Raw genomic sequence first — 55,581 nt, forward strand, 5'->3', positions numbered from 1 at the left:
ACAGGCGTGCAGGCGCTGGCGGGCGGCGTATTGCTGCTGCCTTTTGCCGTGCACTATGAGTCGCTGCGGCATGTGCATCCTACGGCCAGTCTGTTCTGGAACATGGCCTATATCGTCGTGGGCGTGTCGATAGGCGGCTACGCCTTGTGGATCACCATTCTCAAGCGCCAGAGCGCCACGTCGGCCAGCTCCCTGCACTTTCTCATGCCGCCCCTGGGCCTGTTTTTCGGCTGGCTGATTCTGCGCGAGCCGGTATCGTGGCTGGACATGGCGGGTATCGTGCCCATCGGCCTGGGCATCTGGCTGGCCACGCGCCGCGCCGTGTGATTATCCGGGCAAGAACGAGAGCAGGCGACGAAATGCGATAGGCATGAGCCGCCTGCCGACACGCCAGGGTATGCTGTCAGCGTCCGACCTCGAATCGAGCGCGGCATGAGCCGCGCAATGCCATCGGGAGCCCAGCATGAAAGGCGACAAGCAAGTCATTCAATATCTGAACAAGCAGCTCACCAACGAACTGACGGCCATCAACCAGTATTACCTGCATGCCCGCATGCTGGATCACTGGGGTTTCGAGAAGATGGGCAAGCACGAGCGGCAGGAATCGATCGAGGAAATGGGTCACGCCGACAAACTGATCCAGCGCATCTTCATGCTGGACGGCCTACCCAATCTGCAGGATCTGCACAAACTGCTCATCGGCGAGAGCGTGCCCGAAATCCTGACGTGCGACCTCAAGGTGGAAGAGTTGTCGCAAGGCTTGCTCAAAGAAGCCATCGCCTTCTGCGAGACCGTGCGAGATTTCGTTTCGCGCGATCTGCTGCGCGAGATCCTGGACGACACCGAAGATCACATCGACTATCTGGAAACCCAGCTCGAGCTGATCGACAAGATGGGTCTGCAGAATTACCTGCAGAGTCAGGTCCGCGCCGAGGAATGAAAACCCGCGCAGACCAGCGTATCGGCAGCAAATGAAAAAGGGCTCCGCGGAGCCCTTTTTCATGGCCGTGCCGGCAATATCAGTTGCTCGGCTTGGCAGGACAGTCGTTCACCGAGCCCCAGGCGTTGTTGGGCTCGCAGTATCGGTTGCGTGCGGCCCAGACGCAGGAGGGCCGCTGGAAGAAGCCCAGCTTGGAGCATTGCTCGACGGCGTTATGCAAAGCGACCTGCCAATTTGCGGCGGCGGGCTGGCCCGACGCGCCACCCATCTGGGCGGTAAGGGGGGTCTGGTTGAAGCCGCCGCTGCCTGCAGGCGGCTGGCTGATGGCTGGCGGTTTTTCGAGATCGAGCGTGGCGACGTCGGACGCGCCGGTCGGCAGGGCGGCATTGTTGGCATTGGCGGCGGCCTGGGCCTGATCCTGCGTGACGCTGTCGCGCGAGATCTGCACATTGGGGTCGGCGCTGTCGAACAGCGAAGGGGGGCGCGTGGACCAATCTTGCGTGGCCGGCTTTTCGGGTACGCCCAGGGTGCCGTTGACCAGAGGCTGGGGCGGCTGGGCCGTATAGGGCAGGCCGTTGGCATCGAGCGTGGGCAGATTGGACTCGTCGCTGCTCTGGTTGGCGGTGGCGTTGGAGCTCGCCGGCGGCGCATGGCTGATCATCCAGTTGCCCAACTGGATGCCGCCCCAGGCGGAGGCGCCTGCCGCCACGATGAGTATTGCAATCAGGAAACGCCAAGACATCGTTCTAGCCTCTTCTACCAGCCGACGCGCGGTCAGGCCTTCTCGGAGAACACCTTGCCGCCGTGCTCGCGCATGGCGTGGAACTTGACATCCGGGTAGAGCTCCTCGGCCACGCGCAGTTGAGCGGGCGAACCGATCAGGAAGGCCGCCGCGTCGACCACATCATAGGCGATATGGGCGGCATTGGCATCCATGAACTTGCGCAGCGCGGCGGGCGAGTCGGAGGTGATCCAGCGGGCCATGGTGTAACGCGAGGGCATCATGCGTGCGTCCACGCCGTATTCGGTTTTGAGGCGATGGGCCACCACCTCGAACTGCAGTTGCCCGACCGCGCCCAGCAGCAGCGCGCCGCCGGCCACATCGGGTCGGAAGACCTGGATGGCGCCTTCTTCGCCGAGCTGAGTCAGGCCTGTGCGCAGCTGCTTGGTGCGCAGCGGATCCTTCACTTCGACTGCCTGAAAGAGTTCGGGCGCAAAGAACGGCAGGCCGGTAAAGCGCAGGCTCTCGCCTTCGGTGAGCACGTCGCCCAACTGCAGCACGCCGTGGTTGGGAATGCCGATGATGTCGCCGGCATAGGCGTCGTCGAGCAGCTCGCGCCGCTGCGACATGAAGGTGACCACGTTGTTGGGCTTGATTTCCTTGCCGGTGCGGGCGACCTTCATGCGCATGCCGCGCTCGAATTTGCCGGAGCACACGCGCAGGAAGGCCACTCGGTCGCGGTGGGCCGGGTCCATATTGGCCTGCACCTTGAACACCACGCCGCTGAATTTGGGTTCTTCCGGCTTGACCTCGCGCTCGAGCGCCTGGCGCGAACCCGGCTGCGGCGCCTGCTCGACCAGGGCGTCCAGCACCTCTTGCACGCCAAAGTTGTTGATCGCCGAGCCGAACAGAATCGGCGACTGCTTGCCGGCAAGAAAGGCCTCGCGGTCGAAGGCAGGAGCGGCATCGGTGAGCAGGCCGATTTCTTCGCGCGCCTTGGCGAAGGCATCGCCGTATTTCTCGGCAATGTCGGGGTTGTCCAGGCCTTCGATCACGTCGTCGGCGTCGGACAGGCGCTCCTGGCCAGGCCGGAACACGCGCATGCGGTCGCGACGCATGTCGAACACGCCGCCAAAGGTCTTGCCCATCCCGATGGGCCAGGAGAAAGGCACGGTGTCCATGCCCAGGTGCGATTCGATTTCGGCCAGCAGCTCGAGCGGTTCGCGCACTTCGCGGTCGAGCTTGTTGATGAAGGTGATGATGGGCGTGTTGCGCGCGCGGCAGACCTGCAGCAGGCGTATGGTCTGCGGCTCCACGCCGTTGGCCGCGTCGATCACCATCAGTGCCGCATCCACCGCGGTAAGCACGCGATAGGTGTCTTCCGAAAAGTCCTGGTGGCCCGGGGTGTCGAGCAGGTTGATGACGCAGTCGCGGTATTCCATCTGCATCACCGACGAGGCCACCGAGATGCCGCGCTGCTTTTCTATCTCCATCCAGTCCGACGAGGCATGGCGCGAGGCCTTGCGGGCTTTGACGCTGCCGGCGATCTGAATGGCGCCTGCGAACAGCAGCAGTTTTTCCGTCAGCGTGGTCTTGCCCGCGTCAGGGTGGGAGATGATGGCGAATGTGCGTCGCCGAGCGACTTCCTGGGGGATGCTCATGGTGCGTGTGCGAAAGCCGTTCGCTTCAGGCGTGACGGCGGAAAGTGGCGAGAAACAGGCCCGCGACGATGAAGAGCGAGCCGATACTGCGGTTCATCCAGCGAATGTGCGAGGGGCCGCGCAACAGGCCCAGCACCTTGGCCGCCAGGAGGGTATAGACGCCCATGACGACGATGTCGGTGAAGGCCAGCGAGCCGGCGAGCATGGCGTATTGCTGCGTCAGCGGCCGCGAGGGGTCGACGAATTGCGGCACTACCGCCAGCAGGAACACCGTGCCCTTGGGGTTGGTGAGATTGAGCAGCATGCCGCGCATGATGAGCGCGCGCGCCGACGCTGTGCCTCGCTCTTCGGGTTCGAGCGCGACCGGCGCGGCGCGGGCGCGCAACTGCTTTACGCCCAGGTAGACCAGATAGCCCGCGCCCAGGAGCTTGACCGCGGTGAAGGCGGTCTCGGACGCAGCCAGTACGGCACCCAGTTCCACCGCCACGATCAGGAACTGACCCAGGATGCCCAGGATCAGTCCGACCGTGTTCCAGTAGCCGCGCGGGAAACCGTATTTCAGACCGGCCGACATGGCCGACAGCGCGCCGGGCCCTGGCGAAATCGAAATGGCCCAGCAGGCCAGAAAGAAAGTGAGCCAGGTGGCGAGCGTCATGGTGCGGTTAGGTAGGCGAGAGAGGCAGGCAGTTTATGACTTACTTGCCCAGCAGTGCGCCGGCGCGGCGCGGCTGGGCGCCGGTCTGCTGCGGGCGGGCGCCTTCGGGGCGGCGCGCTGGCTGGCTGGCCGGACGCGGCTCGCGGCGATCGCCCTGCGGCTGGGCGGCGCGGCCGTGGCCGCTGGGTTGGGCTGGCTTGGCGCCGCCGCGTTGATTGACGCCGCTACCGTTGCGGCTGCCGACGTTGCCGCCGGCGCGTTGGCCCGGGCCTAGACCGCCGCGGCGCGGTTCGCTACGCATGCCGCGGCCGCCGCGCGGACGTTCGTCGTCGCGGTCGTCTTCCAGTTCGGCGCGCTCTTCGGCGGCGCTGCGCACGGGCGCCGTCCAACCGGCCGGCAAAGGCTTGCGTTCGATCGGCTTGTTGATGAGACGCTCGATGCCCTTGAGCAGCTTGATCTCGCTATCGTCGACCAGCGAGATCGCCGTGCCCGTCGCACCCGCACGGCCGGTGCGGCCGATACGGTGCACATAATCTTCCGGCACGTTGGGTAGTTCGAAATTGACCACCAGCGGCAGCTGGTCGATGTCCAGGCCGCGCGCGGCGATGTCGGTCGCGACCAGCACGGCCACGCCGCCATCCTTGAAGCCGGACAGCGCACGGGTGCGGGCCGACTGGCTCTTGTTGCCGTGGATGGCCGCGGCCGTCAGGCCGTCCTTGACCAGCTTCTCGGCCAGACGATTGGCGCCGTGCTTGGTGCGCGTGAAGACCAGCACCTGGTGCCAGCCGCTTTCGCGGATCAGGTGGCTGACCATATCGCGCTTGTGCGATTGCTGCACCAGATGCACCGACTGCGCCACGCGCTCGGTGGTGGTGTTGCGCGGGGTGACCGAGACTTCGCCGGGATCGCGCAGGATGCCGCGCGCCAGCTGGCGAATCTCTTCCGAGAAGGTGGCCGAGAACAGCAGGTTCTGGCGCTGCGCCGGGAGCAGGCGCAGCACGCGGCGGATGTCATGGATGAAGCCCATGTCCAGCATGCGGTCGGCTTCGTCCAGCACCAGGATTTCCACGCCGGAGAGGTCGACGGTCTTCTGGCCGGCATGATCGAGCAGGCGGCCGGGCGTGGCCACGAGAATGTCCACGGGCTTTCTCAGCGCGCTGATCTGCGGGTTGATATTGACGCCGCCGAACATCACCATGGACGTCAGGCCGGCGTATTTGCCGTAGGTCTGCACCGACTCGGCTACCTGGGCGGTGAGTTCGCGGGTGGGAGTGAGGATGAGGCAGCGCGGGCGGCCGGCTTTGCGGGCCGCAGGCTTGTTCTGCGTGAGAATCTGCAGGATGGGCAGGGTGAAGCCCGCCGTCTTGCCGGTGCCCGTCTGAGCGGCTGCCATCAGGTCGCCGCCTTGCAGAACGAGCGGGATGGCCTGGGCTTGAATGGGGGTTGGGGTGGTGTACCCGGTTTCGGCGATGGCGCGCAAAAGCGTGTCGGCCAGACCGAGGTCGGCAAAGGTATTCGTAGTGGTAGTCAAAACAACTCCAGCGCTCAGCCCATCGCTTCAATCGAGCGACGCCAATCCGGGCTGGCAATTCGAGGAGGGAAGGGGCGATCGCGGCCAGGGTTGAGGAAGGCGTTGCGATGGCCCCGGCGCGTGGCGATCAAAACGCCAGCGGAGGCGTGCCGATTGGAGAGGCACAGCGCCATTGTAACCGATAGCGGGCTTTCTCTGTAGCGCAACAGGTTTTAAGACGCCAGGGCTGTCTTGATTGCCTCAGCGTTTGCCCTCTTGAGACGCTGAGGCTGCCCTGTGCAATTGCGGTGCCCGCCCGGCGGGCATCGGTTGGCCGGCCCCGCGCCCCGGATTCCTCCGGGGTTCCCGGCCCTATCGGTGTGGCGTCTTGTATTACGCCGGCAGGCTGCCCGCGGCGACGACACCGCCCTTGAGCACGGCGACGTGGTTGGCGCGCTGGGCGGCGCAGGCGATGTCCTGCGTGGGGTCGCCCTTGACCAGCAGCAGATCGGCCTGGGCACCTTTGAGGATGCGGCCGGCGTTGATCAGGCCCATGAGGTCGTGCGCGCGGGACGTGCCCGCGATCAGGGCGTCGACCGGGGTCATGCCGAACTCGACCATGAAGGCCAGTTCCATGGCGTTTTCGCCGTGCAGGTTGTAGGGCGTGCCGGCGTCGGTGCCCAGGGCGATGCGTCCACCCGCTTTGTAGTACATCTTGAACGATTCGCGGTGGCGCTCGGCCACGTTGCGGGCCTTTTCCACCGCGTAGGGCGGGATGCCTTTGTCGGCGTTGTCCAGGATGTTCTTGAGCGCGGCGATGGTCGGCACCAGGTAGGTCTGGCGTTCGAGCATTTCGCGCAGACATTCCTCGTCCATGTAAATGCCGTGCTCGACCGAATCGACCCCGCCGCGCACTGCGTTGAGGATGCCTTCGGTGCCCTGGGCGTGGCTGGCCGTGCTCTTGTGAAAGCGCTTGGCCTCGTGCAGTCCCACGCGCATTTCCTCGGCGGTGTAGTGCGCGTCCATGGGGTTGACGCCGGGCGTCATCACGCCGCCCGTGGCCATGATCTTGACCAGATCGCAGCCGGCGTGCACTTGCTCGCGCACGGCCCGGATCACGTCGTCGACGCCGTCGGCCACGCGGCCCATGCGGTTGCCGTGGCCGCCCGTCATGCAGATCATGCGGCCGGCCGCGCGAATAGTGGGGCCCATGAAGGCGCCGCGCGCGATCGCGTTGCGCACCGAAAATTCGAGATAGTCCTTGCCACCGCAGTCGCGTACCGCGGTGACGCCGCCCTTGAGCGCAGTCTGGGCGTTCTCCAGCGCGGTCAGGGTGATCTCGCCCGGGGTCTGCTTGCTGATGATGCCGTTGGGGTCGGCCCCGCCGGTGTAGACCAGGTGCACGTGGCAGTCGCCCAGGCCGGGCATCAGCGTCATGCCGGCGGTGTCGACCTTGCGGCCGGCATAGCCGTGGAATTCGCCCGCAGGGGCAACGCGGGCGACCTGTCCGCCTTCGACCATTACAGCGTGGCCGTCGAGGGTCTGGCCCAGGCCGTCGAAGACGCGGCCGCCGGTAAAAAGTAGGGTTTCGGTAGTCATTACGCGATCTCCAATCCCTCTTGCGACATCTGCTGCAGGCGCGGCATCAGGCCCAGCAGATGCTGGGTGTATTCGTGTTGTGGCGCGGTAAACAGCGTTTCCGTTTCCGCGACCTCGAGCAGTTCGCCATGCCGCATCACCCCCACGCGGTCGCACATCTGGCGGATCACGGGCAGATCGTGGCTGATGAAGAGCATGGTCAGCTGCAGCTGTTCCTGCAGATCTTTGAGCAGGTTGAGAATCTGCGCCTGGATGGACACGTCCAGCGCCGAAGTCGGTTCGTCGCAGATCAGGAAACGCGGCCGCGTGGCGAGCGCGCGGGCGATGGCGATGCGCTGGCGCTGGCCGCCCGAGAACTCGTGCGGGAAGCGGCCCGCGGCTTGCCCGCCCAGGCCCACGACGTCGAGCAGGTCGCCGACGATGCGGCGCACCTCGGCTTCGTTCGCAGCCAGCTTATGGAAGCGGATGGGCTCGGCGATGATGTCCAGCACCCGCATGCGCGGGTTGACCGAGGAATACGGGTCCTGGAAGACCATCTGGATCTGGCGCCGGATGGGATTGAGCGCCCGCTCGCTTTTGAGCTGGTTGATGTCGGTGCCGTCAAAGAGCACGGCGCCGCCGGTGGGCTTGTACAGGCCCGAAATCAGGCGGGCCATGGTGGATTTGCCCGAGCCCGATTCGCCCACCAGACCGAAGACCTCGCCCTCGGGGATTTCCAGGCTGACCTGCTTGACCGCGTCGAGCGTGCGCCGGTTGCGTTCGAGGAAGGCATTGCGCAGCACGAAGCGCAGGCCCAGGTCGCGCACCTGCACCAGCGGGCCTTGGGTTTGCTTGCGGGCGAAGTCTTTGCGCGCCTGGCCCAGCCAGTGCGTGGCGACGTCGATCTGCGTCGTCGTCTTCACGTCTTCGATGTAAGTCACCAGCGGGAAGCGCTTGAGCTTGATATCCGGACGCGGCACCGCCGAGATCAGGCTGCGGGTATAGGGGTGGTCGGGATTGCCCAGGATCTTGGCCGTGGGGCCCTGTTCGACCAGCTTGCCGCGGTAGAGCACCGCCACGCGATCGGTCACGTCGGCGATCACGCCCATGTCGTGCGTGATGATGATCATGCCCACCTGTTTTTCTCTGCACAGCTTGCGCAGCAGGTCGAGGATCTGCGCCTGGATGGATACGTCCAGCGCAGTGGTGGGTTCGTCGGCGATGATGACCTCGGGCTCGCAGCACAGCGCGAGCGCGATGACCACACGCTGGCGCATGCCGCCCGAAAACTGGTGCGGATACTGTTTGACGCGCAGCTCGGGCTGGTGGATGCCGACCTGGGTGAGCAGATCCACCGCACGCTTGCAGGCCTGTTCGTGCGTGATGTTCAGGTGCACCTGCATGGTTTCGGCCAGTTGGCTTTCCACCGTTTGCAGCGGGTCGAGCGAGGTGAGCGGATCCTGGAAGATCATGCCGACGCGTCGCCCGCGCACCTTGCGCTTTTCGGCGTCGGATAGCGAGTCGATGCGCTTGCCGTCGAGCAGAACCGGGCCGCCGGCCAGGCGGCCGGGGGCTTCGAGCAAGCCGATGACGGCGTTGCCGATGGTGGACTTGCCGGCGCCGGATTCTCCGACCACGCCGAGGATCTCGCCCTTGTTCAGTTCGAGCGTGATGCCGTCGACCGCGGTGCGCGTGCCGCGGCGGCTGGGAAATTCGATGCGGATGTCTTTGATGTCGAGCAGAGCCATGGCGGTGCCTTCCTCAACGCAGTTTGGGGTTGAGGGCGTCGCGCAGCCAGTCGCCCAGCAGGTTGACCGCCAGGACCAGGATGACGAGTGCCACGCCGGGGAAAATCGAGATCCACCATTCGCCGGAGAAGAGATAGCTGTCGCCGATGCGGATCAGCGTGCCCAGCGACGGGGTGGTGGAGGGAATGCCTACGCCGAGAAAGGACAGCGTGGCTTCGGTGATGATGGCCACCGCCAGGTGGATGGTGGCGATCACCAGCACCGGGCCGGTCACGTTGGGCAGAATGTGGCGCCGCAGGATGGTGATCGGGCCGATGCCGATGAGCTTGGCCGCCTGCACGTATTCTTTGTTGCGTTCGACCATGGTGGAGCCGCGCACCGTACGCGCATACTGCACCCAGCCCGAAATGCCGATGGAGAAGATCAGCACGTATAGCGACATGGATTCCTGCATGTCGCGGGGCAGGATGCCGCGCGCCACGCCGTCGACCAGCAGCGCGATCAGAATGGCCGGAAACGAGAGCTGCACATCGGCGATACGCATGATGATGCTGTCCAGGCGTCCGCCGACATAGCCGCTGATCAGGCCCAGGGCCACGCCCAGCACCATGGAGAACAGCACCGAGGCGCCGCCTACGATCAGCGACACGCGCGAACCGTAGAAAATGGCCGAGAGAACGTCGCGGCCCTGGTCGTCGGTTCCCAGGAGGAAGTCGCGGCTGCCTTCGGCGGCCCAGGCGGGCGGCGTGTTGGCGTCCATGATGTTGAGCGACGCCAGGTCGAAGGGATTATGCGGCGACACGATGGGCGCGAAGATGGCGGCCAGCACGACGGCCAGCGTGATCGCGGCCGCGATCACGGCGCTGGGGGTGCGCCAGAAGCTGTACCAGACGTCGCTGTCGGCGACCGAAGCGAAGAAATTCTTGAATCGGGAAGTCATTGCGCGTCCTTGTTGTTACTTGCTTTGCACGCGCAGTCGGGGATCGACGGCAAAGTACAGCAGATCGACGATGAGATTGATGACCACGAAGATGAAGGCCACCAGCACCAGGTAGGCCGACATGATGGGAATGTCGACGTTGCCGATGGCCTGGATGAACAGCAATCCCACGCCGGGCCACTGGAATACGGTCTCGGTGATGATCGAAAAGGCGATGACGCCGCCCAGCTGCAAGCCGGTGATGGTGATGACGGGCACCAGCGTATTCTTGAGCGCATGGCGCAGATTGATGAGCCGCTCGGGCAGGCCGCGCGCGCGGGCGAATTTGATGAAGTCGGTGCGCATGACTTCGAGCATTTCGGCGCGCACCAGCCGCATGATGAGGGTGAGCTGAAAGAGCGCCAGCGTAATGGCCGGCATGATGAGCGACTTGAGGCCCGACACGCTGAGCAGGCCGGTGGTCCAGTTGCCGAAGAGGGTCACCACATCGCCGCGCCCGAAGGTGGGCAGCCAGCGCAGTTCCACGCCGAAGAACAGGATGAGCAGCATGCCGACGAGAAAGGTCGGCAGCGAGATGCCGAGCAGCGAGATTCCCATGATGGCCTGGGATATGACGCCGCGCCGCTTGAGCGCGGTGTAGATGCCCATGGGAATGCCCAGCACCAGCGCCAGGATGGCGGAAATCACGGAAAGCTCGAACGTGGCCGGAAAGCGTTCGGCGAGCAGCTGGCTCACCGGGCGGCGTTCGCGGTACGAAACGCCGAAGTCGCCCTGCGCGGCGTGCTCTACGAAGTGGGCGAATTGCACGATGAAGGGGTCGTCCAGACCCAGCTCGGCGCGCAGTTTCGCGCGGTCTTGTTCAGACGTGTCCTGGCCCACCATGCCCGAGATCGGGTCGCCGACGTAGCGGAACATGGAAAAGGCGATCAGCGAGACCACCAGCATGACCAGGAGCGACTGCAAAAGTCGTCGCACGATAAAGGAAAGCATGTGCCGGGTACCTTAGAAAAAACATGGGGCGGCCCCAGGCCGCCCCATTACTGCTCGAGGGTCAGGGCATCACGACATTGCGCAGATCGAGCACATCGTCAGGACGCTGCGCGACCTGGATCGTGCTCTTCACGCCCCACGACAGCGGCTGCTGATGCAAGGTCATGTAGGCATAGTCGTCGTGCACCATCATGAAGGCCTTCTTGATGAGCGCGTTGCGCTTGGCCTGGTCGGTCTCGGCGCCGATCTGGGCTTCCAGCGCGTCGACATCCTTGTTGCAGTAGTGACCGAAGTTGAACTGGCCGAAACCCGGCTTGTCGGGGCAGTGGACCAGATTGATCAACACGTTGTCGGCGTCGACCGAGCTGGGCGACCAGCCGAGCAGATACATGCTGGTCATGTTGCCGCCCTGCGGCAGTACCTTGGCGAAGTACTTGGACTTGGTCTGGGCCAGCAGGTCGATCTTGATGCCGACCTTGGCCAGCATGCCGGCCACGGCCTGGCAGATCTTTTCGTCATTGACGTAGCGATCGTTCGGGCAGTCCAGCGTGACTTCGAAGCCGTTGGGGTAGCCGGCCTCGGCCAGGAGCTTCTTGGCCTTGGCCGTGTCGGGCTTGTACGGCGCGCCGAAGGACGGATCGTAACCGTTGATCGAGGTGGCGATCAGCGTACCCAGCGGATGCGCCGCGCCGCGCATGATCTTCTGGTTGATGGCGTTGGTGTCGACCGCCAGGATGAAGGCCTCGCGCACGCGCTTGTCCTTGAAGGGGTTCTTGCCCTTCACGTTCGAATAGAGCAGTTCGGGGCGGAACTGGTCGAAGCCGATGAAAATGGCGCGGTCTTCGGGGCGGTTCAGGATCTTGATGCCCTTGGTGTTCTTCAGGCGGTCCCAGTCTTGCACGGGCACGGGCTGGACGATGTCCATGTCGCCCGACAGCAGCGCGGCCACGCGGGTCGATTCCTGGGTGATGGGCTGGAAGATGACTTCGTCGACGTTGGTCTTGAGTTTCTTGTCCCAGTAGCCGGGGAAGCGCTTGAGCACGGTCTTCACGCCGGGCTCGCGGTCGGTCATCATGAAGGGGCCGGTGCCGTCTTCATGCATGTTGGCGTAGTTGCCCGCGCCGTTCTTGACGTCGGTGGCCTGGGTGGTGTTGTTTTTCTCGGACCAGCTCTTGCTCATCATGTAGAGGAAGGTCCAGTCGCGCGGCAGAATGGGGTGCGGCGTGGCGGTGTCGATCTCGACGGTGTAGTCGTCGATTTTCTTGACGTCCGTCGCTTCGGCGCCGTAGCCCTTCATGTCGGAGCCGGGCGTGAGGCTGCGCTTCCAGGAGAAGATCACGTCGTCGGCGGTGAAAGGCGAACCGTCATGGAACGTCACGCCCTTGCGCAGGTGGATGATCCATTTGTTGGGCTCGGGGTTTTCCCAGCTGGTGGCCAGTTGGGGCACCAGCTTGAGATCCTTGTCGTAGCCGAACAGGGACTCGTACATATTGCCCTGGAAACCCAGCGTGAAGGATTCATTCAACGACATCGGGTCCATGGACTGCACGTCGCCTTGGTAGGCCCAGTGCAGGGTGCGTTCCTTGGCTGAGGCGGCCTGGGTCGAGGTCGCATAGGCCGAAGTGGCCAAGGCCAGGGTAATGGCCGAGAGTTTCAATGCCGATCGAATGCGCATGGCGTTCGTGCTCCGTGGTGGCGGATGAAGATAAAAAAGGCGTAGCAGGGGCTACGCCGCAGTGTGGTGCAAATCTTATAGAGCCTATTGTTTAAGCGTCAATTGTTTGGCATTGGGGTTAGTACTGGGTACGGTCGATTGCAATGCGTCCGCCGACCACCCGCCGCCCAGGTTTCCGATCAGCGAGACCGTGGTCAGCCGCCGCTGCTGCTCGACGTTCAGCAACGACTGCCGATTGTTCAGCAACGCCGTCTGGGCCGTGGCGACGGTGGTGTAGTCCACCGTGCCCGCGCGGTATTCGTTCAGAGCGATCTGCGCGCCCTGGGCGGCGTCGGCCACGGCGCGGTTCAGAACCTCGGCCTGCTGCGTCAGAATGCGCAGGCCCGACAGATTGTCCTCGACGCCCTGGAACGCGCCCAGCACCACGCCGCGGTAGTTCGCCACCGTGGCGTCGTAGCCGGCTCGTGCGGCCTGCACCGCGGCACTGCGCGTGCCGCCGTCGAACAGCGTCAGGCTCGCATCGGCGCCGAGCGACCAGATGCGGTTGGCTGCGCGCAGCAGGCTGGTGAGCGGCGACTGCGCGAAGCCGTCCAGGGCGGACAGCGAAATATCAGGATAGAACGCGGCTATCGCGACGCCGATGGCGGCGTTCTGCGCGGCCATCTGGCGCTCTGCCGCGGCGATGTCGGGGCGCCGCTGCAGCAGCGTCGACGGCACGCCCACGGGAACCTGCGGCAAATCGGGCAGCCTGGGGTTGTGCGGGATATCGAGGTCTTCGGGGTTTTTACCGACCAGCACCGCGATGGCATGGGCGTACTGGGCGCGCGCCACGCCCAGCGCAATCAGGCTCGACTGCGCGCTTTCGAGCTGCACGCGCGCCGTGATCAGGTCCGACGGCGGCGTCGTTCCGGCGCGGCTTTGATTTTCGACGACCCGCAGCGCCTCCTGGTCTGCCGCGACGGTCTGCTGCAGGAGGTCGATGTTGGCGTCGGTCGTGCGCAGCTCGATGACCGCAGTAGCCAGGGCGGTCTGCTCGGAGAGCACCGCATTGGCCAGGAGCGCCTGATCCGCCTGGGCGGTGGCCTGGTTTTCTTCGATCGAGCGCCGCACCTTGCCCCAGAGGTCGAGGTCCCAGCTCGCGCTGCCCTCCAGCGTGCCCGAGTTGTACAGGGTCGATGCGGTGGCGCTGCGCTGGCGGGTGAACGAACTCGTCGCGCCCAGCGTCGGAAACAGCGCACCGCGCGCAACCTTGACTTCGGCCAGCGCCTGCTGGTAGTTGGCGTAGCGCTGGCGCACGGTCTGGTTGGAGCTTTCGACCTGCGGCTCGAGTGCATCGAGCAGCGGATCGTGAAAGGCCTGCCACCATTGCCCTTTGGGCGCCATGACGGCATTGGGATCGGCTTGCGTCCAGCCGGGCAGCGCTTTGTAGGCGGCCGGAACGGGGACGTCCGGCCGCTGGTAATCGGGGCCGACCGCGCAAGCGGAGAGCAGCGCGCACATCAACAGGACGAGGGCGCCGCGTGTGGCGCGGTCCGGTGCGATCGGTGCATAGAAGGTCGGGTTCATCATGCGTTCGTGTTCAAGTGCCGGTTCCAGGGCAGGCGGGCGGACCAGATCGCGAGCCGGGCGCGCAGGCGGTCCAGATAGAGATAGATCACCGGCGTGGTGTAGAGCGTGAAAACCTGGCTCAGGAGCAGGCCGCCCATGACCGTGATGCCCAGCGGTTGGCGCAGCGACGCGCCCTGGCCCAGGCCCACGGCCAGCGGCACGGCGCCGAGCACGGCCGCGGCGGTGGTCATCATGATCGGGCGCAGGCGCAGCACGGCGGCGTGGTGGATGGCCGTGCGCGCGTCCAGGCCTTCCTGGCGCTGCTTCTGGATCGCCACGTCGACCATCATGATGCCGTTTTTCTTGACGATGCCGATGAGCAGGATCATGCCGATCAGCGCGATCACCGAGAAGGGCGTGCCGAACACCAGAAGCGCAAGCGTGGCGCCGATGCCGGCGGACGGCAGCGTAGACAGGATCGTCAGCGGATGGACGGTGTTTTCGTACAGAATGCCCAGCACCAGGTAGACCACGCCGATCGCCGCGGCAATCAGAAGCGGAATGGTGCCCATCGATTGCGCGAACGAGCGCGCCGCGCCGGCGAAGGCGCCGTGCAGCGAGGTGGGCGCGCGGATGTCGCGCAGGGCCTGGTCGATCGTCTGGCTGGCGGCGCTCAGCGAGCCGCCGGGCGGCAGATTGAAAGAGATCGTGCCCGCGACCAGGCCGTCCTGGTGATTGACCTGCGTGGCGGTGTGGCCGGTGGTCCAGCTCGACATTGCCGACAGCGGCACCATGGTCTCGGCCGCGGTGCTGTCGGCGCTGCCGCTGGAGGCGCTGCCCTTGCTGTTGGAGATGCTGTTGGTCGCGGCGTTGGCCGCGGCGTCGGCGTTGCGCGTGTTGGTGCCGCTCGCCGTCGACTTGGCCGCATTGGGCACCAGCGCGCTCGACATCTGGGTCTGGGAACTGCCGTTGACGTTGCCGGCCGCCGCGCTGAGGAATACGCGGTCCAGCATCTGCGGGTACTGCCAGTATTTCGGCGCGACCTCCATCACCACGAAATACTGGTTAAGGGCGTTGTAGACCGTCGACACCGTGCGTTGACCGAAGGCGTCGTACAGAACACTGTCGATCTGATTGGGCCGAAAGCCATAGCGCGCCGCCAGCGCGCGATTGACATTCAGGTAGACCTGCAGCCCATGCTGCTGCAGGTCGGAGTTCACGTCGGTCAGCTTGTCGGGATGCTTGTTGAGTTCGTCGACCAGCTTCGGCGTCCATTGAAAAATGGTCTCGGGGTCGTCGGCGGTCAGCGTGTATTGGTACTCGGCCGCCGACTGGCGTCCGCCGATGCGCAGGTCCTGCTGGGCCTGCAGAAAGAGGCGTCCGCCGGACACCTGCGCGAGCTTGGGCCTGAGCCGGTTGACCACTTGCTGAGCCGAGGCGCGGCGCTCGGCGAGCGGCTTGAGCTGGATGAATACCGTCGCCGAATTGAGCGCCCGTCCGCCGGTAAAGCCCGCGACCGACGCCACGGCCGGGTCTTGCTGGACGATGTGCTGCATCTGCGCGAGCTTTTTCTTCATCGCCGGAAAGGAGATGCTCTGGTCGGCGATGATGTTGCCGATAAGCAGGCCGGTGTCCTGCTCCGGGAAAAAAGTTGCCGGCAGCAGGCGGATCAGGAACAGATTGCCGATCACCAGGGCGATCAGTACGAGGATTACTGCTCGGGAGTGGTTGAGCGCGACCGTCAGCGAGCGGTCGTAGGCGTTCTTGAAGCGTTCGAGCTGGGATTCGACCCAGCGGGCCCAGCGCGCCGGGGCGGGGGCTGTGCGTTCGCGACGCAGCACATAGGCGCACATGACCGGCGTGACCGTGAGCGACACCACCAGCGAGATCAGGATGGAAATCGACAGCGTGACGGCGAATTCGTGAAACAGCATGCCCAGCACGCCCGGCATCAGCAGAATGGGCAGGAACACCGCGATGAGCGACAGGCTCATTGAAATCACCGTGAAGCTGACCTCTGCGCTGCCTTTGAGTGCCGCCTCGAAGGGGTTCATGCCGTCTTCGATGTGGCGCATCACGTTTTCCAGCACGACCACCGCATCGTCGACGACGAAGCCTGTGCCGATGGTCAGAGCCATGAGCGATAGATTGTCCAGGCTGTAGCCCAGCAAGTACATCGGGCCGAAGGTGCCGATGAGGGATATCGGCAGGGCCACCGCGGGAATCAGCACCGCGCGGGGCGACCGAAGGAAGACGAGCACCACGCCGATCACCAGCAGCACCGCGATGAAAAGCGTGCGCTCGGTGTCGCCGACCGAGGCGTTGACCGACTCCGAGCGGTCCATCGCGACGCCCACGTGGATGTTGCTGGGCAGCAGGGCTTCGATGGACGGCAACACGCTGCGGATCTGCCCGACAGTGTTGACGATATTGCTGCCGGGCAGGGGATAGACGATGACCAGTACCGCCGACTTGCCGTTGTAGAGGCCGGCGTTGCGGATGTTTTCGTTCGAATCGAGCACGTCCGCCACATCGGACAGCTTCACGGCCGCGCCGCCGCGATAGGCGATCACCAGGTCGCGATAGGGCGCAGCCCGGTTGATCTGATCGTTCGAGAGGATCTCATAGCGCTGATCGCCCACGTCCAGCTGGCCCTTGGCGCTGTTGGCATTGGCCGCGCCGATCGCCGCCCGCACGTCCTCCAGGCCGATGCCGTAGTGATTGAGCTTGTTGGGTTCGAGCTCGACGCGGACGCTGGGCAGCGCGCCGCCGCCCAGCGTGATCTGGCCGACGCCGTCGATGGCCGAAAGCTGCTGCTGGATGACGGAGTCGGCCGAATCGTAGAGCTGCGCCTTGGTCAGCGTGTCCGAGGTCAGCGCGAGCACCATGATGGGCGAATCGGCCGGATTGAATTCGCGGTAGGTGGGGTTGCTGCGCAGCGTGCTGGGCAGATCGGCGCGGGCCGCCTGGATGGCCGCCTGGACGTCGCGCGCGGCGCCGTTGATGTCGCGGGCCAGATCGAATTGCACGATGATCCGCGTCGATCCGACGGTGTTGGTCGAGGTCATCTCGTTCACGCCGGCGATGGTCTGCAGTCGCCGTTCCAGCGGCTCGGCCACCGTCGAGGCCATGGTGGCCGGGCTCGCGCCTGCCATGCTGGCCTGCACGACCACCACCGGGAAGGTGATGTTGGGCAGGGGGGCGACCGGCAGCTTGAAAAACGCAAGCAGGCCGGACAGCACGGTTGCGATGGCCAGCAGCGTGGTCGCCACCGGCCTGCGGATGAAGACCCCGGTGACGTTCATCTCGGATCCCGGCTGGCCTCGGCGTCGGACGCTGCGCCGTCTTTACCGACTTTGCGGCGCAGGCGCTGCGCGGCGCGGTCGAAGAACAGGTAGATCACCGGCGTGGTGAACAGCGTCAGCAGCTGGCTGAGCGTGAGGCCGCCGATAATGGCCAGACCCAGCGGTCGACGCAGCTCCGATCCGGTGCCGGTGCCCAGCAGCATGGGCAGCGCGCCCAGCATGGCAGCCAGCGTGGTCATGAGAATGGGGCGAAAGCGCAGCAGCGACGCCTCGAAAATGGCATCGCGCGGCGCCTTGCCGTGGTTGCGCTCGGCATCGAGCGCGAAGTCCACGATCATGATCGCGTTCTTCTTGACGATGCCGATGAGAAGCACGATGCCGATGATCCCGATCACGTCCAGGTCGTTGCCGGCGAGCATCAGTGCCAGCAGCGCGCCGATGCCGGCCGACGGCAGAGTCGAGAGAATGGTCACCGGATGAATGAAGCTCTCGTACAGCACGCCCAGCACGATGTACACCGTGATCAGCGCTGCGATCAGCAGATAGACCTCGCTGGAGAGCGAGTCTTCGAATGCCTGCGTCGCGCCCTGAAATTCGGCAGTGATCGACGGGGGCAGTCTGCTGTCCAGCTCGGCGCGCTTGATCTGGCCTACCGCGGTAGACAGCGACGCGCCGGACGCCAGATTGAACGAGATCGTGACCGACGGGAACTGCGCCAGGTGGCTGATGACCAGCGGCGATTTGACGATCTCTATCCTGGCCAGCGCGCTCAGGGGCACCTGGCCGCTGCTGGCTGTCTGGCTCGGCAGATAAATATTGCCCAGCGAGGCCACGCTGGTCAGCGCTTCGGGTTTGGCGACCAGGATTACGCGGTACTGGTTGGCCTGCTGGAAGATGGTCGACACGATGCGCTGGCCGAGCGCGTCGTACAACGCATTGTCGATGGTGGCGGGTGTGATGCCGAAGCGGGCCGCCAGCTGCCGGTTGACCTCGATGTTGATCGCCGGCCCGTCGTTGTTCATGTCGCTGGTGACGTCGGTGATCGAACCGATCTGCTTCATTTTTTCCAGCAATGTCGGCACATACTGCTGGAAAGCCTGCTGGTTGGGGCCGCGCAGCACCAGCTGATATTGGTTGGCCGAGACGGTGGTGTCCAGCGTCAACGACTGCGCGGGCTGCAGATAGAGCCGGATGCCAGGCACCCCGTCGACCTCGCCACGCAGGCGCCGCGCAATCTGGGCGGCGCTGTGCGTGCGGTCGTCGCGCGGTTTCAGGTTGATCAGAAAGCGCCCGCTGTTGAGCGTCGGGTTGGTGCCGTCCACACCCACGTACGACGTCAGCGACACCACGTCCGGGTCTTTCAGGATGACGTCGGCCAGGGCGGTCTGGCGCGTCACCATGGCCTTGTACGACACCGAGGGATCGGCCACGCTGATGCCCTGGAGCACGCCCACGTCCTGCACCGGAAACAGGCCCTTGGGAATGAACAGGTACAGCCCCACGGTAAACACCAGCGTGAGCACCGCCACGCCCAGCGTCAGCCGCTGGTGGTCCAGCACCCACACCAGGCCGCGTTCGTAGGCGGCGAGCGTCCTGTCGAAGGCCTTCTCGCTGAGGATCTCGAATCGGCTGGGATGACGCTGCGCCTGGGCGCGTATGACGCGGGCGCACATCGTGGGCACCAGCGTGAGCGAGACGACGGCCGAGATCACGATGGTCACGGAGAGCGTGATGGCGAATTCGCTGAACAGCCGTCCGATCACGCCGCCCATGAATAGCAGCGGAATCAGCACTGCGATCAGCGATACCGTCAGCGACAGGATGGTGAAGCCGATCTGGCCCGCGCCCTTGAGCGCAGCCTCCAGCGGCGTCATGCCCTCTTCGATATAGCGCACCACGTTCTCGATCATCACGATCGAGTCGTCGACGACGAAGCCGGTGGCGATGATCAAGGCCATGAGCGACAGGTTGTCGATCGAATAATTGAGTTCGTACATCACGGCCAGCGTGCCGATCAGCGACACCGGCACCGAGATGCTGGGAATGATGGTCGCGGGCAGGTTGCGCAGAAAGACGAAGATCACGGCTACCACCAGCGCGATGGCCAGCAGCAGTTCGACGCTTGCGTCGGACACCGACGCCCGGATCACGCCGGTGCTGTCGGACACCACCGTCACTTTCATGTCGGTCGGCAGCGTCGCCTCGAGCTGGGGCAGGCGGCGCTTGATCTCGTCGACGGTCGCGATCACGTTCGCGCCAGGTTGGCGCTGCACATTGAGCACGATGGCGGGCTGCTTGTTGTACCAGGCGCCCAGCGAGGCATTCTGCGCGGCCTTGACGACGCGCGCGACGTCGCGCAGATGCACAGGCGCGCCGTTCTGGTAGGCGATTACCGTATCCAGATAATCTTTGGGATCGGAGATCTGGTCGTTGCCGTTGATGGTGTAGTCAAGCTCGGGACCGTCGAAGTTGCCCTTGGGCTGGCTGACGTTGACGTTGGCCAGCAGCGTGCGCAGATCGTCCAGGTTCAGGCCGTAGGCCGCGAGCTTTTGGGGGTCGGCCTCCACGCGCACCGCGGGCACATTGCCGCCGGCCGCGGTCACCACGCCTACGCCCGGCACTTGCGAGATCTTCATCGCCAGGCGGTTGTTGGCCACGTCCTGCAACTGCGTGAGCGACATCGACTTGGACGTGATCGCCAGCGTGAGGATGGGCTGGTCGGCCGGGTTGACTTTGGCATAGGTGGGCGGCGCCGGCAGCCCGCTGGGCAGATAGCTGTTGGCGCCGTTCAGCGCCCGCTGCACGTTCTGCTGCGCTACATCCAGGTTCAGCGACAGATTGAACTGCAGCGTGATGACCGAGGCGCCGTCCGAGCTGTAGGAGGTCATCTGCTGCAGACCGGGAATCTGGCCCAGCTGCACCTCCAGCGGCGCGGTCACCGTGGTGGCCATCACGTTGGGGCTTGCGCCGGGATAGAAGGTCTGTATCTGAATGGTGGGGTAGTCGACGTCCGGCAGCGCCGATACGGGCAGAAAGCGCACGGCGACCAGACCCACCAGCACGAGGGCGATCATCAGCAGCGACGTCGCCACCGGGCGCAGAATGAACGGGCGGGAAATATTCATCGGTCAACGGACGCGATCATCACTGCGCATTGCCGGCGGCGGGATGCGGCTTGGCTTTCGACCCACCCTGCTGCGCCGTCGGCGGCGCTCCCGCCACGCGGATTTGCGCGCCGTCGCTCAGGCGATCCATGCCGTCGGTGACGACCTTATCGCCCGCTTTCAATCCGGCCAGGATGGCCGTGTGGCTGCCGTCGGTCGGCCCGGGCGTGACCTTGGTCAACGTTACGGTGTCGTTTGCGTTGACGACATAGACATAGTCGCCCGGCGCACCGGTCTGCACCGCCGGCGTGGGCACCAGCACCGCATTTTTCAGCGTGTCGACCCGCAACTGAACATTGACGAACTCATTCGGAAAGAGCGCTTCGTCGTCGTTGGCGAAACGCGCGCGCAGCATGACGGTGCCGGTGCTGGTGGACATCTGGTTGCCGATCGCATAGAGCGTGCCGACGGCGATTTTCCTGGTGTTGTCGCTGTTGTAGGCCGTGACCTGCAGCGTGTCGCCGCTGTTGAAGCGCTCGATGATGCGCGCCAGCGAGTTCTGCGGCACAGTGAATTGAACCGTGGTCGGCTTGATGGTGGTGATGACCGCGATGCCGGTGGACGTGGAGGTGCTGACGAAATTGCCCGGATCGACCAGCCGCAGCCCGACGCGACCCGACACGGGCGCGGTAATGCGGCAGTAATCCAGGTCCAGGTCGTACTGTGCGATGCTGGCCCTGTCGGCCTGTACCGCGGCCTCGTCCTGCTGCACGGTGAAGCGCTGGTTCGCGTAGGTCTGTTCGGCGATGGATTTTTGCTGGAATAGCTGTGTGTAGCGGGCCAGATCGGACCGAGCCTGCGCTAGCGCGGCCTGGTCTTTGGCGAGTTGGGCCTGCGCCTGCTGTTTGCCGATCTGGTATTGGCGCGGATCGATCTGCGCCAGAAACTGGCCTTTCTGGACTTCCTGGCCTTCCTGGTAGCCCACTTCGGTCAGAAAGCCGCTCAATTGCGGCAGCACGGTGACCGTCGCTACGGGCGTTACCGTGCCCAGTTCGTTCATGATCTCCGGCATGTCGCCCGTGACGGCCTGGGCCACGCTCACGACCTGTGCGGGCGCCGCCCGTTGGGGGGCTTTCTTTCCGATCAGGTGGCTGGCGACCGCGGCGATCAGGACAACGACGATCACCGTTAGCACGATGGCCCCGCGGCGCGAGCGCTGGATGGGCGGTGGACTGAGTTTGCTCATGCGTTTTTTCTGGCGACGAGATCGACCCCGGACACGGGCCGCTATGCGGTTGCGACAAGACCGAAGCGACGGACAACGGCCCGCCGCTTCGGCTCGGGATAGGGTGGAATGGCGAGTCTAGCCGAGGCCTGGGGTTTTTTCGAACCCGGCGCGGCGGGTGCATTCCATGGCATTGCCGGAGCCCGGGATTTGTAATGATTTGAAGCGCATCGATGCGCTAAGGCACGCGGCACGCCGCACCCCAGAGCGGGCAGCTCGCCTGGGTCCGTCAGCGCGAGGGCAATGGCATGGGCTGCACGGAGGCCAAACTGGGGCAGTCGACAGCTGCCTGATCAGGCAGCGTCCGCGCGGAAACGTTCGAGTTCACCGATGAACTCGCGTTTGCGGCCGTCGTCGATGAACGAGGCTTCGAAGCTGTTTTGCGCAAGCGCGTAGGCATCGTCTTCGGTCATGTCGAGCGCATCGAACACGGCGAGGTAATTGTCGTTGACGTAACCGCCGAAGTAGGCCGGATCGTCGGAGTTGATCGTTACGGCCAGACCGCGCTTGAGCAGATCGCGCAGCGTGTGCCGGCCCATGTGGTCGAACACCTTGAGGCGCACATTCGAGAGCGGACAGACGGTCAGCGCGATCCGCTCGCGCGCGAGGCGCTCGATCAGGGCTTCGTCTTCGATTGCGCGCACACCGTGGTCGATGCGCTCTGCGTGCAGCGTATCGAGCGCCTCGTGGATATAGGCCGGCGGGCCCTCCTCGCCCGCATGCGCGACGATGCGCAGGCCGAGCGCGCGGCAGCGCTCGAACACGCGCGCGAACTTGGACGGCGGATGGCCGAGCTCGGACGAATCGAGGCCCACGCCGATCAGGCGATGGGCGTGGCTGCTGAAGTACGGCAGCGATTCGTCGAGCGTGCGCTGCGCATCCTCTTGCGGGAGGTGGCGCAAAAAGCACAGAATCAGGCGGCTGGAGAAGCCGTGCTTCGCTTCGGCCTCGGCCAGCGCACGCTCGATGCCGCCGATGACGGTCGCGATCGGCACACCGCGCGCGGTGTGGGTCTGCGGATCGAAGAAGATCTCGGCGTGGCGCACATGATCGGCCATGGCGCGCTCCACATAGGCGCGCGTCATGTCGTAGAAGTCGTCTTCCGTGAGCAAAACGCTTGCGCCGGCGTAGTAGATGTCGAGAAAGGATTGCAGGTCGTTGAACGCGTACGCTGCGCGCAGCGCCTCGACCGACGCGTAAGGCAGCGTCACGCCGTTGCGCTCGGCCAGCGCGAAAATCAGCTCCGGCTCCAGCGTGCCCTCGATGTGCAGGTGGAGCTCTGCCTTGGGCATGCGGCGGATCTTGTCGGCGAGCTGGGGTGTCAGTGCCATGGGTCGTTGATGCGGATGCCGTGCCGACCCTCGCGGTCGCCCCGCAAGGCATCTAGCCATAGGTAAATGGTGCCGGTGAAAGGAATCGAACCCTCGACCTTCTCATTACAAGTGAGCTGCTCTACCAACTGAGCTACACCGGCGTGGGCTCGCGCGTCGACGAGCGCGAGGCAGCGATTGTATTAGACGTTGATCGCGCGGGCTGTGCCGCACGGCGGGGCCGCTAAACCAACAGCCTCATTTGACGATGGTCAGGCGCGGGCGCTTGGGCGCGTCGCCGCCGTCGGTCGGCGCCACATCGTCAGACGCAGCGGCAGCGGGCTCCGCCGCCGGCGCGGGCGCCGGGCGTTCGCCCGGCTCGTAGGGCTGCACCTCGAAACCCATACCCGTGCCGGTCTCGCGCGCATAGATGGCGCTGACCGCGCCGACCGGCACCGAGACGTTCTCGGTGATGCCGCCGAAACGGGCCTGGAATTCGATGAACTCGTTTCCCAGCACCAGGTTGTGCGTGGCCAGCGTGCCCACGTTCAGGGTGATCTGCCCGTCGCGCACATGAGCCGGCGGCACCAGTGTGTGCGCATCGACATGTACCGTGACGTAAGGCGTATAGCCGTTGTCGGTGCACCACTCGTGCAGCGCGCGGATCATGTAGGGTTTGGTCGAGGTCTCGCCCATGGCGTGTGCAGTCCGTAGGCCGATTAGCGGCGCATGACTTTTTCGGACGGCGTGAGCGCCTCGATGTAGGCCGGGCGCGAGAAGATGCGTTCGGCGTACTTCTGGATCGGGGCGGCATTCTTGGGCAGTTCGATGCCGTAGTGGTCCAGGCGCCATAGCAGCGGGGCCACGGCCACGTCGAGCATGGAGAACTCTTCGCCCAGCATGTACTTGTTCTTGATGAGGATGGGGGCGAGTTGGGCCAGGCGGTCGCGGATGGCCTGGCGGGCCAGGTTCATCTTCTTGTCGTCGGGCTTGGCGCTGCGGTCTTCCAGGGTGGAAACGTGCACGAACAGCTCTTTCTCGAAGTTGTAGAGGAAGAGGCGGGTGCGCGCGCGCATGACCGGGTCGGCCGGCATCAGTTGCGGATGGGGGAAGCGCTCGTCGATGTATTCGTTGATGATGTTGGACTCGTACAGCACCAGATCGCGCTCGACCAGGATGGGCACCTGGCCGTAGGGGTTCATGACCGAGATGTCTTCAGGCTTGTTGTACAGGTCGATGTCCCGGATCTCGAAGTCCATGCCTTTTTCGAAAAGCACGAAGCGGCAACGTTGCGAAAAGGGGCAGGTCGTGCCGGAGTAGAGCACCATCATGGCGGGTAAGTCCTTGTATTTAAGAGCAAAGCTCGGCGTCCGCGCTAAAACTGGGGACACTGGCGCGTGGCCGATTATGAAGATAGTGTAGCTTTTTTTCAAAGTGCACGTTTTCGGCAGGCGCGGCGCCGGGTCTCGCCGGGACGGTGGCTATTTGTAACATCGGCGCTATTGCAGCTGCGTATCATAGCTACCGGTCTCGCTGGAGCCGATTATTCAAACCGATACCTGGGCTCGGACCCGAGGGGTGGAAAAATGAGCTTTATCAAAGAATTTCGTGCTTTTGCCGTCAAAGGCAGCGTTATCGATCTGGCTGTCGGCGTGATCATCGGCGCGGCCTTCGGCAAGATCGTCGATTCGCTGGTCAAAGACATCGTCATGCCTGTCATCAACTTCGTGCTGGGCGGCTCGGTGGATTTCACCAACAAGTTCATCGTGCTCGCCATGCCCAAGGGCTATGCCGGCCCGATGACGTATGCGGATCTGACCAAGGCGGGCGCCAATGTGCTGGCCTGGGGCAATTTCGCGACCATCATCATCAACTTCGTCCTGCTGGCCCTGGTGATCTTCTGGATGGTCAAGGGCGTCAACATGGCCCGCACGAAAGACGAAGCCCCCGCGCCCGCGCCCGTCACGCCCGAAGACGTGGCCCTGCTGCGCGAGATCCGCGATCTGCTCAAAAAGTAAGGCCCTGTCGCCGGTTTTGCATAGGTATTCAGCGCAGTGATGCAGGTTCGCGTTCTGCCGTCCCCGGCGCCTTACCGGGAGACCTGGGAAGCCATGCGCGCTTTCACCGAGGCGCGCGCGGCCGATACGCCCGACGAGATCTGGCTGGTCGAGCATCCGCCCGTATTCACGCTGGGGCTGGCGGGCAAGCCCGAGCACATTCTGGCCGCGCATGACGTCGAGGTGGTCCGGACCGACCGCGGCGGTCAGGTCACTTACCACGGCCCCGGGCAGGTCGTGGCCTATGTGCTGCTCGATCTGCAGCGGGCCGGCTATTTCGTCAAAGAATACGTGCGCCGCGTGGAGCAGGCCGTCATCGATCTGCTGCGCGAGCTGGGCCTTGCCGATGCCTGCCTCAAGCCCGGCGCGCCGGGCGTCTACGTGCCGTGGCCGCGCACGGGCGGTGAAACGGCCGCAGCAGCGGAACCGACCGAACTGGCCAAGATCTCCGCACTGGGCATCAAAGTGCGCAACGGCCGCACGTATCACGGCGTGGCACTCAATGTGGATATGGATCTGACGCCCTTCACCTGGATAAACCCCTGTGGCTACGAGGGTTTGCGTACGGTGGATCTGGCCTCGTGCGGCTGCCGCATCGGCATGGGGGCGGCGGGCGAGCGGCTGGCCCAGGCGTTGGTGCGAACCCTGTCCGCCCAGGGGTCGTCCAGGTAAACCCTGGCCGGGTGGCAGTAGAATGAGGGTCGAACGAACGGAACCCGCAATGACTCCTGCCCCCGAATCCCTCACCGCGACCCAGGCTGCTGATCCGCATCAGAAGCAAAAGAACAAGTTCAAGGTCAAGACCATTCCCATTCAGGTCGAGCAACCGGCCGAGCGTCTGAAGAAGCCGGAATGGATCCGGGTGAAGGCCGCGACGACCGGGTCGCGCTTCTTCGAGATCAAGCGCATTTTGCGCGAGCACAATCTGCACACGGTGTGCGAAGAAGCCTCCTGCCCGAACATCGGCGAGTGCTTCGGCAAGGGCACGGCCACCTTCATGATCATGGGCGACAAGTGCACGCGGCGCTGCCCGTTCTGCGACGTGGGCCACGGGTATCCCGACCCGCTGGACAAGGACGAGCCGATCAATCTGGCGCGCACCATCGCCGCGCTCAAGCTCAACTACGTGGTGATCACGTCGGTGGACCGCGACGACCAGAAGGACGGCGGCGCGGCGCACTTCGTCGATTGCATCGCGCGCACGCGCGAGCTGTCGCCCAATACGCGCATCGAGATCCTGGTGCCGGATTTTCGCGGCCGCCTGGACCGCGCGCTGGCCATCCTGAACGCCGGTCCGCCGGACGTGATGAACCACAATCTCGAAACCGTGCCGCGCCTGTACAAGAAGGCCCGCCCCGGCGCCGACTACGCGCACTCGCTCAAGTTGCTGGCCGAGTTCAAGGCGCTGCATCCCGACGTGCCCACCAAGTCCGGCCTGATGCTGGGACTGGGCGAGACCGATGATGAAATCCTGCAGGTGATGCGCGATATGCGCGCGCACAACGTAGACATGATCACCATCGGTCAGTACCTGCAGCCTTCCGAATATCACCTGCCGGTGCAGCGCTACGTGCACCCCGACACCTTCGCGATGTTCGAACGCGTAGCGTACGAGATGGGTTTCACGCACGCGGCGGTGGGCGCGATGGTGCGGTCTTCGTACCACGCGGACCAGCAGGCGCATGCGGCCGGCGTAGCCTGACGCATCGAGGCGATTGCAAGATCGCCGCCTCGCTCGAATAAAAAAGCCGCCTGAATTTTCTGGCGGCTTTTTTGCGGGCTACGAGCGGGTCAAGAAGCCATGCATTTTTTGATCGACGCGTTTTTTGCGGCGCCGGAAAGCGGTTTGCCGCTCTTGCTTACGGCCCGGGCTTCGCAGGTGGCCTGTTCGCACTTTTTCATGAACGACGTCTTGGCGGCACCCGCAAGCGCCTTGCCGTTCTTATCGACAGCCTTGGCTGCGCAGGTGCTGGATGCCGAAGCGGGCGCCTGGGCATGGGCGGATAGCATGCACATCGAGCCGATGATCGCAACGAGCAGTTTTTTCATGTCGATTCCCCAAAGTATGTAAGCCGGCCGTGTAAACCGAGTGCTTATGCTACCCGTGAACACGGCTGAATTGATGAGGCGGCGGGCCAGGAAAACCAGACGGACCGATCGGCATGGCGGGTCACACCGGGTTGTCGATATCGACGAATTCGACCTTGATGCCGAAATGTTGCGCGATGGCTGCACCCAGGGCCTGCACGCCGTAGCGCTCGGTGGCGTGGTGGCCGGCGCCGATGAAGCCGGTATGGGTTTCGCGCGCCAGATGCACGGTGGGTTCGGAGGCCTCTCCTGTGATGTAGGCGTCGGCGCCGGCTTCGATGGCGGCGTCCAGAAAACCCTGGGCCGCGCCGGTGCACCAGGCGACGCGGCCGACGGGTTGGGTCGGATCGCCCACGGTCAGGGGCGTGCGGTTCAGACGCTGGGCCACGCGCCCGGCGAGCTCGCCCAGGGTGGACAGCCCAGGGGCGGCACCCAGCCAGATGAGATTGTCCGGGCCGCAGGTGCGCGGCAGGCCGTCCGTGCCGGTTTCCGGCGCCAGGCCCAGGATGCGGGCGAGCTGCGCGTTGTTGCCCAGTTGCGGGTGGGCGTCCAGCGGCAGGTGGTAGGCGAAGAGGTTGAGCTCGTGGGCCAAGGCCAGCGTCAGCCGGGTGCGGCGCGGGCCGCGCACGCGGGGGTCTTCGTTTTTCCAGAACCATCCGTGGTGCACCAGCACGGCGTCGGCCTGGCGCTCGACGGCGACGCGCAGCAACGCCTCGCTGGCCGTAACCCCGGCGATAATGGAGCCTATTTGCTCGCGACCCTCGACCTGCAGGCCGTTGGGGCAGTAGTCCTTGAAACGCGCGGTTTGCAGGGTGTCGTCCAACCAGGCGGCCAGTTCGCGAGTGGCGATCGTTTTCATCGTTGAGGTATTCCAAGGGATCATGCGTCGCCTTTGGCTGATATTTGCGCAGGCCGTCACGATTTGTCTGGCCATTTTATTCGTCGTCACCACGCTGCGGCCGGATTGGCTGCGACTGGCCGGCCCGTATCGGCCGGCGCCGCCGCGGGTCGGCATCGAGCCGCCGCCCCTGCCGGCCAGTGCGGGCAGCCCGGCGCCGCGCCGCGAGCCGGAGATGGCGCGGCGCAGCGGCGTAGTGTCGTATGCCGACGCCGCCGCGCGTGCGATGCCGTGGGTGCTTAACGTGTACACCACCAAGCACGTGGACGTGCCGCTGGTGCCTTTGCCCGACGATCCCATGCTGCAACGCCTGTTGGACCAGGTGCCGGGCATGAGCCGGCGTCGATCGTCGTCCAGCCTGGGATCGGGCGTGATCATGAGCAGGGACGGCTATGTGCTCACCAACTACCACGTGGTCGAGGCGGCCGACGCCATCGAGGTCGTATTGAGCGACGGTCGCAAGACGGCGGCGAATGTGGTGGGCTCGGATCCGGACACGGACCTGGCCGTGCTCAAGCTGGAGGGCAATCTGAGCCGCCTTGCGGTGGCGGCCCTGGCACCCGACAATTCCTTGCGCGTGGGCGACGTCGTGCTGGCCATCGGCGATCCGTTCGGCGTGGGACTGACCACGACGCAAGGCATCGTCTCTGCCCTGGGCCGCAATGGGCTGGGCACCAATACGTTCGAAAATTTCATCCAGACCGATGCGGCCATCAACCCGGGCAATTCGGGCGGCGCGCTCATCGATACGCGCGGTCAGCTGGTGGGGATCAACACCGCCATCTATTCGGATACAGGCGGCTCGATGGGCATAGGCTTCGCCATACCTGTCGCGGCGGCGCGGCAGGTCATGGGCAAAATCATCCGGGCAGGCCGGAAGAAATAGCGATTCGACCTCGGGCGAGTTGCAGCGTCCGCGTCAGCGCGCGGCCGCGCGTTCAGTCACGCTCGACGAGGTCGGTGGACGAGGCGTCTTCTTCGCTTTGCTTGGGCTGCACGAAGCGTGCAGCCAGCAGACCCAGCTCGAAGAGCAGGCACAGGGGCACCGCCAGCATGCACATGCTGAGCATGTCGGGCGGCGTGACCACGGCCGCGATGACGAAGGCAGCCACGACCATGTAGCCGCGCATGCTGCGCAGCTTGTCCAGTTGCACGATGCCCGTCTTGACCAGCAGCACCACGACCACCGGCACTTCGAAGGTGACGCCGAAGGCCAGGAACATGGTCATGACGAAGCTGAGATAAGCCTCGATGTCCGGCGCCGGCGTGATCGACTGCGGGGCGAAGTTGGCGATGAAGTGAAAGACCGTGCGAAAGACGAAGAAGTAGCAGAACGCCATGCCCATCATGAAGAGCAGGGTGCTGGAGACGATGAGCGGTAGCGCCAGGCGCTTTTCGTGGCGGTACAGGCCGGGAGCGACGAAGGCCCAGGCCTGGTAGAGCACCACGGGCAGTGCGATCACCAGCGCGGCCATCATGGTGACTTTGATCGGCACCATGAAGGGCGTGATGACGCCGGTGGCGATCATGTGCGTGCCCTGGGGCAGCGCATTGAGCATGGGCCTGGCCAGCAGGTCGTAGATATACGAGGCGCCGGGATAGAGGCAGAGCACGAAGAACACCGCCACCACGGCTATGCCGGCCCTGATCAGGCGCGAGCGCAGCTCGATGAGGTGGGAGATGAAGCTTTCTTCTTTTTGCGGCTCTTCTTCGGGGGCTGCGTTGTTGCTCACGTGGGCGTACCCGTGGTGGTGTTGACGGGCGGCTTGGCCAGCGGCTCGGGACGTGTCGCGGCCGCGGGCAAGGGGTCGGCCAGCGGCAGCTCGGCCTGAACCGTGTGGGCCTGCGCAGAGGTTGCCGGCGCCGGGAGGGCCGGCTCGGGTTCGACGGGCGCCGCTTCGTGCGCGGCCGCGGCGGCAGGGGAAGCGACGTCAGCCGGCACGGTCTCGGGCGCCGCGGACTCCGCCGTCAAGGCGGCGTTGGGATCGACGATGCGCTTCTTGGTCTCGGCCACGGCGTCGTCGAGCTGGGTCTGCAAAGCCTGCCCGGCAGTGTGGATGGTGTTTTGCGTTTCCTGCAGCGACGTGCGCAATTCGCCCGCGGCGTCGTCCATGCCCTGCTTGAGCTTGCGGAACTCTTCGAGTTCGACCTCGCGCTGGATGTCGGCCTTGACGTCGTTGACGTAACGCTGCGCGCGGCCCATCAGGTGGCCGACAGTGCGGGCCACCTTGGGCAGGCGCTCGGGGCCGATGACCACCAGCGCGACTACGCCGATGGTCGCCAGTTCGGCAAAGCTGAAGTCGAACATCAGGCCTGGTTTTTCTCTTTGGCCTGGACGTCGATGGTTTCGCCGGTGACGCTCTTTTGCGTGACCTGCGACGGTTCCGCCGAGCCGTCCTTCATGCCCTCTTTGAAGCCCTTGACGGCGACGCCGAGATCGGAACCGACGTTGCGCAGTTTTTTCGTGCCGAAGATCAAAGCCACGATGACCAGAACGATCATCCAATGCCAAATGCTGAAGCTGCCCATTTTGTGCTCCTTTATGATGCCAGCGTTGCCAGACGCGCCTGCCATGGGCGCGGGCCGCCGAGTATATGGAAATGCAGATGGGCCACTTCCTGGCCGCCGTCCTTGCCGACATTGGAGACCAGGCGAAACCCGCCTTCGGGCCCGGGACGGCAGCCGTTTTCAGCAGCCAGCCGCGGGACCAATGCCATCATTCTACCCAACCAGCCCGCATCGGCGGCGGTAACGTCGTCCAATGAAACAATGTGCTTGCGCGGGATTACCAGAAGGTGCACCGGCGCGGCGGGATTGATATCGTGAAAAGCGAGGAATTCTTCGTCTTCATAGACCTTCTTGGACGGGATCTCGCCTTTGGCAATCTTGCAGAAGATACAGTTTTCGCTCATGGATGCCTCATCATTGGGCGGGACGGCGGGCTTTTTCTTCAAGTCCGGACAGACCCTCGCGGCGGGCCAGTTCGGCCAGTACGTCCTCGGGGCGCAAATTGTAGTGCGTGAGCGCGACCAGGCAATGGAACCACAGGTCGGCGGTTTCGGACACGATGCGGTCCGGTTGCCCGTCCTTGGCGGCCATGACGAGCTCGGTGGCTTCTTCGCCGATTTTCTTCAAAAAAGCATCAGGCCCCTTGGACAGAAGCTTGGCTACGTAGGACGTTGCCGGATCGCCACCCTGGTCGGGACGACGCGTGGCCAGGGTGTCGGCCAGCCGGGCCAATGTGTCGCCGGTGGATGCGGAAGCGGTCATTTGTAGATGAGTTCGGGGTCTTTGAGCACCGGATCGACGGTGATCCAGGTAGCGTGGCGGGCTGTGCCGTCCAGGCGGCGGTAGAAGCAGCTGGCACGGCCCGTATGGCAGGCGATGCCGCCGATCTGCTCGATTTTGAGCAGGATGACGTCGCCGTCGCAATCCAGGCGCAACTCGTGCACCTGCTGCACGTGGCCGGATTCTTCGCCCTTGCGCCACAGACGCTTGCGCGAGCGCGACCAGTACACGGCGCAGCCGGTGGCGGCGGTTTCGTAGAGGGATTCGCGGTTCATCCAGGCCACCATCAGCACCTGGCCGGTGGCGGCGTCCTGCGCGATGGCGGGGACGAGACCCTGCTCGTCGAAGGCGACATCGGCCAGCCAGTCGGGCAGGTCGGTGTCAGCGGTTGCGGGGGCCTTGCCGTGGGTGTCGCACATGGAAGTCTCGCTGGCGGTTCTTAGAGCCGCACGGGGATGCCGCGCTCGGCCATGTACGCCTTGCACTCGCGCACGGAATGCTGGCCGAAGTGGAAGATGCTGGCGGCCAGCACGGCGCTGGCACGGCCCAGCGTGACGCCGTCGGCCATGTGCTGCAGATTGCCCACGCCGCCGGAGGCGATCACGGGTACGGGCACGGCGTCCGACACCGCGCGCGTGAGCGCCAGGTCGAAGCCTGCCTTGGTGCCGTCGCGGTCCATGCTGGTGAGTAGGATCTCGCCGGCGCCGTAGGCGGCCATGCGACGCGCCCAGGCGATGACGTCCAGGCCCGTGGCCTTGCGTCCGCCGTGGGTATAGACCTCCCAGCGCTCGGGCTCGCCCTCGGCAGAGGCCTTGCGCGCGTCGATGGCCACTACGATGCATTGCGAGCCGTGATGGTCGCTGGCCGCGCGCACCAGTTCGGGGTTGGCCACGGCGGCGCTATTGATGCTGATTTTGTCCGCGCCGGCGTTGAGCAGGCGCTGGATGTCGGACACCTGGCGCACGCCGCCGCCCACCGTGAGCGGAATGAAGACCTGCGAGGCTACCTGCTCGATGATGGGCAGGATCAGGTCGCGGCCGTCGCTGGTGGCGGTGATGTCGAGAAAGGTGAGTTCGTCGGCGCCCTGTTCATCGTAGCGGCGCGCGATCTCGACCGGATCGCCGGCGTCGGTGAGGTTGACGAAATTCACGCCTTTGACCACGCGCCCGGCGGTAACGTCCAGACAGGGAATGATCCGGCGTGTCAGCGCGTTGGCGGGGGCGGCGGCAGCGTTCATTGCGCGAGTTCGTCCGCCCGGGCCTGCGCGGCCTCGAAGTCGAGCGTGCCTTCGTAGATGCTGCGGCCCAGGATGGCGCCTTCGATGCCTTCGTCCTCGACGGCGCACAGCGCTTCGATATCGGCAATACCGGCGATGCCGCCGGAGGCGAACACGGGGATGCGCACGTGCTGCGCCAGGCGCACCGTGGCTTCGACGTTCACGCCCGAAAGCATGCCGTCGCGGCCGATGTCGGTGTAGATGATGGCTTCGCAGCCGTAGTCTTCGAACTTTTTGCCCAGGTCGAGCACGTCGTGCTTGGTGAGCTTGCTCCAGCCGTCGGTGGCCACTTTGCCGTCGCGCGCGTCCAGGCCGACGATGATGCTGCCGGGGAAGGCGCCGCAGGCGTCGTGCAGGAAGCCCGGGTTTTTGACTGCGGCGGTGCCGATGATCACGTAGGAGATGCCGGCGTCGAGATAGCGCTCGATGGTGTCGAGGTCGCGGATGCCGCCGCCGATCTGCACCGGGATGTCATCGTCCACGGCTTCGAGGATGGCCTTGATGGCGGCGCTATTGGCGGGCTTGCCGGCCACCGCGCCGTTCAGGTCGACCAGGTGCAGGCGCCGCGCGCCCAGCTCCAGCCAGTGTTTGGCCATGGCGGCGGGTTCTTCGGAAAACACCGTGGCATCGTCCAGGTCGCCCTGGCGCAGGCGCACGCAGCGCCCATCTTTGAGGTCGATGGCGGGGATCAGCAGCATGGTGAATGGCGTGCGTCGTGAAGTGTCGAAGGTGAAGAAAATGGCCTGCCATGCGCACGGCAAGCCGGGAAAGATGAAACTTTAGGGGTTCCAGTCTACAAAATTGCGGTAGAGCCGCAAACCGTGTTCGGCGCTCTTTTCCGGATGAAACTGAACCGCGAAAATGTTAGCGGCAGCGATCGCGCAGGTAAAGGCGAGACCGTAGTCGCTCATGCCGGCGATCAGGGCCGGATCTTCGGGCACCGCGTAATAGCTGTGTACGAAGTAGAAGTGCGTATTGTCGGGAATGCCGTCCCAGAGGGCGTGTGCGCGCGTCTGGCGCACTCGGTTCCAGCCCATGTGCGGCACTTTGAGGCGCTCGTCGCAGTCGCAGTCGATCAGCGGTGCGGCTTGCGCGTCGGCGGCGCAAGCTGTGCCCGCGTCTGTCACGGGCGGAGCGAATTGCGGGCCGGCGAAGCGGCGCACCGTGCCGGCGAAGACGTCCAGGCCGGGCGTGTCGCCTTCTTCGCTGCGGCTAAAAAGCATTTGTTCGCCCACGCATACGCCCAGTAGAGGCTTCTCGCGCGCGGCGCGCAGCACCGATTCGCGCAGGCCGGATTCGTTCAGCGTACGCATGCAGTCGGCCATGGCGCCCTGGCCGGGAAAGACGACGCGGTCTGCCGCCGCGATCTGGCCGGGCTGGTTGCAGATGCGGATGTCGGCATCCGGGGCGGCGTGCGCGAGGGCGCGCGCGACGGAATGGAAGTTGCCCATTCCGTAATCGACGATGGCGATGGTGCTCACGGGCTTCGTGGGTAGGTGATCGCAGCGGTAAGGGACGCGGCGCGGGCTGCTCGATGCCGCTTGCGCCGCGGGTTCTCTTTTACAGCACGCCCTTGGTCGAAGGCATGGCGCCGTTCTGGCGCGTGTCGACCTCGGCGGCCATGCGCAGGGCGCGGCCGAAGGCCTTGAAGACGGTTTCGCACTGATGGTGCGCGTTGGTGCCGCGCAGATTGTCGATGTGCAGCGTGACGAGGGCGTGGTTGACGAAACCCTGGAAGAATTCGCGCGTGAGATCGACGTCGAAGCTGCCGATGCGCGCACGCGTGAAATCGATGTTGAACACCAGGCCGGGGCGGCCGGAGAAATCGACCACTACGCGCGATAGGGCCTCGTCGAGCGGTACGTAGGCGTGGCCATAGCGACGCAAGCCGGCCTTGTCGCCGACGGCCTTGGCCACCGCCATGCCCAGCGTGATGCCGACGTCTTCGACGGTGTGGTGGTCGTCGATGTGCAGATCGCCCTCGGCCTGGATGTCGAGGTCGATCAGCCCATGGCGGGCGATCTGGTCGAGCATATGGTCGAGAAAGGGCACGCCGGTGGCGATGCTCTGCTTGCCGGTGCCGTCCAGGTTGATCGCGACGCGGATGCGCGTTTCGTTGGTATTGCGGGTGATTTCGGCGGTGCGCATGTCGAAATGCTCGGTGTGTTCGGAACCCGCGGTTGCTTTGGCGTTCGCGGGTCTTGCAGGCCTATTCTAGTCCAGACGGTAGCGGGCGCTGCCGGCGTGGGCCGCAAGGCCCTCGCCCATGGCCAGTTCGACGGCGATGCGGCCCAGGGTTTGGGCGCCCTGATGCGACACCTGGATCAGGCTGGAGCGCTTCTGGAAGTCGTACACCCCCAGCGGCGAGGAAAAGCGCGCGGTGCGCGAGGTGGGCAGCACGTGGTTGGGGCCGGCGCAGTAGTCGCCCAGCGCCTCGGAGGCATAGCGGCCCATGAAAATGGCGCCGGCGTGGCGGATCTTGGCGGCCCAGGTTTCGGGCTGCTCGGTGGAGATCTCCAGGTGCTCGGGAGCAATGTCGTTGGCGATGGAACAGGCCTCGTCCAGGTCGCGCACCTGGATCAGCGCGCCACGGTTGGCCAGGCTGGTGCGCAGGATGTCCACGCGGGGCTGCTGCGGCAGCAGCGTGGCGATGGCCGCCTCGACCTGCTGCAGGTAGTCGGCGTCTGGGCACAGCAAGATGGCCTGGGCCAGTTCGTCGTGCTCGGCCTGAGAGAACAGGTCCATGGCGATCCAGTCGGCCGGCGTCTTGCCGTCGCAGATGACCAGGATTTCGCTGGGACCGGCGATCATGTCGATGCCCACTACGCCGAACACGCGGCGCTTGGCGGCGGCCACGTAGGCGTTGCCGGGGCCGACGATTTTGTCTACGGCGGGAACGGTGGCGGTGCCGTAGGCCAGTGCGCCCACGGCCTGCGCGCCGCCCACGGCAAAGGCGCGATCCACGCCGGCGATGGCGGCGGCGGCCAGCACGATGGGATTGCGCACGCCGCCGGGCGTGGGCGTGACCATGACGACTTCGGGCACGCCGGCCACTTTGGCGGGGATGGCGTTCATCAGCACCGAAGAGGGATACGCGGCCTTGCCGCCGGGCACGTAAAGGCCCACGCGATCGAGCGGGGTGATCTTCTGGCCGAGCAGGGTGCCGTCGGCTTCGGTGTAGGTCCAGGTCTCGCCGCGCTGGCGCTCGTGATAGGCGCGCACGCGGTCGGCCGCGGCCTGCAGGGCGTCGCGCTGGGCGGCGGGCAGGGCGGCGAGCGCGGCATGCCAGTCGGCCTTGGGAATCTCGAGCGCGGCGACGGAGTCGGCCTCGACGCGGTCGAAGCGGCGCGTGTAGTCGAGCAGTGCGGCGTCGCCCTGCTTGCGCACGTTTGCCAGGATCTCGGCGGCGGTGCGGTCGATGGATTCGTCCTCGCCGGCTTCGAAGGCCAGCAGCGTGTTCAGATCGGCTTTGAAGCCGGCGTCGCGGGAGTTCAGGCGGTTGATGAGGGCGGCAGGCATGGGGTGGTCCGGTCTTGTCTGAGTTCTTGAGCCGCATGGGCGCCGCGGGCGTAAAGCGCGCTGGCTTCGAAGTGCCGGGCTTGGCCGCCGCCTTAGGCGGCCAAAGCCCGCTGCGCGGACTGCCCCGCCACTTAGGCGCCCGCGCGCTTTACGCCCGCGGCGCCCATGCTGGGTTCAGTGAGTCAGGGCGAGGCTCATTGCATTGTTTTGTTGGATCAACCCAGCGTAGCACGCGCGAAGGCGTCGATGATGGGTTGCAGGCGTTCGCGGCGGGTCTTGAGCGCGGCCTGGTTGACGATCAGGCGCGAGGAAATGGGCATGATGTCTTCGACTGCGACCAGATCGTTGGCGCGCAGCGTGTTGCCGGTGGAGACCAGGTCGACGATGCAGTCGGCCAGGCCGACCAGCGGCGCGAGTTCCATCGAGCCGTAGAGTTTGATGATATCGACGTATACGCCCTTGTTGGCGAAGTGTTCGCGCGCGGCGCGCGGGTATTTGGTGGCCACGCGCAGACGCGCGCCCTGGTGCACGGCGGCGTCGTAGTCGAAGCCGCGGCGCACGGCCACGCACAAGCGGCAGCGGGCGATGTCCAGATCGATGGGCTGGTAGAGCCGGCCGGGCTGGTCTTCAGCGTATTCGTGCAGCACGTCCTTGCCGGCGATGCCCAGGTCGGCCGCGCCGTATTGCACATAGGTGGGCACGTCGGAGGCGCGCACGATGATCAGGCGCAGGCCCGGGTCGCTGGTGGGCAGGATGAGCTTGCGCGAGTCTTCGGGGCTTTCGGGTACGGAGATGCCGGCCTCGGAAAGCAGCGGCAGAGTGTCGTCGAAAATGCGGCCCTTGGAGAGGGCAAGCGTGATGGGTTCCATCAGGGCTTTCCGGTAAGTCGTTCGATCTGCGCGCCCAGGGCGCCGAGTTTGCGTTCCATGCGATCGTAGCCGCGGTCCAGATGGTAGACGCGGTCGATGACGGTCTCGCCCTCGGCGACCAGGCCGGCGATCACCAGGCCGGCCGAGGCCCGCAGGTCGGTGGCCATGACCGTGGCGCCGGACAGGCGCGGCACGCCGCGCACCACGGCGGTATGGCCGTCGATGTCGATGTCGGCGCCCATGCGGCGCAGTTCCTGCACGTGCAGGTAGCGGTTTTCGAAGATAGTCTCGACGACGATCGCGGTGCCCTCGGCGACAGAATCCAGGGCCATGAGCTGGGCCTGCATGTCGGTGGCAAAGCCGGGATACTCGTGCGTGCGCGCGCCCACCGCGCGCGCACGGCCCGAGATGGCGCCGCGGATCCAGTCGGTACCGGTTTCGATGGTCAGGCCTGCCTCGACGAGCTTGTCGAGCGTGGCGCCCATATGGTTCGGCTCGACGTTGCGAAGCGTGATGTCGCCTCCGGCCGCGCCCACGGCGCACAGGAAGGTGCCGGCCTCGATGCGGTCGGGTATGACGCGATGCTCGGCGCCGTGCAGGCGCTCGACGCCCTGGATGACGATGCGGTCGGTGCCGTGGCCCTGGATGTCGGCACCCATCTTGATGAGCAGTTCGGCCAGGTCCACCACTTCGGGCTCGCGCGCGGCGTTTTCCAGCACGGTACGGCCTTCGGCCAGCACGGCTGCCATGAGCAGGTTTTCGGTGCCGGTGACGGTGACCATGTCGGTGCGGATCGATGCGCCCTTCAGGCGCTTGGCGCGCGCCACGATGAAGCCGTGCTCGATTGCGATCTCGGCGCCCAGCGCGGCCATGCCCTTGATGTGCTGATCCACCGGGCGCTGGCCGATGCCGCAGCCGCCGGGCAGCGAGACGCGCACTTCGCCGAAGCGCGCCAATAGCGGCCCCAGCACCAGCACGGAAGCGCGCATGGTCTTGACCAATTCATAGGGGGCTTCGAGCTTGTCGACCTGATTGGCCTGCAGCGTGACGGATTCGCCATTTTGCTCGGCGTGCACGCCCATCAGGCGCAGCAGCTTGAGCATGGTGTTGGTGTCGTTCAGCGCCGGCACGTTGGCCAGATGCACCGGGTCGGCCGTGAGCAGGCCGGCGCAGAGAATGGGCAGGGCGGCATTCTTGGCGCCGGAGACGACGACTTCGCCGTGGAGCCGGCGGCCGCCGGTGATGCGCAGTTTGTCCATTATTCAGCCGCCTTGGCGTATTCGCCCGGAGTCAGGGTGCGCATCGACAGCGCGTGGATTTCGGCTTTCATGCGGTCGCCCAGCGCGGCGTAGACGAGCTGGTGGCGGGCGATGGGGCGCTTGCCGTCGAAGGCGCTGCTGACGATGACGGCTTCGAAGTGCGAGCCGTCGCCGGTGACGTCGATGTGTTCGCAGGGCAGGCCGGCGGCGATGTAGTCGCGCACCTGTTCGGGAGTGGGAAGCATGGACGAGTCCTGTGCGGAGGTATCAGTGACGGAGCTTGTAGCCGCGGGCCAGAAGACGCAGCGCGATCAGCATGAGCGCGGCGAAGACGCCGGCCACCACGGCCAGGCTATGCCAGGGCGACACGTCGGATACGGCGAAGAAACCGTAGCGAAAGCCGTCGATGGTGTAGAAGAGCGGGTTCCAGTGCGACACGGCCAGCCAGAAAGGCGGCAGAGTATGGATGGAGTAGAACACGCCGGACAGAAAGGTGGCCGGCATGATGAGGAAGTTCTGGAAGGCCGAGAGCTGGTCGAATTTTTCCGACCAGAGACCGGCAATCAGGCCCAAGGTGCCCATGATGCCGCAGGACAGCAGGCCGAACGCCAATACCCACAAAGGCTGCGCCGGCATGAGGGGCGCGAAGTACAGGGCCGTGAGCCATACGCACAGGCCCACCGCCAGGCCGCGCGCCACCGCGGCCAGCACGTAGGCGCCGAAGAGCTCGTAGTGCGACATGGGCGGCAGAAGAATGAACACCAGGTTGCCCGACATGCGGCTCTGGATGATGGATGAGGACGGATTGGCGAAGGCGTTCTGCAACATGCTCATCATCATCAGCCCAGGGATGAGGAAGGCGGTATAAGGCACGCGGCCGTACACCAGCGTGTGGCCTTCGAGCACGTGGGCGAACACCACCAGGTAGAGCAGGGCGGTGATGACGGGGGCGGCGACGGTCTGGAAGGCGACCTTCCAGAAGCGCTGCAGCTCTTTGCGCAGCAGCGTGGGAAAGCCCAGGCCAGCCTGCATCTGGGGCTGGAGCAGCGCGGCGGGCTTGCTCATGCCGCGACCTCCTGCGTTGCCGGATCGAGCGGGTCTTCGTGCATGATGCGCACGAAGGCGTCTTCCAGGTCTGCGCCGCCTACACGTGCCAGCAGCGCGGCTGTGGTGTCCAGCGCCACCAGCCTGCCGCGTTTGAGCATGGCGATGCGGCCGCATAGTTCTTCGGCCTCTTCGAGGTAGTGCGTGGTCAGCATGATGGTGTGGCCCGCACGGTTCAGGCGCGAAATGAACTGCCACAGTGTATGGCGCAGGTCCACGTCCACGCCGGCGGTGGGCTCGTCGAGCACGATGACCGGCGGACGGTGCACCAGGGCCTGTGCCACCAGCACACGCCGCTTCATGCCGCCCGATAGGGCGCGCATATTGCTGTCGGCCTTGTCGGACAGGCCCAGGTTGTGCAGGATCTCGTCGATCCAGTCGTCGTTGTTGCGCAGGCCGAAATAACCCGACTGGTTGCGCAGCGTCTCGCGCACCGTGAAAAAGGGGTCGTAGACCAGTTCTTGCGGCACCACGCCCAGGGCGCGCCGCGCCGCCTTGTAGTCGGACACGACGTCGTAGCCGCAGACGCTGGCCTGCCCCTGGCTGGCGCGGGCCAGCCCGGCCAGAATGGAGATCAGCGTGGTCTTGCCGGCGCCGTTCGGGCCCAGCAGGCCGAAGAACTCGCCCGGTTCGATGCGCAGACTGACATCGTCCAGGGCCTGGAAGCCCGACCCGGCCGGCTGGCCCAGCCATTTGCGCCACCCGCGCGGGCGGGGCGGGTAGATTTTGGAGATGTGTTCGAGACTGACGGCGGCGGACATAAATAATAAGCGGCAGCCCGATCCAGGGGATCGGGCTGGAAAAGAGCGAATTTCACATTATATAAGCGTGAAATTTCGATCAGTTGCCGCCGTTGCGCTGGTTCAGCGCCTTGATCAGGCCGTCGATGCCGTTCTGGCTGATCTGCTGAGCGAACTGGTTGCGGTAGTTCTCGATCAGCCACACCCCTTCCACGTTCAGATCGTAGATTTGCCAGCCTTGCGAGCTCTTGCCCAGCCGGTAGTCGACTTCGATGGGTTGGGCATTGGTGTTGGCGATGATGACCGTGCGCACCACGCCGTCGTCGCCCTGGATGTCGTTGGCGCGCTTGGGCAGCAGCTTGATGGTCGTGCTCGGATCGACGCTGGTGAGCGCGCCGCTGTAGGTGCGGATCAGCGTGCCGCGGAATGCCTGGGCCAGCTCGGTGCGCTGCTGCGCGGTGGCGTTGCGCCAATAGTGGCCGGCGGCCAGGCGCGTGGTCTTTTCGAAATCGATATAAGGCAGGACGTACTGGTCCACTACCTTGTTGATGCGCGCAATGTCGCTTTCCTGGGTGGAACCGCCGGCCTTCAGCGCGGTCAGGGCCTGGTTGGCCACCTTGAGCACGAGCTGATCGGGCGGGCCGTTGGGATCGGGCTTGCCGTTCTGAGCCTGCGCGGCGACGGCCACGCAGGCCAGAGCGGCGACGCACAGCAGGCGTTTGAACAGAGCGGGGAAAAGGGACGGCATGACGACTCCTTACTTGGCCGGTGCGGCAGGCGCGGCGGCGGGGGTCGGCGCCGCGGGTGGGGGCGTGTCGCCCTCATCGTTGTAGTTGGGCAGCGCGTCGGTGTTGGGCTTGTTGCCGCGCACCATGGCCGCCCGGCGCTGCAGATACGCATCGCGCACGAAGCTGTAGGGGTCGAGCGCCGTGCGGTCGATGGTGTCGGTCACGCCCAGAAGACTGGCGCGCGTATCGACGAAATCCAGGCCATACAGCGAATTGCGCAGGCCTACGTTGCGGACGTCGTGCAGCGCCACCGGATCGCCGAACCAGTCGGCGGTCATGCCGACGCCGTCGCGCACCGTGCTCGGGCCGAGCAGGGGCAGCACCAGGTAGGGTCCTGGATGTACGCCCCACACGCCCAGCGTCGTGCCGAAGTCGCTGGAGATCTTGGGATCGCCGGTGCGCGAGGCGATGTCCAGGCAGCCGCCCAGGCCCATGGTGGTGTTCAGCATGAAGCGGCCCCACATATTGATGGCATCCACGCCGCGCTCTTGCAGCATGAGGTTGACGCCGCCCCAGACGTCGCCCAGGTTGCTGAAGATGTTGTGCACGCACGATTGCACCGGGTCGGGCAAGACCGTAGCGTAGAGCGTGGCCACGGGCCGCAGCACCAGGTGATCGACCGTGTCGTTGAATTTGTAGACGCCTCGATTGAACCCTTCCCAGGGGTCGCGGGGATTGGGATTGGACGGCGCGGCGCAGCCGGCCATGAGGGCACAGGCCAATCCGGCGGCGGCAAAACGAGAGATGAGAGGCATGCTCATAATGATGTTGTTATTGGTGCGCGCCGCCAGACCCGCTATTGCCCGAGGGGCTGGCGGTGCCTTGTTTGTCGGCCGTGTTGTAGAGGAATTTGCTGATCAGGTTTTCCAGCACGACTGCGCTTTGTGTATAGCGGATTTTTCCGCCCGCCGCAAAATTCTGGTCGTCGGCGCCGGCGGTCAGGCCCACGTACTGTTCGCCCAGCAGGCCCGACGTGAGAATGGCGGCCGAGCTGTCCTTGGGGAACTGGTACGCCGCGTTCATGTCGAGCGTGACGGTGGCCTGAAAGCTCTTGTTGTCGAAGCCGATGGCGGCCACGCGGCCCACTACCACGCCGGCGCTCTTGACCGGTGCGCGTACTTTCAAGCCGCCCACGTTGTCGAAAGAAGCGGTCAAGGGGTAGGTGCGCGCGAACGAGAAGCTGCTCATATTGCCGGCGCGCAACGCCAGAAATACCAGCGCGGCGGCGCCCAGCAGCACAAAAAGGCCTACCCAGAAATCGGTTTTCGTCTTGGACATGATGGTTCTCTAGCCTCCGAACATGAGGGCCGTCAGCAGGAAATCCAAACCCAGCACGGCCAGCGAGCCCACCACGACGGTGCGGGTGGTGGCGCGTGCCACGCCTTCGGGTGTGGGCTGCGCGTGCCAGCCTTCGTATAGTGCGACCAGCGTCACGGCGACGCCGAACACGACGCTTTTGAGCACGCCGTTGGCCACGTCTTGCCAGACATCCACGCCGCCCTGCATCTGCGACCAGAAGGCGCCGGCATCGACGCCGATGAGCAGCACGCCCACCACCCAACCGCCCAGGATGCCCACCATGGAGAACACGGCGGCCAGGATGGGCATGGCGATCACGCCGCCCCAGAAGCGCGGCACCAGTACGCGACGCAGCGGGTCGACAGCCATGACCTCCATGGCGGCCAGTTGTTCGCCGGCCTTCATGAGGCCGATTTCGGCGGTGAGCGATGTGCCGGCGCGGCCGGCAAAAAGCAGCGCAGTGACCACCGGCCCCAGTTCGCGCACCAGCGACAGCGCCACGAGCAGGCCCAGCGCTTCTTCGGAGCCGTAGCGGTTGAGCGTGTAATAGCCTTGCAGGCCCAGCACGAAGCCGACGAACATGCCCGAGACGGCAATGATCAGCAGCGAATAATTTCCGATGAAATGGATTTGCTGAGATACCAGGCGCGGCCGGCGTACGGCGATGCCGCTGCGTGCCAGCAGGGCGCCGAGAAAGCGGGTGAAGTCGCCGACGCCGCCGATGATGCCGAGCACGCGGGTGCCCAAGGCGCTGATGAGATTCATACCCGGTCCCCCTGCTTGCGCGCGGCGCGGGTGCCTGGTTGCTGCGCCAGCCAGGCTTCGAAGGCCGGCGTGTCGGGATAGTTGAAGGCCACCGGGCCATCGGGTGCGCCGTCCAGGAACTGGCGCACATACGGGTCCTGCGACACCTTGAGCGCTTGCGGCGTGCCGGACGCGGCAAGCTTGCCGCGTCCCACCAGGTACACCTGATCGGCGATGGCGAAGGTTTCGGCGACGTCGTGCGTGATCAGCACCGACGCGCAGCCGAGCTCATCGGCCAGATGGCGGATGAGTCGGGCCGTGATGCCCAGCGAAATCGGATCGAGCCCGGCGAAGGGCTCGTCGTACAGAATGAGTTCCGGCTCCAGCACCACGGCGCGCGCCAGCGCCACGCGCCGCGCCATGCCGCCGGAGATTTCCGCGACCTTGAGATGGGCCGCGGTGCGCAGGCCGACCGCGTCGAGCTTGGCCAGCACGCGGTCGAGGATGGCGGCCTCGTCGAGCCTGGTGTGTTCGCGCAGCGGGAAGGCGACGTTTTCGAAGACGTTCAGGTCGGTGAAGAGCGCGCCTTGCTGGAACAGCACGCCCATGCGCTGGCGCAGGGCGCGCAGCCCGGCGGGCGATTGCGCGGCGATGTCCTGGCCGAAGACCTTGACCGTGCCGCCTTGCGCGGCGATCTGGCCGGTGGCCGCGCGCAGCAGCGTGGTCTTGCCCGACCCCGAACCGCCCATGACGGCCACGACCTGCCCGGCCCGAGCCTGCATCGAGATGTCGCTGAGTACGGTGAAATCTCCATAGCCCAGGGCTACGCCGTTCAAGGACAGAGCGGGTTCCGGGGTGTTGGAAGAACTTTCAGGCATGGGCAGCCGAGGATCTGTTGGCACGAGCCCAATTGTAATGTAGTAACGTCGTGCTCCTCGTCGGGCCTGTCGCTTAGGGAGCCTCATTGCATGAATTCGATCGATTTCAATGCCGTTGCAAAAACCCTGCCTACCGCATGGAGATCCGTCGTCGTCGGCCAGGTCGGCCGGGCCGAGATCGTGGTCGAAGCCGGGCAAATGTACCTCGCGCAGGCGGGTGCTGAAAGCAGGCAAAGACGGACTGCGCTACGCATACAGCTTCTTCACTTTCAATAATTCCTTCATAAATCTGTTCCTGAGTTCCTTCGGCCCTACGATCTTCACTTCCGCGCCATATCCCAGCAGCGTGCGCGCGCCGTGCTCGATGGATTCGATGGGCAGCAAACATTCTTTCCATCCCGGCGGCACCGCCGCGCTGCCCGCGCTGTGCGGGACGGGGGCGGTCTTGACGCGGCCATTGGCCAGCCAGCGCTGGCCGCGCGGCGATACGGCGATGTGCGCCGTCAGCCGGTAGAGATCGGCTTCGTAGCGGTCCAGGGCATCGCGCCAGTACCGGGCCAGATCGAATCGCACGGGTCGTTTGAAGTGGCGGCGGGAAGATTTGAACTCCTGGATATTCGCCAGCCGGAAGGTCAGCGCCCCCGGTTTGCCCGCGATTTTCGCGATCAGGTACCAGACCCCCGCCTTGAGCACCAGGCCGAGCGGTTCGAGTTCGCGGCGGGACATGCCGCGCCAACTTTCATACTTGACCTCGATGCGATGCGAATTCCACACGGCATCGGCGGCGTCGCGCAGAAATGACGGCGTTTCCTGTGCGCGATACCAATCCACCGCGTCCACGTGCAGACGATTGGCGACGCGATCGGCCTGCTCGCGCAAATCCGGATGCAGGCTGGCGATCATCTTCTGTCGCGCCGAGCTTGCCATGCCGCCCAGGCCCAGTTCCGTCGCCGGTCCGGGCAGGCCCGCCAGCAGCAGCGCGCGTGCTTCGTCTTGCGTGAGTCCGGTGAGGTCGGTGCTCCAGCCCTCGCGCAGCTGAAAACCGCCGTTGCGGCCCCGGTCGCCCCAGATGGGCACGCCGGCCGCGGAGAGATGATCGATGTCGCGCAGAATCGTGCGCTCGGAAACCTCCAGCGCCTGGGCCAAGGCCGGCGCGGTCATGCGCCCGCGCGCCTGCAACAGCAGCATGATCGACAGAAGGCGGCCGGCTTTCATAAGGAATTGCTGTGCCTCAAATACATGACATAAGCTGTCATGTTATCGGACTTATCCTTGCCCGCATGATCAACACGCCCGATTTCCGCAAAGGCTGAAAATGAACCCGACGAGCATGCGCGACAACCCGCTGGGGTGCGTCGAACTGCGCCAGTACACCCTGCATCCCCATAAGCGCGATGTGTTGATCGATCTTTTCGACCGCGAGTTCGTCGAGACGCAGGAGGCGGTCGGCGTGACGGTCATGGGGCAGTTTCGCGACCTCGACGATCCGGATCTGTTCGTCTGGCTGCGCGGATTCGAAAGCATGCAGACGCGCCTGCGCAGCCTGACCGAGTTCTATGACGGCCCTGTCTGGCGAGCCCACGCCGATGCGGCCAACGCGACGATGATCGATTCGGACAATGTCCTGCTGCTGCGTCCAGCCTGGGAGGGCGCGCATCTGGCCGTCGATCCGACGCGCAGGGCAGGCCGAGGCGCCGTGGCGATACCGCCGGGATTCATCGACATCACGGTCTTGTATCTGCACGAACCCGCGTCGGCTCGGCACCTGGCCTTTTGCCGCGAACGCATGCAGGGTGTTCTCGATGCGGGCGGGGCGCAAGCCCAGGGGTGGTATGTGACCGAGCCGCGCGAAAACGATTTTCGCCGGCTGCCGGTGAGGGAGAACGAGCAGGTGCTGATGGGCGTCGCGGTGTTTCCCGACGTCGCACGGTTTGACGATTTCGGCCGGTCGAACCTGTGGGCGAGCGAGATCGCGCCCGAGTTGAGGCGCTGGCCCCTGCGGCGCACCGAGAGCCATCGACTTGCGCCCACTGCCCGCTCGGCCACGCACGCATGACTGCCATCCAGGAGACAAAGATGAAAATAATTTCAGGCCCGCTGAGCATGTTCGGCGCCAAGGTTGAGATCGCGGCGCGCGAGAAGGGCATCGATTTCGAACTGGCGATGGTGCCGTTCAGCCAGCAGCGCGGCTACGAGCCCAGAGATCCGGACGTATTGCGCATCAACCCGAAGCGCCAGGTGCCGGTGCTGATGGACGGCGACCTGGAGATCTTCGATTCCACGCAGATCTTCGAATACCTCGAAGACATCGAGCCCGATCCCGGTCTATGGCCGGCGCATCCCAGGGAGCGGGCGCGGGCGCGTCAGCTCGAGCACTGTAGCGACGAGGTGTATTTTCCGCACATCATCCGGTTGATGGGGCTGGAAAGCACGCCGGACGATCCCGCGGCACAGGCCGCGCGCCACGAAGCGGCGCAATACTACCGGCGCATGGAGCGCGTACTGGCGGACCGGGAGTATCTGGCCGGAACCTACTCTTACGCGGATATTGCGTTCTACATGGCGCAGCTGTTCGGTGCGCGCAAGGGCGCGCCGATGACAAAAGAAACGCCAAGCCTGCTGGCTTGGCGTGATCGGATGACCGAACGCGCGGCGGTGCGCAACGTCGCCGGCGCGATGGCGCGGTATCTGGTCTCGATCGGGGAGGCAATCCCCGATTTTCTGCGCGATATCGACTAGAAACTGCGCTTGCCGGCGATTAGCGCGGCAAATCGCTGGCGCCCATCAGGAACTCGTCCACGGCACGCGCGCACTGGCGGCCTTCGCGGATGGCCCAGACCACCAGCGACTGGCCGCGGCGCATGTCGCCGGCGGCGAATACCTTGCCGACGCTGGTGCGGTAGTCGTCGGTGTTGGCGCGCACGTTGCCGCGCGCATCGCGGTCCACGCCGAAGGCGTCGAGCACGGTCTGCACCGGCGAGACGAAGCCCATGGCCAGCAGCACCAGGTCGGCCTTCATTTCGAATTCCGAATCGGGGACTTCGGTCATTTTCATCTGGCCCGTGGCGTCGTCGCGAGTCCAGGCGACGCGCGCGGCGATGAGCTTCTCGACCTTGCCGTTGCTGCCTTCGAGCCGCTTGGTGACCACGCTCCAATCGCGCTGGCAACCCTCGTCGTGCGAAGACGAAGTACGCAGTTTGAGCGGCCAGTAAGGCCACACCAGCGGCTTGTTCTCGGCGTCTGGCGGCTGGTCGGTGATCTCGAATTGCGTCACCGTGGCCGCGCCGTGGCGGTTGCTGGTGCCCACGCAGTCGGAGCCGGTGTCGCCGCCGCCGATCACCACCACGTGTTTGCCGGTGGCCTTGGGCTGGCTGGTCAGTCGATCGCCCGCTACGGCCTTGTTCTGCGGACGCAGGAAATCCATGGCGTAATAGACGCCGGACAATTCGCGCCCCGGGATGGGCAGATCTCGCGGCGTTTCTGCGCCGCCGGACATGACCACGGCGTCGAAATCGGCCAGCAGCGATTCGGGCGTGCGCACCGTCAGGCCGTCGGCGCCCTTGTCGGTGGCCTTGCCGATATACGTCGCGGGGGCGAATTCAACGCCTTCGGCCTCCATCTGGGCGATGCGGCGGTCGATGAGCGGCTTTTCCAGCTTGAAGTCGGGGATGCCGTAGCGCAGCAGGCCGCCGATGCGGTCGCTCTTTTCGAATAGCGTCACGGCATGGCCGGCACGCGCCAGTTGCTGGGCGCAGGCCATGCCGGCCGGGCCCGAGCCGACCACGGCGACTTTCTTGCCGGTTTTGCGCACGGGCGGCTGCGGCTTGATCCAACCTTCGGCCCAGCCCTTGTCGATGATGGCGTGCTCGATCGACTTGATGCCCACCGCGTCGTCGTTGATATTGAGCGTGCAGGCGGCCTCGCAGGGAGCCGGGCAGATGCGGCCGGTGAACTCCGGGAAATTGTTGGTGGAGTGCAGCACGTGCAGCGCCTGCTGCCATTGCTGGCGGTATACCAGGTCGTTCCAGTCGGGGATGATGTTGTTGACCGGACAGCCGTTGGTGCAGAAGGGAATGCCGCAGTCCATGCAGCGGGCAGCCTGCTGCTTGGCCTGGCCGTCGTCCAGATGCAGAACGAACTCGTTCCAGTGCTTCAGGCGCTTTTGCGGGGCTTCGTACGCTTCCTGCAAGCGCGCGAATTCCATGAAGCCGGTGATCTTACCCATACTCAAGTCCTTGTGTATGTCTTGTCGATGATGTGGGAGAAAGTCAGGCGACCATCTGTTCGGGGTTGGCGGCCTGCCACAGCTCGGCCAGCGCGCGCTTGTATTCGATCGGCATGACCTTGACGAACTTGCCGCGCGCGGTATCCCAGTCGCCCAGGATTTCACGGGCGCGGAAGCTGCCGGTGTAGCGGAAGTGGTCCTCGATCAGGCGGCGCAGCAGAATTTCGTCGGCCTGCGGCTCGCCGCCGCGCTGCGCGCTGTGCCAGGTGCCCTGAGCGCTTGCGCTCGACTGCTCGGCGTGCGGCAGCACGGATTCGAGCTCGACCATGGACAGGTTGCAGCGTTGGCGGAAGGTGCGATCCGGATCCCACACATAGGCTACGCCGCCCGACATGCCGGCGGCGAAGTTGCGGCCGGTGTTGCCCAGCACGACGACGGTGCCGCCCGTCATGTATTCGCAGCCGTGATCGCCGGTGCCTTCCACCACGGTGGCCGCGCCCGAGTTGCGCACGGCAAAGCGTTCGCCCGCCACGCCGTTGAGGAAGGCCTCGCCCGACAGGGCGCCGTACAGCGCCGTGTTGCCGGCGATGATGTGTTCGGGGCCGAAACCGCGGAAGTCGTTGGGCGAGCGCGCAATGATGCGGCCGCCCGACAGGCCCTTGCCGACGTAGTCGTTGGCTTCGCCCACCAGATCGAGCGTGATGCCGTGCGACAGGAAGGCGCCGAAGCTTTGGCCGGCGGTGCCGTTGCACTGGATGTGGATAGTGTCGTCCGGCAGGCCTTCGTGGCCGAAGCGCGCGGCCACCGCGCCCGACAGCATGGCGCCGATGGTGCGGTTGCGATTGCGCACGGGGGTGATGAAGGAGACCTTCTCGCCACGCTCGAGCGCGGGCTTGCAGCGCTCGATCAACTGGTGATCGAGCGCGCCGGCCAGGCCGTGATCCTGCTCTTCGACCTGGAAGATGGCGTCGCCGTCGGCGGGCACGGGACGGTAGAACACGCGCGAGAAGTCCAGGCCCTGCGCCTTCCAGTGCTCGACGCCGGCGCGCACGTCCAGCAGGTCGGTGCGGCCGATCAGATCGTCGAACTTGCGGATACCCAGCTGGGCCATGATCTCGCGCACTTCTTCGGCGACGAAGAAGAAGAAGTTCACCACGTGCTCGGGCTTGCCCGAGAATTTCTTGCGCAGTTCGGGATCTTGCGTGGCCACGCCCACCGGGCAGGTGTTCAGGTGGCACTTGCGCATCATGATGCAGCCCTCGACCACCAGCGGCGCAGTGGCGAAGCCGAATTCTTCGGCGCCCAGCAGCGCGCCGATGGCGACGTCGCGTCCGGTCTTCATCTGGCCGTCGGCCTGCACGCGGATGCGGCTGCGCAGGCGGTTGAGCACCAGCGTTTGCTGGGTTTCGGCCAGGCCCAGTTCCCAGGGCGTGCCGGCGTGCTTGATCGAGGACACGGGCGATGCGCCGGTGCCGCCGTCATGGCCGGCGATGACCACGTGGTCGGCCTTGGCCTTGGCCACGCCGGCCGCCACCGTGCCCACGCCCACTTCCGACACCAGCTTGACCGAGATCGAGGCGCGGCTGTTGACGTTCTTCAGGTCGTGGATGAGCTGGGCCAGGTCTTCGATGGAGTAGATGTCGTGGTGCGGCGGGGGCGAGATCAGGCCCACGCCCGGCACCGAGCAGCGCAGCTTGCCGATGTATTCGGTGACCTTGTGGCCGGGCAACTGGCCGCCCTCGCCGGGCTTGGCGCCCTGCGCCATCTTGATCTGGATCTGGTCGGCCGAGCTGAGGTATTCGGCGCTGACGCCGAACCGGCCCGAGGCCACCTGCTTGATGCGCGAGCGCAGCGAATCGCCCTTTTGCAGCGCCACGTCGGCGGCGATGCGGTCCGAGCCCAGCACCGAGGCCAGCGTGTCGCCGTTCTTGATGCCCGACTTGCCCGTGCGCAGTTCGCTGCGGTAGCGCAGCTCGTCTTCGCCGCCCTCGCCGGTGTTGGATTTGCCGCCGATGCGGTTCATGGCCACGGCCAGCGTCGCGTGGGCTTCGGTGGAGATCGAGCCCAGCGACATGGCGCCGGTGGCGAAGCGCTTGACGATTTCCTTGGCGGGCTCGACCTCGTCCAGTGGGATGGCGCGGCTGGGATCGACCTTGAACTCGAACAGGCCGCGCAGCGTCATGTGGCGCTTGGACTGATCGTTGATGATCTGCGCGTATTCCTTGTAGGTGCGATAGTTGTTCGCACGCGCCGAGTGCTGCAGCTTGGCGATGGAGTCCGGCGTCCACATGTGCTCTTCGCCGCGGATGCGGAACGCGTATTCGCCGCCGGCGTCCAGGTCCTGCGCGAGCACGGGGTCGTTGCCGAAGGCGGCGCGGTGCAGGCGCAGGGCTTCCTCAGCCACCTCGAAGATGCCGATGCCTTCGATGTTGGAGGCAGTGCCGGTGAAGTACTTGTCGACCAGGCTGCGCTGCAGGCCCACGGCTTCGAAGATCTGCGCGCCGCAATACGACATGTAGGTCGAAATGCCCATCTTGGACATGACCTTGTTCAGGCCCTTGCCGATGGCCTTGATGTAGTTCTTCGCGGCTTTGGCGGGCTCGGGCATCTTGCTCAGCGATTCCAGCGCCAGGTAGGGATGGATGGCCTCGGCGCCGTAGCCGCCCAGCAGCGCGAAGTGATGCACTTCGCGCGCCGAGCCGGTCTCGGCCACCAGGCCGGTGGCGGTGCGCAGGCCCGCGCGGATCAGATGCTGGTGCACGGCCGAGACGGCCAGCAATGCCGGGATGGCCACGCGCTCGCTGTCGACCAGGCGGTCGGAAATGATCAGGATGTTGTAGCCGCTCTTGACCGCGTCGACGGCGCGCGCGCACAGCGCGGCCACGCGCGCTTCGATGCCCTCGGGGCCCCAGGCAGCCGGATAGGTGATGTCCAGCTCGTAGCTGCGGAACTTCTGGCTGGTGACCTGCTCGATGCCGCGGATCTGCGCCATGTCGGCGAAGTCCAGCACGGGTTGCGCGATTTCCAGGCGCAGCGGCGGGTTGACGTTGTTGATGTCCAGCAGATTGGGCTTGGGTCCGATGAAGGACACCAGCGACATCACCATTTGCTCGCGGATCGGATCGATGGGCGGGTTGGTGACCTGCGCGAACAGCTGCCGGAAGTAGTTGTAGAAGGGCTTGGCGCGGTTCGACAGCACGGCCAGCGGCGCGTCGTTGCCCATGGAGCCGATGACCTCCTCGCCCGTGGCGGCCATGGGTTCGAGGATGAACTTGTAGTCTTCCTGCGTCCAGCCGAAGGCCTGCTGGCGGTCGAGCAGCGGCACGCCGGTCTGGGTGGCGGGCGAGACGGCATTTTGCTGCGCGGGCAGCGAGTCGAGCTTGACCTGCAGACGGTCGATCCATTGCCGGTAAGGACGGCTGTTGGCCAGCTGCGCCTTGACCTCGGCGTCGTCGATGATGCGGCCTTGTTCCAGATCGATGAGGAACATCTTGCCGGGCTGCAGGCGCCACTTCTTGGTGATGCGGTGCTCGGGGATGGGCAGGGTGCCGGCCTCGGAGGCCAGGATGACCATATCGTCGTCGGTGACCAGGTAGCGGGCCGGGCGCAGGCCGTTGCGGTCCAGCGTGGCGCCGATCTGACGGCCGTCGGTGAAGGCGATGGCTGCCGGGCCGTCCCAGGGTTCCATCATGGCCGCGTGGTATTCGTAGAAGGCGCGACGGCTGGCGTCCATCTGGGTGTGCTGTTCCCACGCCTCGGGGATCATCATCATCACGGCATGCGAGAGCGCATAGCCGGAGTTGACCAGCAGTTCGAGACAGTTGTCGAACGTTGCCGTGTCGGACTGGCCTTCGTAGACGATGGGGTAGAGCTTTTTGAGGTCGTCGCCCAGCACGGCCGACTGCATCATGCCTTCGCGCGCGCGCAGCCAGTTGAAGTTGCCCTTGACCGTGTTGATTTCGCCGTTGTGGGCGATCATGCGGTAGGGGTGGGCCAGCGGCCAGGCGGGGAAGGTGTTGGTCGAGAAGCGCTGGTGCACCAGCGCCACGGCCGAGACGGTGCGCGGATCGGCCAGGTCGCGGTAGTAGCGGCCGACCTGGTCGGCCAGCAGCAGGCCCTTGTAGACCACGGTGCGCACCGAGGCCGAGGGCACGAAATATTCTTTGCCGTGGGCCAGGTGCATGGCCTGGATGGCATGGCTGGCGGTCTTGCGGATGACGTAGAGCTTGCGTTCCAGCGCGTCGGGCACCATGACGTCGGGGCCGCGGCCGATGAAAAGCTGGCGGATGACCGGCTCGACCGAGCGCACGGCCGGCGACATGGGCATGTCGGTGTCTACCGGCACGTCGCGCCAGCCCAGCACGATCTGTCCCTCGGCGCGTACCGAACGCTCGAGTTCCTGTTCGCAGGCCAGGCGCGAGGCGGTTTCCTTGGGCAGGAAGACCATCGCCACGCCGTATTCGCCCGGCTGGGGCAGGACGATGCCGCGCTGCGCCATGTCTTCTCGGTAGAGCTGGTCCGGGATCTGGATGAGGATGCCGGCGCCGTCGCCCATGAGCTTGTCGGCGCCGACTGCGCCGCGGTGATCCAGGTTTTCGAGGATCTTCAGGCCCTGCTGGATGATGGTGTGGCTCTTGTGTCCCTTGATGTGGGCTACGAAGCCCACGCCGCAGGCGTCATGCTCGTTGGCAGGGTTGTACAGACCCTGGGCCGCCGGCAGACCGATACGGCTGGCGTCGATGGGCGCGGCCGTCGCAGGAACGGCCGTCGCGTCGGCCTGATGAGAGAGGGGGGAAGAAATAGGGGGCATGACGCGCTCCGCGGGGGGACTGCGGGAATTGTTGTTAGTTCAGTAGGGGCAAGATAGCGCGCCAAGGGGTTATGTGCAAGTGCAATAAAAAGGGTGTGTCCCTATATTTTATTCTCCATCAGGGTGCGCTAAATAAAATAGGGACATTGAATATTGTTTTAAAAACAAATACATAAATATCGTATGTTTTTAGGAAAGATGGGCTAAGGTGGAATTTCGCCATGTTAAGTCCCCATATTATTTTGGGACTTTAAAGGCTGGCGAACCGCCCATGCGCAGATCTTGGCCGGGTTTGCCCGGCTCACGGCCCAGGTCCGGCAGAAGGGCGAATACACACCGGCGCAGGCTTGCAGCCAGACGCCTAGACGATGCATTTAGCGGCCAGATGGGCGCTAGGTCGTGGTGTCCGCGGGCGTGGCGGGTAGCGGCTTTTTACGCGGCCGGCCGCGATGGCCGGGAGAGACGCGGCGACTGGCGGTGTGGGCCAGGCCGGCAATGAAAGCGGGGCCGCCCAGGGCCCACTGACCCGATACCGCCTGCTCGAGGCGCTGGGATTCTTCGCGCGACAGGCCGTCCTGCAGCAGCTTGCGGTAATTGGCCTGGCGATCGAAAGGCGTGTTGCCGCAGGCCCAGTAGTCGGCATGGTCCGACTGCCACGAGGGCGCTGGTGTCTGATGGCTGGCGCCGGTGTGGCTGCCGGCCGACGACCAGGGCCAGGAATCGGGGTCGGACGCAGTGCCGCTGCGCACAGGATAGGTTTCGAGCCAGACCTGGGCGCGCAGCACCCAGGCGCGGGGCTCGAGCAAGGCCGAGCGGTAGCGCCCTGCGAAGACCCTGCCGCCGCGCAGGCGGGCCGCCAGGTTGCGGCCCAGCGTCTGCATCAGCCTGGGCAGGCCGGATTCGTCGCTGGGCGTGGCCAGCAACAGAATGCGGTCGGTGGCCAGAACCCAGCCGTGTACGGCGACTTTGTGGCGCTGGGCCGAATCGCCCAGCCAGGCGACGAGCTGATTGAGAATATCCTGCGGCGCCGGCTGGCCTGGGGCGGCCAGCGGCTGGACGAAACTGGCCTGCACCAATTGGGGCAGGCCGGGAGCATACAGTCGGGGCAGACGAGCCATGTAATCTCAGCCTTGCAAGGGGACGCAAGAGGGTTGGGTTCACTATATTAAATAGTGCCGCCTTCGTCGATGGCTATCCGGGGGCAAATCGTGCGCAGGCGTAACAGTGCAATGCAGAGCCGGTTATCGGCGAGGATCGCCATTCTGTGTTTTGTGGCCTTTTCAGGGAACTCCTGGATGCCGTCAGGGTCAAATTAGCACTCAGTAGCACAGAGTGCTAACATCGTTCGCATGCTTTTTTCCATCTTCAGGAGGCCCCGCCAATGAAAGCAGCCAGTATCGCGACGGCCCAGTCCAACGCGCTGGCGTTGGCAGTGGCCAACCCCGGCGCGCTCGGCACGATCGACGCCTATATCTCGACGGTCAACCGTCTGCCGGTGCTCAGCGCAGAACGCGAGACCGATCTTGCGCGCCGACTGCGCGACCACGACGATCTCGAGGCCGCGCGTGAGCTCATCCTGTCGCACCTTCGTTTGGTCGTATCGGTGGCGCGCCAGTATCTGGGCTACGGCCTGCCGCACGCCGACCTCATCCAGGAAGGCAACGTCGGGTTGATGAAGGCCGTCAAGCGCTTCGATCCCGAACGCGGCGTGCGCCTGGTGTCCTTCGCCGTGCACTGGATCAAGGCCGAAATCCACGAATACATGGTGCGCAACTGGCGCCTGGTCAAGGTGGCCACCACCAAGGCGCAGCGCAAGCTGTTCTTCAATCTGCGCAGCATGCGGCCCGACGGCCAGACGCTGGATACCGAGCAGGTCGACCACATCGCCGACGAACTCAATGTGCGGCGCGAAGACGTGCGCGAGATGGAAGTGCGCCTGTCCGGCCGCGACCTCGCTCTCGAAGGCCAGGACGACGACGAAGACAGCTTCGCGCCCATCGCCTACCTGTCCGACGAAGGCCGCGAGGAACCCACCCGTGTGCTGGCGCGCCAGGCTCGCGCCAACCTGCAGGGCGAGGGCCTGACCCAGGCGCTCGAGGGCCTGGATGCGCGTTCGCGCCGCATCATCGAGGCCCGCTGGCTGCAGGACGACGGCGGGTTGACGCTGCACGATCTGGCCGCCGAATTCGGCGTGTCGGCCGAGCGCATCCGCCAGATCGAAGCGGCCGCGCTCAAGAAGATGCGTGGCGCTCTGGCGCCGGCCTGAACCCCGGCATGCCGGATGGCAAAGGCGCCGCCAGTCGGCGCCTTTCGCATTTTGGCGTTGGCCCGGGTGACCCTTCGGGGGCTTCGCTTGCTGAAAACCCGCTATCCTTGAGCCTAATAAAGATAAGGGATCCCGCGGCGCATGGATGTCGGCCTGATCGTATTCGGCATAGCCGGCCTGCTTACGCTGGTCTGCTTCATGCCGCCTCTGGCGGCCCGCCTGAAGCTGCCGCATTCGGTGCTGCTGGCCATCGTCGGCTGTCTGCTCGGCATTCTCATGCATTGGCACGGATGGGTCCCCCCCGTGCTGGGCGATCTGCTCGCCACCATCGACCACTTCCAAATCTCGTCCGACACCTTTCTCATGGTGTTCTTGCCGGTGCTGTTGTTCGAGACCTCGCTGTCGATGAACGTGCGCCGCCTCATGGACGACCTGGGCCCCATCCTGCTGATGGCCATCGTGGCGGTGGTAGTCTGCACCATCGTGGTCGGCCTGGCCCTGAA

Annotated in this window: 54 protein-coding genes and 1 tRNA gene (2 of these 55 cut by a window edge); 12 read left to right on the top strand and 43 right to left on the bottom strand. The window is 65.2% G+C overall.

What is annotated here, in order from left to right; all coding sequences use genetic code 11:
- Both ACTHJ1_RS15695 and bfr read left to right on the top strand, forming a co-directional pair.
- Positions 1–327, top strand: the 3' end of a protein-coding gene (locus ACTHJ1_RS15695; protein ID WP_440194121.1) for a DMT family transporter. It extends 618 nt beyond the left edge of the window; only the last 327 of its 945 coding nucleotides appear in the window; its start codon lies off the left edge, out of view; it ends in the stop codon at positions 325–327.
- Between the two features lie 136 nt (positions 328–463).
- Positions 464–940 carry a bacterioferritin gene (gene bfr, locus ACTHJ1_RS15700; protein ID WP_440194124.1) on the top strand — a complete coding sequence of 159 codons (477 nt, stop codon included), beginning with the start codon at positions 464–466 and terminating at the stop codon, positions 938–940.
- A 79-nt stretch (positions 941–1,019) separates the two neighbouring features.
- Here bfr and ACTHJ1_RS15705 read toward each other — a convergent pair whose 3' ends face one another.
- The 17 genes from ACTHJ1_RS15705 to ACTHJ1_RS15785 all read right to left on the bottom strand — a co-directional run bounded on the left by ACTHJ1_RS15705 (position 1,020) and on the right by ACTHJ1_RS15785 (position 24,301).
- On the bottom strand, positions 1,020–1,682 hold the full coding sequence (locus tag ACTHJ1_RS15705; RefSeq protein ID WP_440194127.1) for a hypothetical protein: 663 nt from the start codon (positions 1,680–1,682) through the stop codon (positions 1,020–1,022).
- 32 nt (positions 1,683–1,714) lie between these two features.
- Complete coding sequence (locus ACTHJ1_RS15710) at positions 1,715–3,322, bottom strand: peptide chain release factor 3 (protein WP_440194130.1); 1,608 nt, start codon at positions 3,320–3,322, stop codon at positions 1,715–1,717.
- Between the two features lie 25 nt (positions 3,323–3,347).
- On the bottom strand, positions 3,348–3,977 hold the full coding sequence (locus tag ACTHJ1_RS15715; RefSeq protein ID WP_440194133.1) for a LysE family translocator: 630 nt from the start codon (positions 3,975–3,977) through the stop codon (positions 3,348–3,350).
- A gap of 40 nt (positions 3,978–4,017) precedes the next feature.
- Positions 4,018–5,457 (bottom strand): DEAD/DEAH box helicase, encoded by a 1,440-nt coding sequence (locus ACTHJ1_RS15720; RefSeq protein ID WP_440194309.1) that lies wholly within the window; start codon positions 5,455–5,457, stop codon positions 4,018–4,020.
- A gap of 423 nt (positions 5,458–5,880) precedes the next feature.
- Complete coding sequence (locus ACTHJ1_RS15725; protein ID WP_440194136.1) at positions 5,881–7,086, bottom strand: amidohydrolase family protein; 1,206 nt, start codon at positions 7,084–7,086, stop codon at positions 5,881–5,883.
- Positions 7,086–8,813, bottom strand: coding sequence for a dipeptide ABC transporter ATP-binding protein (locus ACTHJ1_RS15730; RefSeq protein WP_440194139.1), 1,728 nt, complete (start codon positions 8,811–8,813; stop codon positions 7,086–7,088). Before ACTHJ1_RS15730 ends, ACTHJ1_RS15725 begins: the two co-directional genes overlap by 1 nt.
- 13 nt (positions 8,814–8,826) lie before the next feature.
- Positions 8,827–9,753 carry an ABC transporter permease gene (locus ACTHJ1_RS15735; RefSeq protein WP_440194142.1) on the bottom strand — a complete coding sequence of 309 codons (927 nt, stop codon included), beginning with the start codon at positions 9,751–9,753 and terminating at the stop codon, positions 8,827–8,829.
- A gap of 15 nt (positions 9,754–9,768) precedes the next feature.
- Positions 9,769–10,743 (bottom strand): ABC transporter permease, encoded by a 975-nt coding sequence (locus tag ACTHJ1_RS15740; RefSeq protein WP_440194145.1) that lies wholly within the window; start codon positions 10,741–10,743, stop codon positions 9,769–9,771.
- A gap of 61 nt (positions 10,744–10,804) precedes the next feature.
- The gene (locus tag ACTHJ1_RS15745; protein WP_440194148.1) at positions 10,805–12,418 is read right to left on the bottom strand and encodes an ABC transporter substrate-binding protein; all 1,614 of its coding nucleotides are present in this window, start codon (positions 12,416–12,418) and stop codon (positions 10,805–10,807) included.
- An 84-nt stretch (positions 12,419–12,502) separates the two neighbouring features.
- Positions 12,503–13,987, bottom strand: coding sequence for an efflux transporter outer membrane subunit (locus ACTHJ1_RS15750; protein ID WP_440194151.1), 1,485 nt, complete (start codon positions 13,985–13,987; stop codon positions 12,503–12,505).
- Positions 13,984–17,271, bottom strand: coding sequence for an efflux RND transporter permease subunit (locus ACTHJ1_RS15755; RefSeq protein ID WP_440194154.1), 3,288 nt, complete (start codon positions 17,269–17,271; stop codon positions 13,984–13,986). Before ACTHJ1_RS15755 ends, ACTHJ1_RS15750 begins: the two co-directional genes overlap by 4 nt.
- On the bottom strand, positions 17,268–20,396 hold the full coding sequence (locus tag ACTHJ1_RS15760) for an efflux RND transporter permease subunit (RefSeq protein ID WP_440194157.1): 3,129 nt from the start codon (positions 20,394–20,396) through the stop codon (positions 17,268–17,270). Before ACTHJ1_RS15760 ends, ACTHJ1_RS15755 begins: the two co-directional genes overlap by 4 nt.
- 19 nt (positions 20,397–20,415) lie before the next feature.
- Positions 20,416–21,621, bottom strand: a complete 1,206-nt coding sequence (locus ACTHJ1_RS15765; protein ID WP_440194160.1) for an efflux RND transporter periplasmic adaptor subunit — start codon at positions 21,619–21,621, stop codon at positions 20,416–20,418.
- Positions 21,622–21,953: 332 nt separating this feature from the next.
- Positions 21,954–22,985, bottom strand: coding sequence for an adenosine deaminase (locus ACTHJ1_RS15770; RefSeq protein WP_440194312.1), 1,032 nt, complete (start codon positions 22,983–22,985; stop codon positions 21,954–21,956).
- Positions 22,986–23,058: 73 nt separating this feature from the next.
- A tRNA-Thr gene (locus tag ACTHJ1_RS15775) sits at positions 23,059–23,134 on the bottom strand.
- Between the two features lie 94 nt (positions 23,135–23,228).
- Positions 23,229–23,666, bottom strand: coding sequence for a ClpXP protease specificity-enhancing factor (locus ACTHJ1_RS15780; RefSeq protein WP_440194163.1), 438 nt, complete (start codon positions 23,664–23,666; stop codon positions 23,229–23,231).
- A gap of 23 nt (positions 23,667–23,689) precedes the next feature.
- Positions 23,690–24,301, bottom strand: a complete 612-nt coding sequence (locus ACTHJ1_RS15785; RefSeq protein ID WP_330917101.1) for a glutathione S-transferase N-terminal domain-containing protein — start codon at positions 24,299–24,301, stop codon at positions 23,690–23,692.
- A gap of 255 nt (positions 24,302–24,556) precedes the next feature.
- On the opposite strand from ACTHJ1_RS15785, the gene mscL reads away from it, so the two are divergent.
- From mscL to ACTHJ1_RS15805, 4 genes are all read left to right on the top strand, one after another.
- Positions 24,557–24,988 carry a large conductance mechanosensitive channel protein MscL gene (gene mscL / locus ACTHJ1_RS15790; RefSeq protein WP_440194165.1) on the top strand — a complete coding sequence of 144 codons (432 nt, stop codon included), beginning with the start codon at positions 24,557–24,559 and terminating at the stop codon, positions 24,986–24,988.
- 39 nt (positions 24,989–25,027) lie between these two features.
- A complete protein-coding gene (gene lipB / locus ACTHJ1_RS15795) occupies positions 25,028–25,699 on the top strand; it encodes a lipoyl(octanoyl) transferase LipB (protein ID WP_440194168.1) in 672 nt (223 codons plus the stop codon).
- A 49-nt stretch (positions 25,700–25,748) separates the two neighbouring features.
- The gene (gene lipA, locus ACTHJ1_RS15800; RefSeq protein ID WP_440194171.1) at positions 25,749–26,729 is read left to right on the top strand and encodes a lipoyl synthase; all 981 of its coding nucleotides are present in this window, start codon (positions 25,749–25,751) and stop codon (positions 26,727–26,729) included.
- A gap of 99 nt (positions 26,730–26,828) precedes the next feature.
- Positions 26,829–27,098: a hypothetical protein gene (locus tag ACTHJ1_RS15805; protein WP_440194174.1), complete on the top strand. Its 270-nt coding sequence runs from the start codon at positions 26,829–26,831 to the stop codon at positions 27,096–27,098.
- A gap of 99 nt (positions 27,099–27,197) precedes the next feature.
- Here ACTHJ1_RS15805 and ACTHJ1_RS15810 read toward each other — a convergent pair whose 3' ends face one another.
- Positions 27,198–27,974, bottom strand: coding sequence for a Nif3-like dinuclear metal center hexameric protein (locus tag ACTHJ1_RS15810; protein WP_440194177.1), 777 nt, complete (start codon positions 27,972–27,974; stop codon positions 27,198–27,200).
- Between the two features lie 22 nt (positions 27,975–27,996).
- Here ACTHJ1_RS15810 and ACTHJ1_RS15815 point away from each other — a divergent pair, with 22 nt between their 5' ends.
- Positions 27,997–28,899, top strand: a complete 903-nt coding sequence (locus ACTHJ1_RS15815) for a trypsin-like peptidase domain-containing protein (RefSeq protein ID WP_440194180.1) — start codon at positions 27,997–27,999, stop codon at positions 28,897–28,899.
- A gap of 52 nt (positions 28,900–28,951) precedes the next feature.
- Here the strand turns inward: ACTHJ1_RS15815 and tatC are convergent, their stop codons facing one another.
- The 21 genes from tatC to ACTHJ1_RS15920 form a co-directional block, all read right to left on the bottom strand.
- A complete protein-coding gene (gene tatC, locus ACTHJ1_RS15820; protein WP_440194183.1) occupies positions 28,952–29,746 on the bottom strand; it encodes a twin-arginine translocase subunit TatC in 795 nt (264 codons plus the stop codon).
- Entirely contained in the window at positions 29,743–30,321 is a 579-nt protein-coding gene (gene tatB, locus ACTHJ1_RS15825) for a Sec-independent protein translocase protein TatB (protein WP_440194186.1), read from the bottom strand. The genes tatC and tatB overlap by 4 nt, the downstream gene beginning before the upstream one ends.
- Positions 30,321–30,542, bottom strand: a complete 222-nt coding sequence (gene tatA, locus ACTHJ1_RS15830) for a Sec-independent protein translocase subunit TatA (RefSeq protein ID WP_440194189.1) — start codon at positions 30,540–30,542, stop codon at positions 30,321–30,323. The genes tatB and tatA overlap by 1 nt, the downstream gene beginning before the upstream one ends.
- A gap of 11 nt (positions 30,543–30,553) precedes the next feature.
- Positions 30,554–30,925, bottom strand: a complete 372-nt coding sequence (locus tag ACTHJ1_RS15835) for a histidine triad nucleotide-binding protein (protein WP_440194315.1) — start codon at positions 30,923–30,925, stop codon at positions 30,554–30,556.
- 10 nt (positions 30,926–30,935) lie between these two features.
- Positions 30,936–31,283: a phosphoribosyl-ATP diphosphatase gene (locus tag ACTHJ1_RS15840; RefSeq protein WP_440194192.1), complete on the bottom strand. Its 348-nt coding sequence runs from the start codon at positions 31,281–31,283 to the stop codon at positions 30,936–30,938.
- Positions 31,280–31,720 (bottom strand): phosphoribosyl-AMP cyclohydrolase, encoded by a 441-nt coding sequence (gene hisI / locus ACTHJ1_RS15845; RefSeq protein WP_440194195.1) that lies wholly within the window; start codon positions 31,718–31,720, stop codon positions 31,280–31,282. Before hisI ends, ACTHJ1_RS15840 begins: the two co-directional genes overlap by 4 nt.
- A 20-nt stretch (positions 31,721–31,740) precedes the next feature.
- The gene (hisF, locus tag ACTHJ1_RS15850) at positions 31,741–32,538 is read right to left on the bottom strand and encodes an imidazole glycerol phosphate synthase subunit HisF (protein WP_440194198.1); all 798 of its coding nucleotides are present in this window, start codon (positions 32,536–32,538) and stop codon (positions 31,741–31,743) included.
- Positions 32,535–33,275 carry a 1-(5-phosphoribosyl)-5-[(5-phosphoribosylamino)methylideneamino]imidazole-4-carboxamide isomerase gene (gene hisA, locus ACTHJ1_RS15855; RefSeq protein WP_440194201.1) on the bottom strand — a complete coding sequence of 247 codons (741 nt, stop codon included), beginning with the start codon at positions 33,273–33,275 and terminating at the stop codon, positions 32,535–32,537. Before hisA ends, hisF begins: the two co-directional genes overlap by 4 nt.
- An 81-nt stretch (positions 33,276–33,356) precedes the next feature.
- Positions 33,357–34,058 (bottom strand): imidazole glycerol phosphate synthase subunit HisH, encoded by a 702-nt coding sequence (locus ACTHJ1_RS15860; protein WP_440194204.1) that lies wholly within the window; start codon positions 34,056–34,058, stop codon positions 33,357–33,359.
- Positions 34,059–34,137: 79 nt separating this feature from the next.
- Positions 34,138–34,725 (bottom strand): imidazoleglycerol-phosphate dehydratase HisB, encoded by a 588-nt coding sequence (gene hisB, locus ACTHJ1_RS15865; protein WP_440194207.1) that lies wholly within the window; start codon positions 34,723–34,725, stop codon positions 34,138–34,140.
- A gap of 66 nt (positions 34,726–34,791) precedes the next feature.
- Positions 34,792–36,096, bottom strand: coding sequence for a histidinol dehydrogenase (gene hisD / locus ACTHJ1_RS15870; protein WP_440194210.1), 1,305 nt, complete (start codon positions 36,094–36,096; stop codon positions 34,792–34,794).
- Between the two features lie 215 nt (positions 36,097–36,311).
- Positions 36,312–36,965 (bottom strand): ATP phosphoribosyltransferase, encoded by a 654-nt coding sequence (gene hisG, locus ACTHJ1_RS15875; protein ID WP_440194212.1) that lies wholly within the window; start codon positions 36,963–36,965, stop codon positions 36,312–36,314.
- Complete coding sequence (gene murA, locus ACTHJ1_RS15880) at positions 36,965–38,224, bottom strand: UDP-N-acetylglucosamine 1-carboxyvinyltransferase (protein ID WP_440194215.1); 1,260 nt, start codon at positions 38,222–38,224, stop codon at positions 36,965–36,967. The genes hisG and murA overlap by 1 nt, the downstream gene beginning before the upstream one ends.
- Positions 38,224–38,469 (bottom strand): BolA family protein, encoded by a 246-nt coding sequence (locus ACTHJ1_RS15885; RefSeq protein ID WP_440194218.1) that lies wholly within the window; start codon positions 38,467–38,469, stop codon positions 38,224–38,226. Before ACTHJ1_RS15885 ends, murA begins: the two co-directional genes overlap by 1 nt.
- A gap of 22 nt (positions 38,470–38,491) precedes the next feature.
- A complete protein-coding gene (locus tag ACTHJ1_RS15890) occupies positions 38,492–39,289 on the bottom strand; it encodes an ABC transporter permease (RefSeq protein ID WP_440194221.1) in 798 nt (265 codons plus the stop codon).
- Positions 39,286–40,089: an ABC transporter ATP-binding protein gene (locus tag ACTHJ1_RS15895; RefSeq protein ID WP_440194224.1), complete on the bottom strand. Its 804-nt coding sequence runs from the start codon at positions 40,087–40,089 to the stop codon at positions 39,286–39,288. Before ACTHJ1_RS15895 ends, ACTHJ1_RS15890 begins: the two co-directional genes overlap by 4 nt.
- A gap of 79 nt (positions 40,090–40,168) precedes the next feature.
- Complete coding sequence (locus ACTHJ1_RS15900; protein WP_440194227.1) at positions 40,169–40,816, bottom strand: MlaC/ttg2D family ABC transporter substrate-binding protein; 648 nt, start codon at positions 40,814–40,816, stop codon at positions 40,169–40,171.
- 9 nt (positions 40,817–40,825) lie between these two features.
- The gene (locus ACTHJ1_RS15905; RefSeq protein WP_440194230.1) at positions 40,826–41,617 is read right to left on the bottom strand and encodes an MlaA family lipoprotein; all 792 of its coding nucleotides are present in this window, start codon (positions 41,615–41,617) and stop codon (positions 40,826–40,828) included.
- 10 nt (positions 41,618–41,627) lie between these two features.
- Positions 41,628–42,134 (bottom strand): outer membrane lipid asymmetry maintenance protein MlaD, encoded by a 507-nt coding sequence (gene mlaD / locus ACTHJ1_RS15910; RefSeq protein WP_440194233.1) that lies wholly within the window; start codon positions 42,132–42,134, stop codon positions 41,628–41,630.
- 9 nt (positions 42,135–42,143) lie between these two features.
- Positions 42,144–42,920: a lipid asymmetry maintenance ABC transporter permease subunit MlaE gene (mlaE, locus tag ACTHJ1_RS15915; protein ID WP_440194236.1), complete on the bottom strand. Its 777-nt coding sequence runs from the start codon at positions 42,918–42,920 to the stop codon at positions 42,144–42,146.
- A complete protein-coding gene (locus ACTHJ1_RS15920) occupies positions 42,917–43,777 on the bottom strand; it encodes an ABC transporter ATP-binding protein (RefSeq protein ID WP_440194239.1) in 861 nt (286 codons plus the stop codon). Before ACTHJ1_RS15920 ends, mlaE begins: the two co-directional genes overlap by 4 nt.
- 90 nt (positions 43,778–43,867) lie before the next feature.
- Between ACTHJ1_RS15920 and ACTHJ1_RS15925 the strand changes: the two genes are divergently transcribed.
- Positions 43,868–44,053: a hypothetical protein gene (locus tag ACTHJ1_RS15925; protein WP_440194242.1), complete on the top strand. Its 186-nt coding sequence runs from the start codon at positions 43,868–43,870 to the stop codon at positions 44,051–44,053.
- On the opposite strand, the gene ACTHJ1_RS15930 is transcribed toward ACTHJ1_RS15925, so the two are convergent.
- Positions 44,024–44,992, bottom strand: coding sequence for a helix-turn-helix transcriptional regulator (locus tag ACTHJ1_RS15930; RefSeq protein ID WP_440194244.1), 969 nt, complete (start codon positions 44,990–44,992; stop codon positions 44,024–44,026). The two genes, ACTHJ1_RS15925 and ACTHJ1_RS15930, sit on opposite strands and share 30 nt — an antisense overlap.
- Before the next feature lie 100 nt (positions 44,993–45,092).
- On the opposite strand from ACTHJ1_RS15930, the gene ACTHJ1_RS15935 reads away from it, so the two are divergent.
- Both ACTHJ1_RS15935 and ACTHJ1_RS15940 read left to right on the top strand, forming a co-directional pair.
- On the top strand, positions 45,093–45,833 hold the full coding sequence (locus ACTHJ1_RS15935) for an NIPSNAP family protein (RefSeq protein WP_440194247.1): 741 nt from the start codon (positions 45,093–45,095) through the stop codon (positions 45,831–45,833).
- Between the two features lie 20 nt (positions 45,834–45,853).
- On the top strand, positions 45,854–46,516 hold the full coding sequence (locus ACTHJ1_RS15940) for a glutathione S-transferase family protein (RefSeq protein WP_440194250.1): 663 nt from the start codon (positions 45,854–45,856) through the stop codon (positions 46,514–46,516).
- Between the two features lie 19 nt (positions 46,517–46,535).
- Here the strand turns inward: ACTHJ1_RS15940 and ACTHJ1_RS15945 are convergent, their stop codons facing one another.
- The 3 genes from ACTHJ1_RS15945 to ACTHJ1_RS15955 form a co-directional block, all read right to left on the bottom strand.
- Positions 46,536–48,002: a glutamate synthase subunit beta gene (locus ACTHJ1_RS15945; protein ID WP_440194253.1), complete on the bottom strand. Its 1,467-nt coding sequence runs from the start codon at positions 48,000–48,002 to the stop codon at positions 46,536–46,538.
- A 43-nt stretch (positions 48,003–48,045) separates the two neighbouring features.
- On the bottom strand, positions 48,046–52,812 hold the full coding sequence (locus ACTHJ1_RS15950; protein WP_440194256.1) for a glutamate synthase-related protein: 4,767 nt from the start codon (positions 52,810–52,812) through the stop codon (positions 48,046–48,048).
- A gap of 392 nt (positions 52,813–53,204) precedes the next feature.
- Complete coding sequence (locus ACTHJ1_RS15955) at positions 53,205–53,930, bottom strand: transposase (RefSeq protein WP_440194259.1); 726 nt, start codon at positions 53,928–53,930, stop codon at positions 53,205–53,207.
- Positions 53,931–54,193: 263 nt separating this feature from the next.
- Here ACTHJ1_RS15955 and rpoH point away from each other — a divergent pair, with 263 nt between their 5' ends.
- A complete protein-coding gene (rpoH, locus tag ACTHJ1_RS15960; protein WP_440194262.1) occupies positions 54,194–55,078 on the top strand; it encodes an RNA polymerase sigma factor RpoH in 885 nt (294 codons plus the stop codon).
- Between the two features lie 141 nt (positions 55,079–55,219).
- Positions 55,220–55,581, top strand: partial view of a cation:proton antiporter gene (locus ACTHJ1_RS15965; protein ID WP_440194265.1) — the beginning only. It continues 2,170 nt past the right edge of the window; the window shows 362 of its 2,532 coding nt (coding positions 1–362); it begins with the start codon at positions 55,220–55,222; its stop codon lies beyond the right edge, outside the window.

The sequence above is a fragment of the Bordetella sp. genome, from assembly GCF_051960075.1.
In the GTDB taxonomy this organism is placed as follows: domain Bacteria; phylum Pseudomonadota; class Gammaproteobacteria; order Burkholderiales; family Burkholderiaceae_B; genus Bordetella.

Bases quoted from the DNA above. Each gene is read 5' to 3' on its own strand.
- tatA (WP_440194189.1), bottom strand. From the start codon at position 30,542: ATGGGCAGCTTCAGCATTTGGCATTGGATGATCGTTCTGGTCATCGTG.
- ACTHJ1_RS15710 (WP_440194130.1), bottom strand. From the start codon at position 3,322: ATGAGCATCCCCCAGGAAGTCGCTCGGCGACGCACATTCGCCATCATC.
- ACTHJ1_RS15935 (WP_440194247.1), top strand. From the start codon at position 45,093: ATGAACCCGACGAGCATGCGCGACAACCCGCTGGGGTGCGTCGAACTG.
- ACTHJ1_RS15945 (WP_440194253.1), bottom strand. From the start codon at position 48,002: ATGGGTAAGATCACCGGCTTCATGGAATTCGCGCGCTTGCAGGAAGCG.
- ACTHJ1_RS15950 (WP_440194256.1), bottom strand. From the start codon at position 52,812: ATGCCCCCTATTTCTTCCCCCCTCTCTCATCAGGCCGACGCGACGGCC.
- ACTHJ1_RS15805 (WP_440194174.1), top strand. From the start codon at position 26,829: ATGCATTTTTTGATCGACGCGTTTTTTGCGGCGCCGGAAAGCGGTTTG.
- ACTHJ1_RS15940 (WP_440194250.1), top strand. From the start codon at position 45,854: ATGAAAATAATTTCAGGCCCGCTGAGCATGTTCGGCGCCAAGGTTGAG.
- lipB (WP_440194168.1), top strand. From the start codon at position 25,028: ATGCAGGTTCGCGTTCTGCCGTCCCCGGCGCCTTACCGGGAGACCTGG.
- ACTHJ1_RS15955 (WP_440194259.1), bottom strand. From the start codon at position 53,930: ATGGCTCGTCTGCCCCGACTGTATGCTCCCGGCCTGCCCCAATTGGTG.
- ACTHJ1_RS15785 (WP_330917101.1), bottom strand. From the start codon at position 24,301: ATGATGGTGCTCTACTCCGGCACGACCTGCCCCTTTTCGCAACGTTGC.
- ACTHJ1_RS15705 (WP_440194127.1), bottom strand. From the start codon at position 1,682: ATGTCTTGGCGTTTCCTGATTGCAATACTCATCGTGGCGGCAGGCGCC.
- ACTHJ1_RS15725 (WP_440194136.1), bottom strand. From the start codon at position 7,086: ATGACTACCGAAACCCTACTTTTTACCGGCGGCCGCGTCTTCGACGGC.
- hisG (WP_440194212.1), bottom strand. From the start codon at position 36,965: ATGGAACCCATCACGCTTGCCCTCTCCAAGGGCCGCATTTTCGACGAC.
- hisD (WP_440194210.1), bottom strand. From the start codon at position 36,096: ATGCCTGCCGCCCTCATCAACCGCCTGAACTCCCGCGACGCCGGCTTC.
- ACTHJ1_RS15755 (WP_440194154.1), bottom strand. From the start codon at position 17,271: ATGAACGTCACCGGGGTCTTCATCCGCAGGCCGGTGGCGACCACGCTG.
- rpoH (WP_440194262.1), top strand. From the start codon at position 54,194: ATGAAAGCAGCCAGTATCGCGACGGCCCAGTCCAACGCGCTGGCGTTG.
- ACTHJ1_RS15715 (WP_440194133.1), bottom strand. From the start codon at position 3,977: ATGACGCTCGCCACCTGGCTCACTTTCTTTCTGGCCTGCTGGGCCATT.
- murA (WP_440194215.1), bottom strand. From the start codon at position 38,224: ATGGACAAACTGCGCATCACCGGCGGCCGCCGGCTCCACGGCGAAGTC.
- tatB (WP_440194186.1), bottom strand. From the start codon at position 30,321: ATGTTCGACTTCAGCTTTGCCGAACTGGCGACCATCGGCGTAGTCGCG.
- ACTHJ1_RS15730 (WP_440194139.1), bottom strand. From the start codon at position 8,813: ATGGCTCTGCTCGACATCAAAGACATCCGCATCGAATTTCCCAGCCGC.
- ACTHJ1_RS15930 (WP_440194244.1), bottom strand. From the start codon at position 44,992: ATGAAAGCCGGCCGCCTTCTGTCGATCATGCTGCTGTTGCAGGCGCGC.
- ACTHJ1_RS15905 (WP_440194230.1), bottom strand. From the start codon at position 41,617: ATGAGCATGCCTCTCATCTCTCGTTTTGCCGCCGCCGGATTGGCCTGT.
- ACTHJ1_RS15890 (WP_440194221.1), bottom strand. From the start codon at position 39,289: ATGAGCAAGCCCGCCGCGCTGCTCCAGCCCCAGATGCAGGCTGGCCTG.
- hisI (WP_440194195.1), bottom strand. From the start codon at position 31,720: ATGTGCGACACCCACGGCAAGGCCCCCGCAACCGCTGACACCGACCTG.
- ACTHJ1_RS15895 (WP_440194224.1), bottom strand. From the start codon at position 40,089: ATGTCCGCCGCCGTCAGTCTCGAACACATCTCCAAAATCTACCCGCCC.
- ACTHJ1_RS15815 (WP_440194180.1), top strand. From the start codon at position 27,997: ATGCGTCGCCTTTGGCTGATATTTGCGCAGGCCGTCACGATTTGTCTG.
- mscL (WP_440194165.1), top strand. From the start codon at position 24,557: ATGAGCTTTATCAAAGAATTTCGTGCTTTTGCCGTCAAAGGCAGCGTT.
- ACTHJ1_RS15745 (WP_440194148.1), bottom strand. From the start codon at position 12,418: ATGCGCATTCGATCGGCATTGAAACTCTCGGCCATTACCCTGGCCTTG.
- hisB (WP_440194207.1), bottom strand. From the start codon at position 34,725: ATGCGCACCGCCGAAATCACCCGCAATACCAACGAAACGCGCATCCGC.
- ACTHJ1_RS15900 (WP_440194227.1), bottom strand. From the start codon at position 40,816: ATGCCGTCCCTTTTCCCCGCTCTGTTCAAACGCCTGCTGTGCGTCGCC.
- ACTHJ1_RS15840 (WP_440194192.1), bottom strand. From the start codon at position 31,283: ATGACCGCTTCCGCATCCACCGGCGACACATTGGCCCGGCTGGCCGAC.
- ACTHJ1_RS15925 (WP_440194242.1), top strand. From the start codon at position 43,868: ATGAATTCGATCGATTTCAATGCCGTTGCAAAAACCCTGCCTACCGCA.
- ACTHJ1_RS15740 (WP_440194145.1), bottom strand. From the start codon at position 10,743: ATGCTTTCCTTTATCGTGCGACGACTTTTGCAGTCGCTCCTGGTCATG.
- mlaE (WP_440194236.1), bottom strand. From the start codon at position 42,920: ATGAATCTCATCAGCGCCTTGGGCACCCGCGTGCTCGGCATCATCGGC.
- ACTHJ1_RS15780 (WP_440194163.1), bottom strand. From the start codon at position 23,666: ATGGGCGAGACCTCGACCAAACCCTACATGATCCGCGCGCTGCACGAG.
- ACTHJ1_RS15810 (WP_440194177.1), bottom strand. From the start codon at position 27,974: ATGAAAACGATCGCCACTCGCGAACTGGCCGCCTGGTTGGACGACACC.
- ACTHJ1_RS15835 (WP_440194315.1), bottom strand. From the start codon at position 30,925: ATGAGCGAAAACTGTATCTTCTGCAAGATTGCCAAAGGCGAGATCCCG.
- lipA (WP_440194171.1), top strand. From the start codon at position 25,749: ATGACTCCTGCCCCCGAATCCCTCACCGCGACCCAGGCTGCTGATCCG.
- ACTHJ1_RS15735 (WP_440194142.1), bottom strand. From the start codon at position 9,753: ATGACTTCCCGATTCAAGAATTTCTTCGCTTCGGTCGCCGACAGCGAC.
- ACTHJ1_RS15765 (WP_440194160.1), bottom strand. From the start codon at position 21,621: ATGAGCAAACTCAGTCCACCGCCCATCCAGCGCTCGCGCCGCGGGGCC.
- ACTHJ1_RS15750 (WP_440194151.1), bottom strand. From the start codon at position 13,987: ATGATGAACCCGACCTTCTATGCACCGATCGCACCGGACCGCGCCACA.
- mlaD (WP_440194233.1), bottom strand. From the start codon at position 42,134: ATGTCCAAGACGAAAACCGATTTCTGGGTAGGCCTTTTTGTGCTGCTG.
- hisF (WP_440194198.1), bottom strand. From the start codon at position 32,538: ATGAACGCTGCCGCCGCCCCCGCCAACGCGCTGACACGCCGGATCATT.
- bfr (WP_440194124.1), top strand. From the start codon at position 464: ATGAAAGGCGACAAGCAAGTCATTCAATATCTGAACAAGCAGCTCACC.
- ACTHJ1_RS15885 (WP_440194218.1), bottom strand. From the start codon at position 38,469: ATGCTTCCCACTCCCGAACAGGTGCGCGACTACATCGCCGCCGGCCTG.
- hisA (WP_440194201.1), bottom strand. From the start codon at position 33,275: ATGCTGCTGATCCCCGCCATCGACCTCAAAGATGGGCGCTGCGTGCGC.
- ACTHJ1_RS15920 (WP_440194239.1), bottom strand. From the start codon at position 43,777: ATGCCTGAAAGTTCTTCCAACACCCCGGAACCCGCTCTGTCCTTGAAC.
- ACTHJ1_RS15760 (WP_440194157.1), bottom strand. From the start codon at position 20,396: ATGAATATTTCCCGCCCGTTCATTCTGCGCCCGGTGGCGACGTCGCTG.